Genomic DNA, 57,671 nt, shown 5'->3' on the forward strand with positions numbered 1-57,671 from the left:
CGTTTAGCCGGAACATATACAAATTTCGGCCTGCTTGGCTGCGGAACTTCTATGCCTAATTCATTTAATTTTTCTTCAATTGTAATCATTGCTGATCTCTCCCTGCTTAGAAATTAATGATGGTCACATGTATGAGAATGATGAAAAGGTATTACTTGTCCACTGGAAGTACGCAAATTTTGGCCGCCGGCTATTGTTTTAACTCCATTAACGAAGACGGTGTGAATACCCTCGGGATAATTTATCGGCTGCTCAAAGGTTGCCGTGGCTTTAATTGTTTCTGGATCAAAGATCGTAATGTCAGCGCAGTATCCTGGTGTAAGCAGACCGCGCTTTCCAAGCTTAAATTTTTGAGCCGGAAAAGAGGTCACCTTGCGGATGGCATCCTCCAGGCGCAGGATTTTATTTTCTCTCACATAATGCTCGAACAACCGCGGATAAGTGCCATAAAGACGCGGATGCGGCTTGCCGGTTTCACAGCCGAGGCTGTCAGAAATAATTAGAGAAAAGTCAGACTTGATGACATCTCTCACATCGTTTTCAGCCATGTGAAAATAAACGATCCCGACGTTTCCGTTTTCTTCTATTAATAGATCAAATGCTGTGTCAATTGGATGTTGTCCGCGAGCTTCGGCAATACCCAGTACACTTTTGCCTTCCAATGATATATTTTTATCTGATACTGAGGAGATAACGACATTTTCCCAGCCGGTGGAGACGACGAGATTATCCCAATCCTCCTGTTCTTCCTGCAATTCATTTTTTATCTGATTTCGTACTTCAGTATTCTTCAATCTTTCCAGACATTTACCAGTACCGCCCTCGAGCGTCCATGGCGGAAGGACAGTTGTGAGCATAGTTGATCCCGCATGGTAGGGATACACATCGCAGGTCACAGTGAGTCCTTTTGCTCTGGCGTCCTCTATCAGCTGCAGGGCGTGATTCACCGCTCCCCAATTTCGTTTTCCAGCCGCCTTTAAATGGCTTACATGCAGGTTAATCTCACAAGTTTGTGCAATCCAGAGCACTTCTTTAATAGAAGCAATTAGATTATTGCCTTCCCCACGAATATGTGTTGCCAGCAGCCCGTTATATTTCGGAAGCACGGTGCACAACTCAGCTAACTCCTCTTTTGATGAATATCTGCCCGGAGAGTATAATAACCCGATCGAGAGTCCAATGGCCCCTGCCTGCAATCCCTCCTCCAGCAATTCCTTCATTTGCGCTATTTCATCAGAGGAGGCAGGACGGTTCTCAAATCCCATCACGGCTATCCGCAGCGAACCATGCGCTACGTATGTAGAAACATTTTCAGATATTTTTGCTTTGTGAAGCTCCTGCATATACTCTTCAACCGAGCTCCACGGCCATCCCCCCGGCGTATCACCTATGACCGGCTTCACATAATCCTTTAATAAGCTCCCGTGCTCTTGGACATACGGGGCAGGAGCCAGCCCGCAGTTACCAACGACCTCTGTTGTTACCCCCTGTTGTAATTTAATATCACTCTGCGGATCATTCAGGAGAAGCAAATCCGAATGGGAATGACCATCGATAAAGCCGGGACTGATGACCTGCATCTGGGCATCAATCGTTTCCCTGCTCTCGGCATCCACGTATCCTGTATGAGTGATCATTCCATCCTTAATACCAACGTCGCCTTTATACCACGGATTCCCTGTTCCATCTGCAATTTTCCCATTTTTAATGATCACATCAAGCATATATATCCATCCTCTATTCCAATTTTCCTCTTGCAAGCACTTCCGTTTTACACAGGCCGCCATTTGCCTGTTTGATATACACATAGTTGTGCAGGTTAATCGTGCTGCATACGTGATTAGGAATAATTTCGAGCGTATCTCCAATTTGAAAGGAGTAGCCGGGGTCAATTTTCACCATTCCATGCTCTTCGGTAAGCCTTTCCAGTACAGCCTCAGGATAATTTACAATATAGCCGAAGCCCTGCAGATTCAGAGGTTCTGTGTTTGGCTGTACATCGGTTGCAAAGGTCTTGCTGCCGCCGTCAATAATCAGAAGATCATCAGAAGGAATACTGACGATCGTAGCGATGACACGCGCTGCGCAATCCTTGAACCCGCAGACGCCCAGTGTTTTCTGCATACGGTCGTAAAAAACATACGTGCCCGGTCTGATTTCAGTTATCCCGCTTACTTCAGCTACCGATCCTGAGGTTGGAGTCGAACCGGCACTGACTTCCTGTATAATAATGCCTTCCCTTTTAAGGGAATCTGCAAGCTCCGTCATTAACTGCCCTTCTTCCGCCCCCGCTCCCTGCAGATCGAGGGTCGCCTTCCCGTTAATAATTGCTCCTTTAAAGGTGTAAATGCCTGTGAACTCCAGGTTATTCAACTGATAAATTTGTTTTGCGAGTTCAACCGCTTTTTCGTATTTAACTCCGGTTCTTTTTAAGCCGACATCTACCTCAAGCCTTACTTTCACAGTTTGATCAGCCTCAGCAGCCGCTTTTGATAGTGCCTTTGCTCCTGCTGAACTATCTACACCAACAGTGATATCGATAGTTTTACTGAGTGCGAGGAACCGTTTTATTTTTTCTGGCGTAACTATTGGATATGCGATAAATATATTCGTAATTCCTTCTGATGCCATAACTTCCGCTTCTGCCACCTTCGCGCAGGTGATGCCTGCTGCACCGGCGTCTATCTGCCGTCCTGCAATCTCAGGAATTTTATGTGTTTTAATATGTGGCCTTAATAATACATCATGTTTTTTTGCATGGTCAGCCATTTTCTGAATGTTATTTATCATCACTTCTTCGTCAATAACAATGGCAGGTGTTTCCAGCATAATTACATCCTCTCCTTATCCATTAGCGGCTTTTTCTTCCTTATGAGTGGTCCCTTCGTCAATGACTTCACGTTCTTTTTCTAAAATCATTAATGATTCTTCATCGCTCATTTGATTCCTTGGAGTCAACAGGCTGATGATAACCCCTGCAGCCAGTGCGGCAAACAAGGACGGCAGTACTGGGTTTCCCCAAAATGCCGTTAATCTTTCACTCGTCAGTACGATAAAAGACATCAGCGATCCACCTGCAAGACTCGCCAGCCCCCCCTGCCATGTCGCACGCCCCCAGAATTTCCCTAACACCGCTGCCACAAACAAACCAGCCATTACTGTCGATACAAAATTTGAAATATAATCAATTATATTGTTTGTCCCTAGCGTAAAGAGAAAGGCAAGACATAGAGTAAGGAGCAGTGAGATCCTTGAGGATTGAACCATATTTTTCTTATCCGGAACTTTACCGGTAATTAATTGCAGCACATCTCTTAAAAGGATAGTAACCGCGGTAATAAAGTCCGAACTCCCTGATGACATTGTAGCACTTAAACCAGCCACTAATATGATCGCTCCCACCCAGATCGGAAACACTTCCGTCGCTAAATAGGGAAAAGCAAACTCTGCATCTAAATCCGGATTCAGCACACTTGAAGCCATTCCTACAATTGCCGGAAACATGGAAAAGAGCGCAAATAAAATCCCGGATATCATAAAACTTTTTTTCACGGTAGCAATGTTATTACTTGAATAAATACGGTGCCGATAGGACGGAGTAGCGAGGACACCGACTGCGATTACAACCGCGAGCGAGATAGCAGGAATAAGACCCATCTGTTCAATCCCTAAAAAAGAAACCATCTCAGGAGTCACACTGTTCGAAATTTCTCCCATCCCCCCTATTTTAACGATTGAGAGAATCGTTAAAATAATAAACCCAGTAAATAAAATAAAACCTTGAATCGTATCTATGTAAACAACGGCTAAATATCCTCCGATAAAGGTATAAGCTGCAAATCCTACAGCGGTAATGATTTTGGAAGTAAAAGGATCAAGTCCGGTTATCCATGATAAATACAGGCTTCCACCAAGTATATGGGCACCGAGCCAGCCGATCGAAGCAATATACAAAAGGATGGAAGTGAAGCCTTTGACGATTTTGTTCGCTCCAAAATAAAAACTGAGCTCTTCAGAAAAAGTCATGAAATTATACTTTCTTACGTCAGCAAACAACACCATTAATAAAATGATTCCGGCAGAACCACCGAGGCCGTAAAGAGCACCGGCCCACCCATTGGTAAAAGCAAATCCCACCGCCCCCATACTTGAGCCAGTGCCGACCAGTGTAGCTACCGTAGTTCCAATGACGAGCGGAGTCGGAAGACCTCTGCCGCCCATTAAAAAGTCCTCGCCGCTTTTTACTTTTCTCGATACCCAGACACCGACCAATATCATTGCAATGGTAAAACCCAAAAATACTGCTAGATAAACAAACTGACTGCCATCCATGCTATCCCTCCTGTATATATTCTGGTTCTTCCGCAGCTGCTGCCAATCGCTCGTTAATTCCAAATATTCAAAATATAATTGAGCTATTTAGATTAATCTTTTTTCCTCCTTTTCGATAAATATGCTAAAAAATTTTTATTTATAATTAATTTTTTTCTGATTTTTATTATACGGGGGATACTCTGTTTGTCAACACAAATTGTCGTTTTTTTAAAAAATTCTAATAATTATAAATAAATGTACCTCTCGTAAAACATTAAAAAAAGATCACCCTCCCACGGGCAATCCTTCTGTATTAACTCTTAGTTGTTTCACGAATCTCATCAAGGTAGTTATAAAGAGTGAACTTTGAGATATCAAAAAACTTGCATACTCTGTCGCCGGCTTTTTTTACTAAAAATGCCCCTTTTTGATCTAAAAATTTTATAGCCTGCATCCGTTCGTGCTTCGACATATGTGAAACTGGCTTTCCAATCTCATTCTGGCATTCATTCAGCAGAAAATCGAGCAGTTCATTCACATCACTGACAAACGCTTCCTTTACTTCCGGCACTTCCTGATTCATTCCGTTCATGGTCAGGCCCTTCATGACATTTTCAGCTACAATAAAATCCGAAATATCAAAGTTTATGCAGATACAGCCGATAACTTCCTGTTCGTCATTTTTCAAGTACATTGAACTTGACCGCAGAACTTTTCCATCCTTCGTTTGAGTAATGTAGTTATATCTGTCGCCTGCATTCGTTTTACCTCTCAGTACTTCCAGACCAAGGTTGCTGCCTGGATCTCCTACCTTTCTTCCGGTGATGTGGGCATTTTCAATAGCCACAATCGTGCTCTCATAACCCTCAGTTAAATCGTGGAGCACTACCTCACATTTATCTCCAAACTGTGCTGCAATCCCTTTGATAATTGATGAGAACATCTCAAATTGATCTTTCACATTCTCCATTATTCCACACCCATTCTTCCTTCTCTCGCCAGTATAGTAATTTAGATTATACAGCCCAAAGAAGGATAGTCAATCTTGGACAGATACAAAATCTCATTTAAGCTGCTGATGTTTGATGTTTTCTTAGGGTCGTTAGAATAGCTACACCCCAGGCGCTGAGAAGGACAATATAAAATATAAGGATTAATTCTTTGCCGGCGCCTCCTGCCTGTAAAAGCGTGTAGCTGTTAGTGACGATAATAAAACCTCCGACAGCGACACCGAGAAGATACGCCGGGAGAATACGAACCAGCCAGGCAGCAATCGGAGCTGCAATAATGCCGCCGATAACGAACGCGCCAACAACCATCCAGTTGTACTGTTCCCAGCCGAGAAAAAGCACGAAGCCAAGTGTCGCTGCAATTGCAACGGCACATTCACTTGTATCCACCGTGCCAATTACTTTTCTTGGTACCGCCCCCTGTCTTGATAAAAGCACAGGTGTATTTACCGGCCCCCATCCTCCTCCGCCGACTGCATCGAGAAACCCTCCGACCGCCCCGAGTATAACTAAAAACCATCCAGGATATGCCTTTGCTTTTTTTGAAACGGATCCCGTGTCTCTGAATAGAAATTTGCAAATAATGTAGAGACCCATAAGCAGAAGAAATGCTGAGATAAAAGGCTTGATCAGAGCGCCAGGCAGACTGCTTAGAAAGGCTGCCCCTAAAAACGCGGCAGCCGCTCCAGGCACCATAATTTTCAGCGCCAGCTTTTTATCTACATTTCCGAATTTGTAATGAGCCATACCTGAAGCAGCCGTAGTAGCTATTTCCGCCATATGAATAGAGGCCGAAGCAATGGCCGGGGCAATGCCGAAAGCAAGCAGCAGCGTCGTCGATGTTAACCCGAACGCCATCCCCAGTGACCCATCAATTAATTGTGCAAAAAAACCAACCAGCGAAAAAATAATCAGTTTTCTCATTCTGCTCACCTCAGAGTTATTTAAACTAAACATATAAGTTAACTTGGTTTTATAATCAAAAAATAAATAACTCTGATACTGCTTATCACCTGTTTATGCACCTACCCCATTACCTGCTACAACAAAATTTCCTATTTAGTGAAATCACCTTATTCCTATCATTCTGATAAGTCAAGTTTATATGATTACTATTTAGATTGCATATAAATTCAGCTATACTCTCCATATAATCAAAGCGAAAGGAATGAGAGAGAATTCACAAAATTCAACACCGGAAATTAACTCTCCAGACAAAACTATTAACGTTAGTATTAGCTTTGCTAATGTTAGTAATGATTCTCTCCAATACTGTTTATGGATTTATTGCAATGAATAATGCTAAAGAGGAAACAGATCAACTGGCATTGCAAAGTGTGAGGTCTTTGGCGCTAATCTCTGCCTCAGAGGAACCATTTGAAACAGATGGGGTAGATGAAATTCAACTAATCACAGAATCACTAAAAGACCAAATTGATGCAACGGATATTATGATATCTGATAAACAAGGGGAAATCGTGGCTCATTCTTCAAATAATAAGATAGGTAGCAGACTTAAAGGGGATGATACTTATACTGCTCTCGTATTTGGCGGAACTTATACTAAACGAATTCATGAAGATGGCAGTGAATTTGTAAGAGGTTACTCCCCTATATACATTGATTATGGAGATTACTTTAAACTCGAAGGAGTGGCAACCGTTTCCTTTTCATTAAACGAAATGAGGCAGGATGTATGGTTTCAGATACTGCAGGTTATTACGATAACTTTTATCGTATTCTTGATCGGAGCAGCAGGAGCAATATGGGTGTCTAAGAGTATACGGAATGATACTCTTGGCCTTGAACCGTACCAAATTTCGAATCTATATACAGAGAGAGATGCGATACTACAGTCTATTAAAGAAGGTTTGATTGCTTTTGATCAGGAACAGAAAATTACGATGATAAATCAAACCGCTAAAGACCTTTTTCAAATTGAGCAGAATACGGATAATAAATATGCAAATGATATTCTTCCGGAGAATATCTTAAATGCTTTTATTTCCAATTCCCCTCTAAGTAATGAGGAAATAACCTACAAAGAAAAAAGTCTTATTTTCAGCCGTACTCCAGTAATAGAGAAGGGTAAAGCAAGCGGAGCGGTTGTAACTTTCCGAGATAAAACTGAAATTAAACAAATGTTGAATGCATTTTCCGAGGTGAAGAGTTATTCAGAAGATTTAAGAGCCCAGACACACGAATTCACAAACAAGCTGTATGTGCTGCTCGGTCTCATACAACTAGGACTATATGAAGAAGCAGAGGACATGATTCAAGCTGAATCAAATGCCCACCAATCAAAAGCAAAAGTATTATTTAATCAACTTCACGATGATAAACTACAAGCGATTTTATTAGGCAAAACCGGAATTGCCTCAGAAAGGAAAATAGACTTCACTATAAAAGAAGATAGTTATTTGAACAGCATGCCTCCCCACATTTCTTTATCCCAACTCATCGTTATAGTAGGAAATCTAATCGATAACGCATTCGAGGCGTTAAAGGATCAAAATGTAAAGATAGTTTCCTTTTTCATAACTGACCTTGGCGATGATATCGTAATGGAAATCGAAGATAATGGGCCAGGCATTCCAGAAGATATTACAAAACAAATCTTTGAAAGAGGATTTTCCTCGAAAGGAGCAGGACGGGGCTACGGACTATTTAATGTCATGAATGAGATAAATGAATTACAAGGTAACTTCGAATGGCATCATAAAAAAGAAGGCGGAACAATTATGACTGTTTATCTGCCAAAAGAAAATGGAGGTTTCTTTGATGATTAAAACAATTATCGTTGAAGATGACTATCGAGTCTCTCTTTTACATGAAAAATATTTAAAACAATGGGACAATATAGAAGTTGTGGGAAAGGCATTAAATGCAAAAGAATTAATGGATATCCTGAAGGACACAGAAGCTGATTTATTATTGCTGGATATTTATATGCCAGATGCTGTTGGCACAGAGCTCCTGGATAATTTAAGGACCCATCACCCCCACCTGAACGTCATAATAATCACAGCGGCAACCGATAAAGAATTTTTACAAACAGCTCTTCGAAAAGGGGTTGTTCACTATCTTATCAAGCCTGTATCGCTCACAAAATTTACTGAGACAATAAATGAATTCTTAGAAAAGCAAGCCTTTTTACAAAATATTGAGGACGTGGACCAAAACGTGGTCGATCAGTACTTTCAAAAAGGAAAAAACAATTGGGTTATGGAAAAAAACCTTCCGACGGGTATAGATGAATTAACATTGGAACGTGTAGTTGACGAGTTAAAGGCATTAGACACAGGTGTAACCTCTGAACAACTTGCCGAACAAATCGGTGTTTCTCGAACTACCTCAAGAAGATATTTGGAATACCTGGTCTCTTTACGAAAAATGGAAGCAAGACTTGATTACGGCGTGGTTGGCAGACCAGAAAGATACTATTATCCAATTTCATAATTTAAATTATGGTGGCGGGGACAAAAGTATATTATTTATTGCAAAATCCAGACGATTCTATTGAATCTGTCTGGATTATTTGTTCATTATGAGTTTTCATACATTCATCCATAAACAAAATGAACAAAATTAATTTATTAAAATCAAAAAAATAAAAATTGAAAACGATTACAGAAAGATTCTCATCGATTATGATGGTTGTACTTATTTTTATTAAGACGAGGTGAATTCCACATGAAAAAACTGGCCCTGATAATGACTGGTATGCTCCTTATGACCGGTTGTTTTAATGGAGCATCTGAAAACAGCGACGAAGAATATCCTTCTGGCCTTATTGAATTTGTTGCACCGGCTTCTCCAGGAGGCGGCTGGGATCTAACTGCGAGATCTATGCAGAGAACCTTAAATGACAACGATCTAGTTCAAGAGGATATTAATGTAATTAATAAGCCGGCTGGAGGTGGTGAAGTGGGCTGGAAATACTTACAGTCTAACGACAGCCATACACTTGCTCTTAATTCTAGCCTTCTGTTCACAAATAATATGCTCGGGTTAAGTGAAATGTCCTATGAAGATTTTACACCGCTAGCTATATTAGCCACTGAATGGCAAGCAATTGCTGTGGGTAATAATTCTGAATTTGATGATGCGGAAGGTGTTATGAAACAGTTGAAAGATGATCCTACATCCTTAAAAATCGGCGTCGCTCCAGGACTCGGAAATGATGATCATTTATCTTTTATCCGTGCTGCTCAATCATACGGCGTCGATGTCTCTCAATTAGATTTTCTAGTGTATGAAAGTGGCGGAGAGGTTGTAACTGCTTTGCTCGGCGACCACATTGATGCCGCAGCCATGTCAGTTTCTGAAGCTAGTGAACAATATAAAGCCGGCAGGCTGAAAATGGTTGCAGTTTCATCTGATGAAAGACTAGAAGAATTACCTGAAGTTCCTACATTTGAAGAGGAAGGTATTGATATTGTGTTCCCCCATTGGAGAGGGATCATGGGGCCTCCGGATATGACCGAAGAGGAAATCGCATATTGGGATGAACGATTCCAGACAATGATCGAAAGTGAGGACTGGGCTCAAATACTAGAAAATAATCAGTGGGATGATTATTACATGGACTCAGAGGAAACTGCTGAATTTATGAAAGAACAGGAAAAAGTTTACAACGATTTATTAACCAACTCAGGTTTGGTTGAGTAATTGCGACCTGTATGGAAAGGAGAATGAGACGTGAACCGATTACTTAAGTTATCTTTACCATTAATGTTCTGTCTGGCAAGTATTATATTTATGATTTCTACCATCACACTGCCGCAGGCAACACTGGGCAGCCCTTATGGACCGCACTATTTCCCATTAATTGTGAGCTGCCTTTTATTCATTTTAAGTATTATTTATCTCATTAAGACGTGGAGAGAGTTAGAAAAACAAAATGAATATATAGTAGAAATGATGAAAGGGCGTACACCTTTTATCATTATTTCCACTCTTTTACTTGGGACTGTCTATGCTCTTATTTTTGAATACGCTGGTTTTATTGTCTCTACTTTGCTCTATTTAGGATGTCTATTATTTATTGTCAATGGAAAAAGAAAATGGAAAGCGAACCTGTCTACGACCATTATTTTTACTTTCACTTCATGGTATTTGTTCAGTGAATTACTAAATATTAGTCTGCCTTAGTCAGAAGGAGGTGCAAACATGGATTTTTCGGTATTTATGGATGGACTATCTCAAGCAATGACTCCAACAAATTTAATGTTTGTGTTTATCGGAGGATTTTTGGGGACCGTGGTTGGAATGCTCCCGGGGCTCGGACCTGCGACTGGCGTTGCTGTTCTTATTCCCGTAACCTTCGGCATGGAGCCTGTAGCCGCTATGATACTTCTTGTAGCGATATACTATGGAGCAATGTATGGTGGTTCAAGAAGCTCAATTCTATTAAACACACCTGGGGACGCTTCAGCTATTACGGCTACTTTTGATGGCTATCCTATGGCCAAAAAAGGTGAAGCTGGTCAAGCATTGGCCCTTTCAGCTGTTGCGTCATTTATCGGCGGCATCTTTGCCGTTATAGGTTTTATTTTTTTAGCTGCCCCCTTAGCAGATTTTGCAATTCAATTTGGTCCAAGCGAATATTTTTTACTTATGTTATTTACGCTATCAGCCATTGTCTCCCTATCGACCGGCAATATGTTAAAAGGGTTCATTGCAATGCTGTTCGGATTGTTATTAAGCACCATTGGAGTCGATCCGCAGAGCAGTGTTTACCGCTTTACGATGGATATCCCTCAGTTAAGTGAAGGGATCGATTTTCTAATAATTATTATTGGTATTTACGCAATTGGAGAAGTATTATTTAATTTCATTCAAATAAATAAAACAAAAGAAGATAACAAAAATGTAGGAAAAATATGGTTTACAAAAAAACAGTGGAAAAGATCCCGAAATCCTATATTGAGAAGTGGGCCACTTGGTTTTATTATCGGTGTGCTGCCCGGGGCAGGCGGTTCTATTGCGTCCATGTTAAGTTATACTACTGAAAAACAATTCTCGAAAAAACCAGAAGAATTTGGCAAAGGTGCTCCTGAAGGGCTTGCTGCTCCCGAATCCGCAAATAATGCAGCTTCTGTCGGTTCTTTAATACCATTACTGAGTATGGGTATTCCAGGTTCTGGAACTACTGCTGTTTTATTAGGTGCGATGGTCATGATTGGCCTGCAGCCCGGTCCATTACTGTTTGAAAGCGAACCGGAAACCATATGGACTCTTATTAACAGTATGTTTGTTGGAAACATATTTTTAATAATCATCAATATTGTAATGGTTGGATTATTAATTAAAATCCTGGATACTCCTCCAACCTTTTTATATCCATTAATTTTAATGCTTGGTTTTATTGGAGCCTATACACTCAGCTACAGTTCTGTCGATTTTTATATTTTACTGATATTTGGAGTGCTTGGCTTACTTTTTAAATTATTGGATTTTCCAATCACTCCACTAATTTTGGCTATTATTGTCGGGCATGATATGGAACAAAACTTTAGAAAAAGCCTTATTTTATCCGACGGAAGTATGGCGGGTTTTGCTTCCTCTCCGATATCCATTGTATTAATTATAATGATTATTTTATCAGTCTCTACCCCGTTCATATTGAAGGCTGTAAAAAAGCGTAAAATAAACTTAAACGTCTAAATTACAAGAGCCAGCTGCACCTCCTCCTGCAGCTGGTTCTTTAATTAATGCCAAACATTTTTTGATTACATTTCCACTTTGTGACATTAGTAGTTTTTTAGTAATATATAACATAACTACAATTTTACGGGAGCGATCCTGGATGAGCCAAATATACTTCTTATTACTACTACTCATAGGCATCGGACTGTTTTCCGGGTTTGAAGCGTTACGAATCTGGAAAAGCAATGGAGTCACACGAGTCTATCTGCTCAGTTCCATTGTAGGCATTATTATTTCTTTGGTTGCGCTGTTGAATTCACCAGGTCCCGATAGCAATTATTATTTAGGATTTACTACAGTTATTTTAGTGGGTGGATTTCTTTTTTCAAAAAGACAATCAGCTGCCATTGAAGTGCAGAGAGCAACGTTTCCTGCCGTCGTGGAGAGTTTAGAGCAAAGCTTCCGCGACAACGGTTATACTCCGGTTTACAATAGAAAAGAAAAGACGAACGGATATGAAGTACACATTACGGATGAAAATGATATTGCTGCATTCCGGATAAAGGAACCCTCCCCGGAGGATTTAGAAACTTCAAAGAAACATGAAATCACTACTTCCTTCCGCACACCAGGCTTTATAAAAGAAGAGATAGCTTTATCCTTGAGAGATGAAATCAGTAAAAAACGAACGATACCTTGGCATTCGTATGGCATTATTAATCACATGATTATAGCCACGGGCAGTATAGTATTAGCGGGAATTTTCCTCTCCGTCTACTAAACTCCTTTTGCCCGGGACCAGTCTTCTCTATGATAAGCCATTTCCCAAAAGGAATATTCATAGTTGCTGCTTATAAGGAAATTCTCTTCCATTTCCTCCTGCTCCTCTTCAGAAGCCTTTACAGCCAGGTGGTCTAAACGTTCGATTTGTTCGTTCACGAGTTCCTGAAACCATTCTCCCCCATAAGTATTAATCCACTTTTGATACACAGGCTCGCCGGGGGTCTCCCCCTGCAGTCTTTCTCCTATTTCGTAATAAAGCCAGTAGCAGGGCAGAAGCGCTGCAATAATATGGCCGAGCCGGCCGTTCCAGGCCGCGCGGTACAGATGAGACGTGTACGCATAGGCTGTCGGAGACGGGCGGAATTGCTTCCGGTCTGTATCGGTAATATTTAATAAATCTGCGAATTGTTCATGCAGCCCCATTTCTGCTTCATATGATCCCTGAGAATGCGCAGCCATCCGGCTCACCGTGTAAAAATCTTCCGCCTTTGACGCTCCCGCTGCTTGAATTCTCGCAAAATGAGACAGATAATAGGCATCCTGCAGCACATAGTATTTAAACTTTTCAATAGGAAGAGTGCCCTCCGCTATTCCTCTGATAAAAGGATGACGAAAACTGTCCTGCCATATGGGATCTGCTTTTTCACGGATCTTCTGACTGAATGTTGTCATTCTTTCCCCTCCTTTTCTTTTCGAATTTACCTCTCATTTTTTATTGAAACATATATTTCTTACCGTTCAAAAGATATAGTGTGAAAATCTCACTGTAACCAACTTTATCAATTACAACAACTATTAACCAAAAAAGCCCCCGGCTGTTAGCCAGGGACATATTTTTTGTGTAATTTATTCCATACATTTTCCTTATCTATCTTGGTTCTGATTCTACAACATCTCCATTATAATATACATCATAGAACCCGACGGTACCGCTGCCTCCACCATCGATTAAATCTTGACTTTGAGCCTTTACGGAATAAAAAATATTTCCATCCGAATCCTCGTGAATGATACCATCACTACTAAATACTAGATCATCATTATCCAATGCTTCTTCTGCATACGAAATCGCTTTTTCTACTGGAAATATGATTTCTTGGTGTTCTTTGAACAGAGCAGTCCACGTCTCTACACCAACAATTCCATCAACAGCTAATTCACGCTCGGACTGAAAATTGCGCACTTGTTCATCTGTTTGCGCTCCAAATAGTCCATCCACTTCGGTTTCAAAACTAGCCTCGTTTAATGTTACTTGAACGAATTCAACCTCTATACCTGCACTACCTTGCTGCAGGGTGGGCTGATGCTCTGGTGCAACATTCAAAATGGGTTCCAGCTCAGGTGGTAATTCTGACATTTCAATCGATCCATTATCTGAGGCAGACACGGTCTGAATGGGAAGGGGCGCAGCAATAAGCACCGCCACAGGTAACACTGCTAACCATTTCTTTTTCATCATATTCTCCTTCTAAACTAAAATATTTAATAGCTATCCAATTACCATATTTAGGAATTCCTAAACCAGCATTTATTATAGTGTTCAAAAAAACTGCATTTGGGAGTTATCAAATCCATAAAAACAGCCTGCCGCGATCGAGTCACGACAGGCTGTCCCTGAAAGCTAATAAATTATTTTGTTTTCGAGGTGTTGGCAAAGCTCTGCAGGCGATCTTTATTCGGAATGATCGGCTTAATATTTTCACGATTTGCCAGAAATTCCGGACGCGGTGCCTGACCGGAGAACGGCTCTTCTAGTTTATTCTCAATCGAGTTGTAAACGAAGAAAACATTGCTGCGTGCATAAGGCGAGATATTCCCAGCCGATCCGTGCATCGTATTGCAGTCAAAGAATAACACGGAGCCCGCAGGTCCGGTCGCTCTGTCGATTCTTTCTCCTGACTTATTCACCAGCCAGCTCATGCTGTCATTATCCGGCACACCAGTTTCCTGCTTTTTAAGAGATTCCTTATAGTTGCTATCCGGGGTTTTGCCCGGGCAGGACACATACCATTTTTGAGAGCCTGGTATAAGCATCAGCGGACCATTAAATTCATAGTTGTCTGTCAGTACAATCGAGCAGCTTAATGCTCTCATGTCCGGCATACCGTCTTCTACATGCCACGTTTCAAAATCGGAATGCCAGTAAAATTCTTTCCCTTTAAATCCAGGCTTAAAGTTAATACGTGACTGAGTGAGATACACCTGACTCGCTAGCAGCTGTTCTGCTGCTTTTACAATTCGTTCATTTTTGGCCAGAGCTTCAAAAAAACCGCTGTCTTTATGAATTTCAAATACGGAGCGGATTTCATTACTCTGCGGCTCCTTAATGACATCATCCGCGTCCCGTTTCTGATTGTGTTCCATTGTCCGGTTTAACTCATTTTTCATAATGGCTACTTCATCGTCATTAAAAAGCTTCTCAAATAATAAATATCCATTTTTGTCAAAAGACTTCATTTCGTCTTCCGTCAAAGGACCGTTTGCTTGTTCAGGATTTTGATGGACCACAGGATCTTTTCTCTCCATAATTTGAGCCTGCTCTCCCGTTCTGGAAGGGTATTTGTCCATCGTTTTTTGTAATTGGTTATTCATGAAAAATGCTCTCCTTTTTATTTAATAATTATCACTTGACAGGGGGCACGGTGCATATTTCCTGCGAAGGCTTCACGATCATCGACACCTCCTTTAAAAATAAAAAAACTGGGAAGGGTTAGGCGCCCTTCCCAGCTTATAGCGTAGCTCTAATGTCTCACTATTGCCGCTGGCTGTATTATTTTGTAGTGTTACTGGATGTCTATGGTGCAAATTAAAAACCCAAGCATGATTACTTGTGTTCTAATTTGGACTATACCCGACTGTATTCTAAATAAAACATAATTCTGAAAAAAATTATCTATATTTGTAGAAAATGTTCATATAAGGGAAAACAACTTTTGATTTTCCTTTTCAAAAGTATAAAAAATTATACTAAGTTACCGTTTGGTAAGTATCTCAACTAATTTTCAGTACTTTTCAAAATATTCTTGAAAAATTATAATTAACTTTGAGAAAAATACTTCATTAGGAGGCACCTTTATTATGGAATACCGTTATTTAGGAAGAACCGGCCTGCGGGTCAGCGAGCTTTGCCTGGGAACTATGACACTCGGAAGGGAGCTTGGAGAGAACGACAGCTTTTCAATATTAAACCGCTACGCTGAGGAAGGTGGGAATTTTTTAGATACGGCAGATGTTTACACACGCGGTGCTTCCGAGGAAATTGTCGGGAATTGGCTGCAGAATCAACAGCGGGATGATTTCGTGCTGGCCACAAAGGTTCGCTTTCCTATGGGGGATGGCCCAAATGATATCGGCCTTAGCCGCAAACATATCATGAGCGGTATAAAAGAAAGTCTACGCCGTCTGAAAACTGACTATATTGACCTTTATCAGGTGCACGCGTGGGATCCACGAACGCCACTTGAGGAGACGTTAAGTACGTTAAATGATCTGGTGCGGGAAGGACTTGTTCGTTATGTCGGAGCAAGTAATTTCAAAGGCTGGCAGCTGCAAAAAGCCATCGACCTAAGCAAAAAGCATGGCTGGGAATCCTTTGTCTGTCTGCAGCCTCAATATAATCTGCTGACCCGCGCTACAGAATATGAACTAATCGACGTATGTGTTAACGAGGGGCTCGGAGTAATTCCATGGAGCCCGCTCCGCGGAGGCTGGCTCAGCGGAAAATTTCATCGAAACATGGAGAAACCACCTGAGAATTCAAGAATTGCCGTAGCTGACAAGGAAGGCTGGAGCGAATCGTGGTCAAATTACAACAATGAATTTACCTGGCAGGTCATCGATGCACTATTGGAAGTGGCTGAAGATGCAGGTAAAAGTCCTGCACAGACAGCTATTAACTGGCTTCTGCAGAAACCTGGTGTCACCGCCCCAATAATCGGGGCACGCAGGCTGGATCAGCTTGAAGCAAATCTAGGGGCTGCCGGATGGTCCTTATCTTCTGAACAGGTCGCTGCTCTCGACAAAGCAAGCAATTTGTCTATCAGTTACCCATATAACCAGGATGCTATTGATCAGCGCTCCAAGGGAAGAGAATAGAGAGCTTCCATTCGGACCAAGGTAAATGTTAAATCACGGGGGAGCCGGTTCTGCAGACACTGGTTCTGTTAAATTCCTAAACGGAACACCCTCTTAAATCAGATTTGATCATAAGTAACGCTTCCGCTTATCATTTTTTGATAATCGGAAGCGTTTTTTCTACTCTCTAAAGAGCGATATGCCCCGGTCTTTTCCCTATTTATTTAAACTTTTTTCCAATAAGCAGCTTCCTGGCTGGAGCAATTAGAAGAAGATGAAGAAACCGGTACCTTCACTACCGAGAGTATGCAAAGTGTATTTGAAAAATACGCAGATATGGAGATTTCTGAAGAAGAAACAGAAGTATTGCTGAGTAATGTTGTCGACGAAGACGGTGAGGTCTATCCTGCCTATCAAGTGGGATGGGAAATCGGTTCCGTTATCGCCGCACACTACCAGGTAGGTGTAGTCAGCTCTAAAATTCGTGCAAATAGTGACACCGGAGGCCATACAGGCAATCTGGTTCCCGTGTTTGCAGCCGGCACCGGCAGTGAGAAATTTAATGGAGTAATGGATAATACCGAAATTGTTGAATTAATTGCCGAAGCGGACAAGCCTTTTCACGGTCCGCCTCCCGGCAAAGAGAATGGACATGGAAAAGGAAACGGGAAAGGCAAAGGACAATAAAAGTTCGATGAGACGGCATGCCGCTCTTTGATTACAAAGGGGTGTTTCTTGTGGATGCTGTGAATACATTTCTCTCTTTGAGAAAAGCTATTAAAGCAGAACAGAAGCAAGAAAGGAGAGCTGTCCTATGACAACTAGTTTGTTCGCGAAGATAATTACGATTCCTCTTGTATTAATCATTGGTATGAATATAACAAATGAGATTAACTATGGAGCTTATTGGCAGCCTTTTGTGGTTACCGCCGTTTTAATTATTATTGGTATCGCTATGGAAGACAAATTTCTCGGAGATAATTTATGGATCACCGTTATTTTGGATTTTCTTGTTACCTTCTTTTTAATATGGGGAGTTTCAAATATTTTTCCGAGTGCAATGGTTACTTTTTTCGGGGCTTTCAGCATTTCCGTTATATTGACTATAATTGAATACTTTCTGCACCGCTATATTATGGCGGTCGATAAATCGAAAAGATCGCCTACGTAACTTATTATGGTAGAATAAAGTAATCCTCTTTAATTAAGGAGTTTCCTAATGCACCTGCCACTCCTTCAATATAGAGACTTTCCGATTCAGCCCTCAACTCCCCATTTTTGTAGAAAAGAAATGGGGTTATTTGTTTGTGCTTTTTCTTTAGAGTTATCTGAATGAATGAGCTGGCGCATTGGAATGATCCGACAAAAAAGAAGCGGTTATTTCCCAGATCGGCCTTCCTTACTACGAAAAAATTACATAAAGGAGTCCCAATTATGATTATCCGATTCGGTTATGTCGCGCATGCCCTTTCGCTCTGGGAAGCCTCCCCGGCAAAGACATTAACCTATGCCCGCTGGAATAAAATGAACGAGGAGAACCGCAGGGAAACTCTAGAACGAGTTACCCGACAGAATCTCGAGCATACTCTGCGTGCTCTGCATTTTAATATTGCTCACCAGATACCGCTTTACCGATTTTCTTCATCAATCGTGCCGCTCGCAACTCACCCTGAGGCAACCTGGGATTATATTTCTCCATTTCGAGACTTGTACAAGTCCATTGGAAATCTCGTTACCAAGCATCAGCTGCGGACCAGCTTTCATCCAAATCAGTTTACACTGTTCACTAGTGATAAACACCACATCACAAAAAATTCGGTGAAAGATATGACTTACCATTACCGGCTTCTTGAAGCAATGGGGCTGGAAAAGCATTCGAGCATCAACATCCATGTGGGAGGCGCTTATGGAGATAAGCAGTCTGCCATAGAACGTTTTCATTCAAACGTACAAGAACTTCCTTCTAGTGTAAAAAGACAAATGACACTCGAAAACGATGATAAAACCTACACAGCATCGGAGGCTCTCGAAATTTGTGAAAAAGAAGATCTGCCGATGATGTTTGATTATCACCATTATCAAGCTAATAACAACGACGATGAAGCTTTGGAAAAAGTCCTGCCCAAATTCTTTTCCACGTGGAAAAACCAGCCTTTTCTACCAAAGGTGCACGTTTCCTCTCCAAAATCGGAAGAAGTATACCGCAGCCACGCAGATTACGTCGATCCTAATTTCATTCTTCCTTTTTTACGGAAATTGAAGGAGCTGAATCAGGATGTAGATGTTATGGTGGAAGCGAAAATGAAGGATAAAGCAGTTTTACAGCTGGTGGAGGAGCTTGCGCGTATCCGCGGTGTCAAACGGATCAGCGGAGCAGCCATTGAATGGTAAGTATAACAACCTTAGAATTTGGGGACATTATGCGGAGAAACCTAAGAAATGAGGAGAGAAAGATGGATCGCAAAACCCCTTCCGAATTTGACCGTTACACTGCAGCCGAGCTTGATGACGAATTAGTAAACAAAGTCACTCTGTTGGAAAACGACCTGCGTACAGCCTTAAATAAGGATGTCGTAGTAATTGCTTACGAAGAAAGCCGCCATAACCCTTCATAGGTTTGATTACGCAAACCCCGCCGGCACCTCCTATGCCGGCGGGGTTTTTTGAGGTGCCATGAAAACAATTTTTTCCACCAGTGACGCTCACTTTCCCCCATCCAGTTTCGATTTCCCGCTGCCTGAAGCGATTTCCCCTTTGGCGTGACCGGTTTCCACCGCTTCTGCCCGTGTTTCCACTCTCGCGGCTTGCGTATCCACCGTTCCCAGGGCGCTTTCACGCGTCGCTTATCCTTTTCCACGCTTCCGGGATCATTTCCACCGAAGACGCTCGCTTTCCACCATCAAGTTTCCATTTCCTATCTACTCCTCTTTACTACTTCATAGTAAACCCGCCGTCCACGATGATCGTCTGTCCCGTCACAAAGCGGGACCAGCCACTTGCAAAGTATAAAACACTGCCAGTGACATCCTCTGGAGCTGCAATTCGCCGGAGCGGTGTTTGACTGATAATTGCCTCCTTGACTTCTTCTTTTGTTTTTCTGCTCGCATCGGTAGGATAAACAAGGCCGGGAGCCACGCAATTGACGGTGATGCCGAAAGGACCAAGGTCTGCAGCCAGATTATGAGAGTAAGTCTGCACAGCACCTTTCGCCGTATTATAATCGTGGTAAGGAACCACTGGACGGTAGAGCAGATTGGTCGTCATGTTAATAATTTTTCCCGAGTTTCTTGCTTTCATGGAAGGAATGGCATATTTACACACGTGGTGCGTCCCTTTTAAGGATCCATCCAGCTGATGCTGATAATCCTCCCATTCTATTTCCCATGCTTTTTTGCGGGCATCCGGGTCAAAAGTGTACTGATGCAGCGCATTGTTGACGACGATATCGACGGCATCAAATTCTTCTAAAATTTCATTCATCATCCGTTCGACCGCATGCTCATCCGTAACATCTGCCTGAATAGCCAGCGCATCCACTGCATACTTTTCCATCAGTGCTGCAGTTAAATCTTCCGCTCTTTGTCTGCTGTTTACGTAATTAATTATGACATGGGCTCCCGCTTCTGCAAAAGCCTCCGCAATCGCCTTTCCGATTCCGCGGCTTGATCCGGTTACCAGGGCGACTCTTCCTGCAAATGCTGCTTCCATTTCTCATCCTCCATTCTTTATTCTAATTCTTCCACGAGCTCATTGGTTGTCATTTCGTCCACTCCGACGCTGTCTTCGATGAGGCCAATATCTACATACGTTTTTTCGACTTCTTTGAGCAGTTCCGAATCGAGCCAGCCAAGTCCTTTGTCTTTCATTTTTTCATTTATAGATGTCTTATTTCTTATTTTTATTATTTCTGCATTTCTTTCCAGATCTTCTCCGTCAATTGCTGTTCCTTTTGCTGCAGCCGCAGCCGCTCCCGGGTCCTTCATCATGTGCTCGGTGCTATCCCGATATACCTGCAGAAATGCTGTTAATTCCTCTTGTTTTTCTTCAAATGTTTCCTCGGTTACCACAAATACATCGGATGGAGTATTTAACACATCCTTCGCTTCCATGACATTCACTTCTCCGAGCCCTTTCTGCCCGGCATCGAATAATCCCGTATCCGTCGCTGCGGCTGCATCCACTTGATTATTCATCAAGGGGCCAAAGTTCAGCACACCCGTCTCTACAATGTTGACGTCTTTTTCCGACATTCCAGTGGACTGCAGAAGCACGAGCAGGTTATGATACGTACCGCTTTCGTAGCTGTAAACTCCAATGTCTTTTCCCTTTAAGTCCTCCACCCTCTCAATGCCCTGATCTTTTAAAGAGACAATATTAAATACATTGTCCGGATAAATATTATAGATTATTTTTAAGTCTTCCTCTTTCGCAGCCGCCAACAACACGGCTTCGACGTTGGCAAAGGCAATATCGGCATTACCTGCTATGATATTTTTGACCGCTTCGCCGCCCCCTTCTCCTGGGATGTAATCAAATTCCAGACCGGCCTCTTCAAACATCCCCTCCTGCTCCGCTAAATAAAGGTTACTCTGCTCAGCAATTGGTTTACTCCAGGAAGCCATCTGGATTTTTTCAGTATCCTCCGCCTCTTTTTCTACTTCAGAATTATTTTGCTGGCCGGTGTTTTCAGCACCGCAGCCGGAAATCACTGCCACACAGAAAATTATCATCAATAGAGATTTCACAAATCATTTCTCCTTGCGTAGTAATATTTTTTCAGCCACAGACGCTCAGCGAAATATATGGACTGATAAAGAACGATGCCGATTGTTGTTAAAAGTACAAAGGAAGAAAACATGAGCGGTGTATCCATCATCCCCATGGCTGTAGTAATCACAGCACCAAGTCCCTGGTTTGCACCTATAAACTCACTTACTACGGCCCCTACTACACTTAAAACCACCGCCACCCGGAGACCGGAAAAAATGTAAGGGACGGCAACAGGCAATCGCAGCTTTAGCAGTATGTTCAGCGCTGAAGCCCGGAGAGAGCGGAACAGTGACAATTTATCCTTATCAACATGTGAAAGACCAGCAACAGTGCTTTCAAACAACGGAAAAAAACTGATGAGCGCCGTAATCAGGATTTTCGGCAGAAATCCATAACCGAACCAAAGAATCAGCAAAGGTGCAAGCGCAAGCTTTGGCATAGCCTGAGAGGCAATAATATAAGGGTGCAGTATCTCTTTCACTCTCTTTGACTGTGCCACTATAAAACCTAGTCCGATTCCTAAACACGAGCCCAAAACGAACCCGCCCATAACTTCTATGAGTGTGGTATAGATATGTACGGTGAAATAACCGCTCATAAGGTTTGTGTAAAGATTGGTAATAATAACCGTCGGCTTTGGCAGAATCAGCTCCGGCACCTGCTGCATTCTAACTATTGATTCCCAGCTCAGCATTATAAGGAAAAAAAGCAGGAAGGAATAAAGGCTCGTCATTTTTTTCATGCCTGTCTCCCTCGTATCTCTTCCAGCCCCTTATGAACCTCCCTGACAAGCTCCATAAAGGCAGGTTCAAATTTCAACTGCTTTTCTCTCGGTTTTTTAAACGAGACGTGATATTGCTTCACTTCGTTTTCTGACTGATCTCCTAAGAGCAGCACACGATCTGATAAGAACACCGCTTCCTGTATGTCGTGTGTGACAAAGATAATCGTTGTTTGATATGTACTTGCAATCTGAAGCAGCTCCATCTGCATTTGTTCCTTTGTCATTGAATCCAGAGAAGCGAAAGGCTCATCCATCAGCAATACACGCGGATTAGAAAATAAAGCACGTGCCAGCGCTGCCCGTGACAGCATGCCACCGGAGCATTCATGCGGATATTTATCCTGATGTCCATTGAGTTCAACAAAAAGAAGCAGCTCCTCTGCCTTTTTTCTATCCTCAGCTGAGGGCCTGCTGCCATTCAGCTCGCCTGGGAGCAGCACATTCTCAAGGAGAGTGCGCCATTCTAATAAAACAGGCTTTTGAAATACATAGGTGACGTCTTCACGTGGAGAGTCAACAGCTTCTCCCTCAAAATGAACGCTTCCCTCGGTTGGTGTCAGCAGGCCTGCAATCATACGGAGCAAAGTTGATTTGCCGATCCCGGTTCTGCCTACCACACTGATGAATTCATACTTTGCCACCTCAAGCTGCAGGCTGTGAAAAATTGATTCGCCGCCAAAATTAAGGCCAACATTCTTTATTTCAATATAAGCTGTCATTAATTAAATCTCCTCTTCTTAGTCACGGTCCGGATCATATAATTCGGTTATCCTTTCAACCGAGGATTCAACGTCGCACCAGTAGACAAATTCACCGAGGTTTGGCCGACCATCATGATGCCAGCCTGGTTCCGGAAGAGACATTTCCCCAATTGAACATATTCTATTAACCCCGCAATCTCCCAGGGTATAAATCAACTGCTGAAGTTTTTGAGGGGGGCAGGAAATACCTGCAGTCTGGACGTACTGGCGAATATCTGAAGTTTTTTCTCTAAGCTCTGAAAGAGTGTCTATTGGAACAACGGTAATCACTCTATTTAAAACAGATAACGGAAACGCAGTCTGCTGCTCCTGATGAATGACCGTCCAGGAGGCCCCTTTTTCGCTGGCTATGACTTCCTTATCCTTATTGAACTCCGCGTCAGTCCGAACACGCCGGATCGCATTCACTTCCTCTGCCGTTAACTCCGAGCTCTTCATTTTATGTTGAAAATTTTCCATTTCATGAGCCAGCAGGCGAGTAAAATCCTTTGGACTAAAATCTCCATCTTTTTCGACATAAAAAACATGAGGGGATAGACAGCCCTGCTGATCAAACCATGAAACATCCTTTGCGGCACGCTGGGCACTCTGCCAGGCAAGGCTGCTGCTGAGTGCTTCCTTCGCCAGTACACCGAAGCTGACCTTATGGCCGTGCGGTACAAAACGCACATGAGCAGGAAGCCTACTGGAAATTTCATTCATCGTCTGGTCTGCTCCATAAGCCGTCACCACCTGGGCGTTGTGGTAGAGGGTATCCTCCAGGCTAACAGTGCCGCCTTTCCACCAAACGACAGCAAGCGCCTTTGCCGCGTCCGGGTCCACTTCTGCGATAGATTTAGCAAATAACGCTGGGAATAATGGCTCCTCCGAGGAAACTTTACCGAGTGCAGCCGATTTTACAAGAAGACTGGAAACAAGACCCCAAAGCGGAAGACCGGGAACATTTCCTGAAAATATATGGGCGATCAGTTCCGCTCCGTACGCTCTTGTTAACCCTCCGGCTCTTCTTGGCCTAAATTCATCAAGTACGAGTGGATTCGTAAAATCTTCCTCGATCATTCGCTGAAGATATGGCTTTCGAAATTTGCGAAAATAGTTCGCTAAAAATAATCGAATCATTTCCTCATCATAGCCAGTGATCACAGGAAGGGTTTCTTCTGCAAATTGACGGAGCTCGTAAGTGGGGTTAAGCCACTTCTGGACAACTTCATCTATAATTTCAACCATCTCAGAGGTGGTGCGCCCGTTGAGATACTCTCTTTGTTGGTGTTTTATTGAGGAAATGATTGTCTGCAGCTGTGATTTTTCTAATTGTGGTACATCGATTTGGACATTCCGTCCATGATTTTCATAGGTAAGACGAGTAAAGGTCACATTCTTTTCCGATAGTCCCGTGAGGAAGGCTCCTGTATAAAGAGATGTCATAAAGAACCATCTTCGCCCAGGCGGGATGACAAAAATTCTTCTAATGCAAGGGAACAGCCTTTGGCTTCCGTACCGGCTGCCCGGCCAAGTAAATGAAAACCGTCTCCCTCTTTTTTACCAATATCTTCGGTCATGATTGCCGCAACCGAGTTAATATTAGCCAAATCATAATGAACGATAATTCCTGCTTCACCTTCTCGTTTTTCTTGAAGAGTTTCCGGGTCCACGATGATCGTTTTCAGCCAATGCGGAGGTCTTTTGAGACCCTTTCTCCCCCCCAGCCGCAGAGTCTGGTCATAAATTTGTGAACTGAGCTCTGTCATCCCGTACATGTTGCCGCAGGCATGCTCAGGAATGGAAAACAGTCTGCTTAATCGTTTTTTCAACTCAAGAGGCTCTATTTCTCTTGAATATCCTTTAGACCCCCCCGTGTCCATAATCCGGCTTCCAGCCGGAAGACGGTAGGAGATGCCATTTTCCACGCATTCATCTAAGTAGGCAATAATTGAAAAGGTAGCTCCCAGGATAAATACAGGCTCATCCTTTTCTTCCGATTTTTTTAAGAGCATGGACAGTCTTTCTTTATCAAAGCCGTCCGCTGAGACAACATATTCACTGTCTTCTGCTCCAAACGTTTCTTTAATCACATGAAGATAATGAGCGAGAGATGAATTCGGCAATTCATTTTCCTCGGGAAAGAGGAGGATCATTTTCATTTTACTGACATCCGGCAGCATTGATTTTTTAAAATGTACCTTCGTGGAGAGATCATAAATTTCAAGGTCGCGCTGACCATTTTTTCCACGTTTGTTTGGATTAGTCGTCCCGCTCGTCATAAATGTCCTCTCGATCTCCTCATCAGCTGAACATAATAACGGCGCTTCCTTAAACGCCTGAATCGGTATGGGAGGAATATCGGTGACGCGCTGAACCGCTGCCGGGCGCACCCTGCGCCTGCGGCAGAATTTCCGGTATGGCTGATTATGGTGATATTGATAAGCAAAAAGCTGTTTCGCTCTCTCAAAAAATTCATCAGACGAAACCGACTCTTCAAGGATTAATGCTTTTATCATTTTCTTCATTTCCTGATAGGCTGAATTCATCCGCCGGATGCCCCCTCTTTATTTCGTCGTTCCCCAATTGAAAAAGACCACTCTCTTAAAAGAAAGTGGCCGCTTCAGATATATTTATCATTTCTGTAACGAATCCACTTCCCTCCGCTGCAGTTACGCAGATCAGGTTCTAAGGGTTTAAAAGTTCTTCCTTTTGTCTCAGCCGGTCCCCCGGCTCCCCTAGTGGAAAATCTATTATGAACATTTCATTTTATCTTAACACGATGAGAAGCATTGTCAATTCAAAAAACCATGCATTGAGCTTGGTTTTGTTTTTTTCCCGTCTCTTTGTCAAAGAATTTATTTATTTGTTTTATCAGCTAGCTTAACCAAAACATGGGAAAGATGCTCCCGTTCCTGTTCATTCGCAGCGTACCTTAAATTGTTTATATATAAACCTCATTTCGAGATTTGACGTGTTATTGTTTAAGATGGCATCGCTTGATCCAGCTCCGGATGCACGTTACGTTTCATATATTTATGAAAGAACCACTCTCCTGCCGTGATAAGAATTGCAGCAACCAGGGCAATTGGAAAAGGAACAGCCGTATCGAGAATGGGGATGGAAACAACCAAAACCATTAATAACGTGAGTACTAAATCAGCGGCTATGGCAACAATATTGTTAGTTAGCTTTAAAATAAATATATCTCCTGCTGCAACATAAGAAATCAGCACCATTAATAGGGCAAGCAGCATGGTGTTGACCCATTGGTTACCGAACCCAGTTAATACGAGTAATAACACAAAACTAATCAACGCTGTTTTCATACCCAGCGTTTTAATGTGTATCATTTTATTCCACCTCCTTGTCCAAAAATTACCACCTCCAGGCATTGACAAAACATTAACTGCTGTATTTACATATTTCCTTCAGAAAACCTTATACTCAAACAATGAAAACAAGCCTGCTGTGAATGACTCACAACAGGCTTGTTTTTCTAAAATTTTAAGCCCACCACATCTCTGCAGGCTGCTCTTCGATATTCACGTCCCTCAGATTTTTCACGGCCTGGCGGAAGCCTTCATCAATCGACATGATCGGATCCTCGTGTTCAATACTGACGACATAATCATATCCGAATGTTCGGAGGGCGCTGATTATATTGGACCATTCCTGCATGCTGTGGCCATAACCGACGGAACGGAAGCTCCATCCGCGGGTCTGTACCTCGCCGTATGGCTGCATGTCCGTCAGTCCATACATATTTACATTCTCCTGGTCGATATACGTATCTTTCGCGTGGAAATGGTGGATTGCATTCGCCCGTCCGAGAATTTTAATCGCGGCTACTGGATCAATACCCTGCCACCATAAATGACTTGGGTCGAGATTTGCGCCAACGGCATCATTTGTCGCTTCGCGCAGCTTCAGCATAGTGTGCGGGGTGTGCACAAGAAAGCCTGCGTGTAGCTCCAGACCTATTTTTACCCCGTGCTCTTCAGCATAAGCTCCCTGTTCCTTCCAATAAGGAATAAGCTTTTCTTCCCACTGCCAATTTAAAATATCACCGTACTCATTCGGCCATGGCGTCACCGGCCAATTCGGGTATTTGGCGTCGTCATGATCTCCCGGTGTACCGGAAAAAGTGTTAACCACCGGAACGTTCATTAACGAAGCCAGCTTAACTGTCTTTCTGAATACCTGATGGCACTCTTCAGCAAAATCCTTGTCTGGAGAGATCGGGTTGCCGTGGCAGCTGAACGCACTGATGGTTAAGCCGCGGCTGTGAACTTTGTCGAGATATGATTTGCGTGCTCCTTCGCTGTCCAGCAGAGCATCAATGTCACAGTGATTATTGCCGGGATAGCCTCCTGTTCCGATTTCAACTGCCTTTAATCCTGAAGCCTGGACGTGATCAAGCATTTCTTCGAATGGTTTGTCTGCAAATAATACGGTAAATACTCCTAATTTCATTTGACCGACACTTCCTTATTTATAGATATTATCTGCTTTGTTTCCTGGGATTCCAACGCTGCTAAAATGACCTGCAGCGAGTTCATGCCTTCTTTTCCAGAGACGGGAGATTCCTCATCATTCAATATTGCCTTAACAAAACGGTCGATTACTTCTGTCGTCGTCTGGCCTCCTTCATCGTTCGATTGAATACCGCCGAGCTCGTATTTGACAGTTTCCCCTGTCTGATACTGAACAATCAATGAATCGACTGGGTCATCAAGCAGGCGTGCGATTCCCTTTTCTCCATAAATGATTGTCGAATTATCTTCTCCGGCAACGTAGGACCAGCTTGCTGCAAGGGTTCCGACGATGCCGCTTTCCGTTTTCAGTACACATACTGCTGTATCATCTACATCGGCATTCTGCTTTGCGCTTGTTTCAACAAATGCCCCAACCTCTGCAAATTCTTCTCCTAAAATATAGCGGAGCATATCGGTTTTATGGACACCGAGATCCCCCATTGCGCCGATAAATGCTTCTTCTTTTTTAAAGAACCAGCTTTTTGCACCATCGATACTCCAGCCTTCCGGACCACCGTGGCCAAAAGCTGTACGAAAGCTGTAAATTTTACCAAGCGCCCCGTCTGCGAGCAGCTGCTTTGCCTTTTGGTGAGCTGGTACGAATCTCTGGTTATGAGCGATCATCAGCTTTTTCCCGGAGGAATTTGCTGCTGAAATCATGTTTTCCGCTTCATCACGTGAAGTTGCCATCGGCTTTTCACAAAGCACATGTTTACCTGCGTTTAAAGCAGCAATGGAAACCGGGGCATGCAGGTAGTTAGGCAGGCAGACGCTGATGGCGTCGATTTTTTCATCCTTAAGCATTTCCTCATATTCAGTAAAGGCTTTCGCATCATATTTAATGGCCATTTCTTTCGCCCGGTCCGCAACAACATCACATACGCCAATAATTTCTACATTACTATTAGCCGCGTATTCCGGCAGATGGCGGTGCTGGGCGATACTGCCGCATCCGACGATGCCGACTCTTAAAGTACTCATGATAGTTCCTCCTACTATTTTTGTTTTTTTAAGTAATTGATACTCATTTCTATACTCTCAAGGGGCGTTCGGCGGCTTTGATCCTGCTCTACCACCCACCACTCAATATCTGCTTCTTCACTCATCCCAAGAACTCCTTCTAAATTAACTCCTCCTGTTCCCAGTTCCGCAAAAAACTTCTCGTCATCGGTGGTCATATCCTTTAAGTGGACGAGAGGAGCCCGCCTATTGTAGCGCTTAATCCACTCCACCGGGTCCTCTCCTGCCTTCGTCAGCCAATAAATATCCAGCTCGGTTTTTACATTTTCCGGTGCCGTATCTTCAAAAATGGTCTCCAGCGCCGAGCGTCCATCCGACAGCTGTTCGAGTTCAAAATCATGGTTATGGTAACATAGTGTCAGCCCCGCTTCCCGGCATTGCTTTCCTGCTTTATCTAAGAAAGCAGTCAAAGCAATATATTCTTTTTCGCTGCGGCGGTCTTCCGTCAGAAAAGGACAAACAATATAATTACTGCCAATCGTCTTCTGATAATCGATGACTGCATCAAGATTATCTTCTAATTGATCGAGAGGCACATGACTTGCCGCTGCCCGGAGTCCAAGTTCATCAAGCAGTTCCTTAAGCTCCGGCGCTTCCATTCCTCCGTAACCAGCAAATTCTACACCATCATAGCCAAAATCAGCTACCTTTCGAAGCGTTCCCGCAAAATCCTTTTCCGTTTCCTCACGAAGTGAAAACAACTGCACTGCTACTGGAATATTTGACATTTTACACCCTCTTTTCGTTTGAACCGCTTACATATTTCTTATTTGATTCCATCGTAGGTGATACACCACCAAATTTATATAGATGATATAATTAAAACATGCACTATTTTGCTATTTATTTTTTACATGAGTGTATTTCAAAGAATACTTTAAGTAGCCAATATCAGCATATGTCGATCGATAATTAGAAAGGATTAATAAAATGGAACAAACAAATATCGGGTTCTGTGGTTATTCCTACCACAAACAGCGTGAATTTTCTCAACATCGTGCCGGCTTTCCTGGATATCTTTTCAGGCTGCAGACGGAAGGCTTCTGTGAGGTATCTGTAAACAAAAGAAAAGTGCATATTGAAAAAGGAGATCTTCTGCTTATTAAGCCGGGGGATCAATATCAATTAAAAATTGAAGCACAGGAAGCAAGCGGTGATTATCATTTATTCTGTGAGGGGAAGTGGGTGGACGACTGGTGGGAGAGGTCGGCGAAACCAACGGTCTCAAGAATTGATCTCGATGAAAAACTGATCTCCTTATGGCGGCATCTCATTATTGAAGAGAGACGGCCTTCTTCGGAGGAAAAAAAGGAGCTTTCCCATTATTTATTGCAGGCGCTCTGTTTATCACTTGAGAGGGCTGTTAATGAGACTGCCCCCACCTTCAGCCGTCCGTATGTGGTGACCCGCATGATGCGCTATATAGAAGAGCACGCCACTTCCCATTTAATGGTGGAAGATGTAGCGGCAAACGCTGGGCTCAGTGTGTCGCGCTCCGTTCACCTATTCAAGCATCATGTCGGGAAAACAATGATGCAGTACGCCCTTGAAATCCGCCTCTCTGCTGCAATTGATCGAATGACGTACACGATGATGACTCTCGAGCATATCGCCGAGGAAAGCGGCTTTGGATCGTATCCTTATTTTCACAGAGTCTTTAAAAAGCATTATGGTGTCGCACCTGGTGTCTACCGGCGACGTGAATAACAGCCTGTGAAACAGCTTCATTGAAACTCAAAGCAGGATTTGAAAAGGTTCTCGATAATTTCCGTATGCTGGCGGCGGACGCTAATCGAAAGAGCCGTCTCCCTCCACGTCCGGCAAAGTCATAAAATCAGCTATTTGGAGCAAATAGCGGAACCTTTGTCCGGAGAAAAACTGTGGCTGCGCTCCGAACAATGGATATAGATTGGGGGACTGCCTTACTGCCAACTTTTCGCCGGCAATCCGCAAGCTTCATTCATTTTCCTCTTCACTGCTTGCCACGCTCCATCAAATTAATGCCCACCCCCATACAGACAGCACCGATCAGCATTAATTTTGCAAGCGGAAGCAGCAGCTCAGAAAATCCATAATCATACAAGGTCGTTCCCATCATCGCTTCCATCGCATGAGTAAGCGGAATAAACTCTGCGACAAAAAGCATCACGTCGTTATCAATAAAGCCCGGCGGCATATAGACTCCGCTGATCAATGGCATTAAAGGAATAACCGATGGAAATACCATCATAAATTGTTCCTGCGTTCTGAGAAGTCCGGAAATCAACATTGTAAAAGCAGTCATTGTCAAAGTAAAGCAAGCAGCAATTATCATCAGAACACCAAAACGATCTCCTATGTCATATCCAAATCCGAATAAGAAGATAAGAAATACAATCACAATCTGAAGCATACCGATCAGAAAAGTGTAGGCCAGATGACCGCTGTACATTTTCCATTTCGTAACCGGAGATAAAATAACGCGGTCCCACAAACCTGTTGCTTTTTCTAAAGATATAGCATTTACTTTAAAGCCTACTGTAAACATGACTAGAAACATCGTAAAACCAAACAATAGCTGTGTTCCCATATTATGCTCGACCAGCGCGCCCCCGTCTGGAGACTGCGTCTCCACAGTAAGACCTGGATCCTCCATGCGTTCCTGCACTTCTTTTCTAAATTCTTCAGGATCCGGGGCGGCCAGCTCCGCCGTTCGAAGCTGAAGTTCCTCCGTATAAACCGCCTGTACATACTGTTCAACGAGCTGAGCATTCGGATCCTCCATGGCTGAAAAGATCCGGTAATCCTCCTTCATTAATTGAACGGCTGCGCTTCTTCGGCCTTCACTTACATCTGTGCGTGCCTGCTCCTCTTCAACTTCTTGAAACATAAACGTGTCATTGTCATTTAATATATCCAGCCACTCTTCTGTTTCTGTTAACGTTAAAGAATCCTCAGGAAACACGTAAACGTGAATTTTACTGCCGGAATTCATACTAAACAGCAGCGTAGCTATGACACTCAGAGCACAAAACATCACGACCAGCGTCGGATTGCGCCTGTCTTTCATCCACTGGGCTAAAAATATTGATTTCATGCTCTTTTCCTCCTAGCAGGAAATATCCACGTTCCCAGGCCGATAAGAAGAACGGAATACGCCATCATTTTCACAATTGCCGCCATAAGATCCGCCGGGACATCATTTTGAATCCATTCAATAAATGTAAATAACATGAAGCCATTCGGTGTTTCTCTGCCAATGCTCTGCAGCCAGTCCGGCAGCACATAAATCGGTACAAAGCTTCCTCCTACCGTGCCGATGGCCGTAATCACGACAGTAAACAAAAACAGTGCGGAATCAGAGGACTTCATTTGAAAAACGATCGATGTAAATAAAGCGCTCATCGCCGCAGTAAAAAATGCCAAGAGGAATACAAACACTACTATGCCAAGCCAGAATTGCAGGGAACGGTCCGGAAAAAGCTGAAATACTACATGGCATAACCCTATTAGGAGGGTCAGCTGAATAAACACAAAACAGAAAGTAGAGGTTATTTTCCCGCTTAAATAATAAAGAGGGTTATTATTCGAAAGCAGGATACGCTCAAACACCAGCTCCCGCTTTTCTTTCGCAGCTTTCGTAACGATTGTCAACGAAACAAATAAAGCAAAAATAATCCCCATCGCTGGCGTAAAATACTGAAAGGCTGTCAGCGGCTTATTCCCGGATAACCTCTCTGACCCGCCTTCCGGAAATACCTGCTCTGCTTCAAAAAAAGCATTTGCATTCTCCCCAAGTTCGTGTCCGACAGCGCTTTGCAGGTTCATCGTATGAAATAAACTATCTACCATCTCTTCAAGGATGTCGACGTGCATGGAAGTATTATTTGCAATAATTGATATAGCAGCCCCGTCTCCTTCATCAAGGAGCATATTATTCAACGAATCATAGGTAAAATTCTCTGGTATGGTAAAAACAGCGTCTACTTCTTCTTCCTTTAACTGCTGTTGGGCTGTCTCTTCATCGACCTCTGTCACGCTCAGCCACTCCTGCATGTCATCATTTCTCAGCATGCTCATCAATATCGATTTCGGGGCCAGGCCCTCTGAGTTTTCTTTAAGGGAAGCAGCAGCTTCCTCGGGTAAATCCTTTTTCTGTAAGGATTCGTGAAATTCCCGGAGGCCGTTTTCCTCCTCTTCCTTATCTACCACTGCAATATTCATCTCAAGGTTGGCGGCGGGATTTTCTATCATCCCGGGCATCGCAAAGCTCAATATCGCTATTAAAACGAAAGGCATGATGAGAGAAAAAATTGTTTCTTTTCTGTCTCTCCAGACGATTAATAAATCTTTCTTAAAAAAAGAACCCATTTGCCTGCCTCCCTTCTTAATCTCTCAGCTTTCTACCCGTCAAGTGAAGAAAGACATCTTCAAGACTCGGAGTGTGTACATGAATATTAATCACCTGAACCTGATGTCTTTCCGCAGCATGCACCACTCCGCTCAAAATATTGCTGCCTTTCTTCACGATCAGCTTCAAGCCTTCCTCTGTTTCATCAATTTGAAGAATGTCCGTAAAACCATCGAGCTCCTCCACGATGCCACCACGGTCTCCTTCGAGCTTCAGCTGCATTGTCTCTTCTCCAGATAAAATCTGCAGCAGCTCCTGTTTCGTACCGGACGCAATCATCTGACCGTGATCCATAATATAGACTCTGCTGCACAACTGCTCGACTTCCTCCATGTAATGGCTTGTATACAAAACTGTGGTGCCTTTTTCCTGATTTAACAGCCTTACCGTCTCGAGTATATGGTTGCGCGACTGGGGGTCAATACCTACGGTCGGCTCATCCATAATAACAATTTCAGGTTCATGCAATAGAGCTGCCGCAATATTAATCCGGCGTTTCATTCCACCTGAATACGTTTTTATAAGCTCTTTCTGCCGTTCCTGCAAACCTACAATTTCCAGGACCTCTTGAATACGCCTATCCAGCTCCATCCCTTTTAACTTATAAATACCGCCAAAAAACTTCAGGTTTTCCCGTGCCGATAATTCCTCATATAATGCGATTTCCTGGGGTACAACACCAATAACCTTTCGAATTGTTCCAGGATTTTTCACAATACTTTTTCCATGAAACCGTACATCTCCTGAGCTTGGTTTCAGCAGCGAACAAATCATAGAAATAGTGGTTGATTTCCCCGCTCCATTCGGTCCAAGCAGCCCGACGGATTCTCCTTTATTAAGGTAAAGACTCACGTCTTTTACCACTGTTTTTCCTTTAAAGGCTTTGGTCAATTCAGTCGTTTCTAACATATAACACCCTCCTGCCACCTCAGAATTTTCCCTTCCGATAAGCAAAGTATATTAAAAAAAAGACAGTGCTCCCACTGCCTTGCGTCATCACTAGTTTGTCCACCCCATGACCTCCGTCACTTTATTTAAATCACATTATTGCGGATGGCATATATAGCAATCTGTGTCCGGTCCCGCAGCTCCAGCTTGTCGAGCATCACGCTGATGTGATTTTTAACGGTACCGACAGACAATCCCAATTCATCGGCAATTTCTTTGTTGCTGCGTCCTTCACCGATCTTTCGCATAATATCAATTTCACGCGGAGTAAGCGATGGGTCAATCCGCGGTCTCCCGCTATCCTTTTTTAACAGCTTAGGCATTATCTTTGCTGCTACCTTCTCCTGCAGAGAGAGTCCACCGGAGAGACAGCTTTTAATCGAGCGGATCAGTGAGTCAGAATCTGCCTCCTTGAGCATATAGCCGCTGGCCCCGGCCCTTAATGCTTCAAGCGCATATTCATCATCATTAAACGTTGTAAGCATAAGGACTTTTCGCTCCGGCCAGCGCGAATGAATGATTCTCGCCGCTTCCAACCCATCCATCTCCGGCATTCGGACATCTAAAATCACCAGATCATAGGCATTTATTTCACAAAGAGCAATGGCTTCTTTTCCATTCCCTGCCTCTCCAGCTACCTCAAGCTCAGGATCTGTTTCAATCATCATCTTTAAACCGTGCCGGACCATTGTCTGATCCTCTGCCAGTAAGAGCCGTATCATAGCGTCATCCTTCCTTTCCCCCGAAAATAAATTTCCCTCTGATTATAAATTGTGAGCTGTTATGAATTATATCCAGCTCCCCGCCGGTCTGCTCGATTCTCTCCCGCATGGAACGCAGTCCAAAGCCTTCTTTCAACGTCACTTTTTCTTCGAGTGAGTTAGTAATTTCAAATCGGAAAATACTTCTGCCGGGTGCTTCAAATACAATATTTGCTTCCTTCGCCCGGCTGTGTCTCATAATATTAGTTAACGCTTCCTGCACGGCACGATACACAGCTATCGATTGATCATTGCTGAGAGGAGCTGAAAGTGCCCCTTGCTTAACGGAAAAGTTGACTCGGATAAAGCTCTCCGACTCCAGCTTTCGTATTAATCGTAAAATTGCAGCAACTCCGCCGGTCTCTTTTTGCTTTAAAGCTTTTACAGCACTTCTTGTATCATCCAGACTTTCCTGCGCTAATGTCTTCAGCTCGTCGATATCTTTTGCGGCGGCAGGCTGATCTTTTAAGCGAAGTACCTCCAGCTGCATCAATAAAGCTGTCAGCTTATGGCCGACAGAATCGTGAATATCACGACCCACTTGAATCCGTTCATCCCGGCGGGTAAGCTCTTCCTCCGAGACGAGGCGGCGTTTCATGCTTCTGTACTCGCTCAACAGCGCTTCACTGCGGGCAGCAGTTTCCTCCTCGGAATCAAAATATGTACGAAACAGGATAAAAGCTGCGATAAGCAGGGCCGAATATAAGATGATAAATAACGGGGGAAGGGCTGTGTACTGAAAAAATGTTGGAAGGAGCGCACCGGTTAAAAGAATGACCCCCGCCCCCGCAGTCTTCCGAAGAGATAAACGGAATACCGCTTCGCCTGCAAGAATCGAAAACACGAGCAGCGGATAAGGATTCAAGACAACTCCATATTCCGGCCACAAGGCAGCAGCCGCCAGTCCGCAGGCAACATACAATATAACTGTCTGTATAAAATCATGATTAGAAAAAAGTGGAATAAGGAAGTAGAAAATGAAAAAGAGAGCACATAAAATCAGCCGCCATGGGACGCTCAGGACATCTTCGGAAATGTGGAGTAATGAAAAGCTGAACGTGATCAATAATAAGATGAACCAAAACCAAAACGAACGCACCAGCAGCCCCCTCTTTCTAATCTTACTAATTCGGTTCATTCATACTTTATCATACTGCATAGATTTCATTCGATCCATGCAGACAGCTATATTAAATGAGCAAGCGGATACACTACAACTACATGAATTAAGTAAGGAGTGAGTTCCTTTTGTTTCAATTCAACGATGTTTCTTTTCAATCGATTTTACACATCCCTTCTTTATCGATTGATGAATTTAAAAAAGTGGCTGTCATCGGAGAAAGCGGGAGCGGAAAATCGACATTTTTAAAGTTACTAAACCTTATGATTTCTCCTACCGATGGAACGATTTATTTTCGGGGAAAAAACCTAAACGAAACAGACGCCGTTGCACACCGCCGTGAGACTGCCATGCTGCCGCAGCAGCCGGTGTTGTTTGGGGATTCCGTAGAGGATAATCTGACGGCGGGAGCACGTTTTGCCTGCCGGCCCATCCCTGATGCCCAGGCATGCGAAGAAGCTCTCTCCCGGTTTTCTTTAAAAAAGGCTCTTTCCGATGACGCCTCTCTTCTCTCCGGCGGGGAGCAGCAGCGCTTATCTCTCGCAAGGATGACACTGATGGAAAGTCCGATTCTTCTTTTAGATGAACCGACCTCTGCACTCGATGAAGAATTGGAAGAAAAAGTAATGGAGCAATTTATGCGCTTTGCTGATGAAAAAAACAAAACTGTGATCTTTGTTACGCATTCCCATGCGATCGCAGAGTCCTTCTCCGATGCGATTATCGATTTCCACCACTATTCTCAGAAGGTGGCCGGCGCATGAATGATTCGATGATTAACTTAACGATCTGGCAGCTCGCCGCGGCTTATTTATTTGTCGCATTATTGCTTGCTCTTGTTCGCTGGCGCAAAATTCCCAGAGAAAAAGAAATCATCATCGCCACGCTGCGCATGACGATACAGCTGCTGCTTGTCGGCTATGTCTTAATGTATTTATTCGAAAATCCACATCCACTTTTTACGGCCGTGGTTGTCCTTTTAATGATCGGATTTGCGATTTTTAATATATACAAACGAGTGCGCGGTCATTTGTCAAAGCGGTTAAAAAGGGCAGTGATGACTGCGATGGCAGCAGGTTCCCTCGCAAGTCTGCTTTATTTCAATTTTGTTGTGATTCAATTTTCTCCATGGTATGACCCTCGCTATTTTATTCCGATTGCCGGTATGATTATAGGTAATTCAATGACGGGTGTAAGTCTTGGCGTACAGACGCTGATTGATGGGATGAAGGAGCAGAAGAGAGAGGTGGTAGCAGCTCTGATGCTCGGAGCATCGCCAAAAGCCGCATCACGGAAAATAAAAAATCGTGCGTTTGATGCTGCAATTCTGCCTACCGTAAATCAGATGGTAGGAATGGGGATCGTGTTTTTACCTGGGATGATGACGGGGCAGATTTTAGCAGGAGCTGACCCTGTCAGTGCTATTGAATATCAGATTGCTATCCTGCTCGGCATCATTGGGGCTGTTTCCCTCAGTGTAATTTCATTTGTGCAGCTTGGATATAAAGTGTTTTTTAATGAAAGACAACAGCTTGTCCGTGGGAATGATTAATCATAATCCCCTTCGAGCCTCACAAACACCACATGCATAAGAAATGTCGAAGTGATTTGTCCTTTTTCATCCTTCTCGATCAATGTTAATTCTTGATCAAAGGAACTTCCAACCGGAATTACCATCTTTCCTCCTTTCTCAAGCTGTTCTATTAATGCCGCAGGGATCTTTGAAGCTGCGGCCGTAACCATAATCCGGTCATACGGAGCATGCTCCTTCCAGCCTGAACTCCCATCACCAAGCCGGTATTGAATGTTTGTAAATCCCGCCTCTCCTAATTTCTCCCGGGCCTTCTCATACAGCGGTTCAATTCGTTCCACCGTAAATACCTTCTTTGAAAAAGCAGCCAGTACATCTGTCTGAAATCCAGAGCCTGTTCCTATCTCGAGTACACGTGATTCCGGATGGACATCCAATGCCAATGTCATGGCAAGAACGAGAGATGGCTGAGATATTGTCTGGCCGTAGCCAATCGCAACTGCTTCATCAAAATCCGCCATGCCTTTGTGCGCATCCATGTAGTAGCTACGCTCAAGCTGTTGGAAGTATTCTCTGATGTTTTCCTCCTGATTACTCATATTATCCACGCTCCTATTATAAAGGAAAGTAGTAAGGCTTATAGAAATGATTCCCAAATTCTAGAATATTTAAAGGATGAATGAAAGATTGTACTCAGAATGATTACAATATGTATCAAATTTACAAAAAGGAGCCAAGGGTTTTCATTTCCCCCGGCTCCTTTTTCTATTTATGGCAGGTCGTTTCCGGCGGCACGATAAATCTCATACCACTCTTCTCTTGTTATGGAGATATCAGATGCCCCGGCAATCCCTGCAAGCCGCTCTTTGTTCATTGTACCGACAATTGCCTGTATGTTGGCGGGATGCCTTAATATCCACGCAATCGCAGCTGCAGAGTCAGTAATATCATATTTATTCGCAATCTCCTGCAGCTTTCTATTCAACTCGGGGAATTTATCATTGCCGACAAATACTCCCTTCATCATGCCGTATTGAAAAGGCGACCACGCTTGAATGGTCATATCATTCAGACGGCTGTAGTCAAGGATGCTCCCATCCCTGACAATCGCAGGGTCATGCTGCATGTTAACGTTTAATCCGGCATCAATCATTCCCGACTGCATAATACTAAGCTGCAGCTGATTCACAATTAATTCCTGGTCCACGTATTTCTTTAATAACTCCACCTGCATCGGATTTTGATTGCTGACACCGAAGTACTTTACTTTGCCACTTTCCATTAATGCAGTGAAAGCTTCCGCCACTTCTTCAGGTTCCATTAAAGCATCCGGCCGGTGCAGCAGTAAAATATCGATATAATCCGTCTTCAGACGTTCCAGGCTGCCATCCACTGATTGAAGTATATGTTCCTTTGAAAAATCAAAAAAACCTTTCCGGATCCCGCACTTTGTCTGAAGAAAGATATCTTCCCTGGCTGCAGAGCTCAGCTCCAGCCCTTCTGCGAAAATTTCCTCGGAAGATCCTCCTCCATAAATATCTGCATGGTCAAAGAAGTCAATGCCGGATGCGGCGGCATTATCAATCACTTCGGCCGCATCTTGCTTAGAAAGCGCATCCATACGCATGCATCCTAATCCAATCTCTGAAACTTCCACATTACTTTTGCCTAATTGTATTTTCTTCAAAATATACACCTCTTTCCGAAGATACGTTCATTCTAGCAGGTTCGCTACTTAATAGCATATCATGGTAAACAAACGTTTGATTACTATGTTCATTGACAAGGTCCGGCTTCCATCAGATACTTAAAGAAAGCGCTATCACAAATCATAATATAGGGAGGAATGCAAATTGAAGGACGAAGTGATGGTTATTCGAGTAACGACTCAAATCGGCGGTGACTGATGCGGCGGCCTTACTGATGACGGGTTCATCAATATGTCTGAAACTTTCAAGGAAGAACGGGCAGAAATGGAAAGGCTCGGCACCATTTATAGAGCCATTCACAGCAAATACGGGGATGAAATAATAATTACCTACATGGATCCAAGGAACAGCTTTTCTATTTTGAGTTATTTTTTAAGATGCTGGAAATCCGGCTCTATTCGACTGAGTGGTGTCTTCCGTGGAATGCTGTTCGGCATCCGCCGCAGCTCATTTTTTTTACAATGGACGCTGGCTCAACCCTGATGACAGAACTTCTGAGTTCCACGTGTTAAAGCAAATCGAGCTGATCCGAGGACCGGGTAACCGGTAAGCTCTGAACGGTTTGGGGTTTACCGGCATTGACCCTTCCTCTACTGTTTACTTTCTAATTTATCTATCCAGAGATCAAATGGAGTGGAGCTGGTTTCGAGCTTCACATGCTGAAACTCGACTGACTGATTTTTCTTTTTAGGGTTCACATGAGAGGCTTCCGCTGTCTCTTTCGATGCTGCAAAGTATACCGCTTTCATATCAGCATTGCGGATCGCCCCCTCGCACATTGGACAGGGCTCACCACTGGCATACATTATACAATCCGACAATAATTCATTCTCCAGTATCCGGCACGCTTCTCTGATCGCCACCGTTTCTGCGTGGTCGGTCGGGTCGTGGGTTCCTTTCGTATCATTAGCTCCGGTGGCTATTACTTCCCCACCGCACACAATCACAGCCCCAAACGGCCTCCCCCCATTTTCTGTGACGTTTCTCCCTGCAATTTCCACAGCCTGCTTTAGAAATGCTTCATGATTCAACTAGTACCCTCTCCCTTCATTGAACCCCATTCCCTCTTTCCAGACACTTCACCCATTCCATTTTCAAGAATAACAAAGGGGCTGTAGCAAAAGCCCCCTTTTTATAGAAAAAGTAGTATCCTAAATAGAAGATAGCAGGGGGACAAGTCCGAAGACTCCGGTGGGAAGAGCAGCGGCTGAAGATCCGCCGGGCGTGGGTTTCGCCCGGTTAGCTGAAGCGCTGCCCTACGGAAAGCGAAGGACTTGTCCACTGCTTTTTTTACCATGCAAAAGGGCGAGTATCATTTATGATACAGCCCCCTTTAACGTAAACTTACTGCCAGCCCCGTTCGTATTGCGGGGGCACAGCGAGAGAATCTGTCTGGTGTACTTCCTGAGCAGCGCGCAGCGGCCAGTACGGATCCCGGAGCATTTCCCTGGCGAGCAGTACAATGTCCGCCCTGCCATTTCGAATTAACTCATCGGCCTGCATACCCTGGGTAATCATTCCAACAGCTGCTGTGTAAATGTCTGCCTCCGCACGGATCTTCTCTGCAAAAGGCACTTGGTAACCTGCTCCTGCGGGAATGACGGCGTCAGGAGTATTTCCTCCCGAGCTGCAGTCAATAATATCGACCCCTTCATTTTTCAAACGCTTCGCGAGCTCGACCGAATCTTCGACTGTCCACCCGCCTTCGATCCAGTCCGAACTCGAAATACGGACGGAAAATGGCAGGTTTTCCGGCCATTCCCTGCGCATAATCCGGACCGTTTCTAAAACAAAACGGATGCGATTCTCAAAACTGCCCCCGTATTCATCCGTACGGTCATTAGAAAGAGGGGAATAAAAGCTGTGGGCTAAATATCCGTGGGCCCCATGGAATTCCACCAGTTGAAATCCAGCTTCTCTTGCTCTGACCGTCGCCAGTCTGAATGATTCCTGAATGTTATGAATTTCTTCTTTGGATAGTTCTTCAGGCAGCTTGTAGCCTTCCGCAAAAGCAATCGGACTTGGTCCAATAACCTGCCACCCTCCTTGCTCGTCAGATACACCTGCTCCTTTTTCGTCCTTTTCCCAGGGCCGGTATGTAGATGCTTTTCGGCCGGCATGTGCGAGCTGGATGGCAGGAACAGCGCCATGTTCTTTCATAAAATCGGTTATGCGGCGGTAAGCCTCCGTATGTTTTTCATTGTAAATTCCAAGATCCTCCGGAGATATGCGACCTCTCGGCTCCACTGCAGCTGCTTCTACAAATACCAGACCGGCTCCGCCAACGGCTCGAGATCCCAAATGAACAAAATGCCAGTCATTCGGCGTCCCGTCTTTTGCACTGTATTGGCACATCGGTGATACTCCAATTCTGTTTCGAAGCGTTACATCATTTAATTGTAAGGGAGAAAATAAATGCGGCATGTGCTGTTCCTCCTGTTATTTTTCTCAATTATCATCGTAGTGACAGAGCTATGGATATATTATTTCAAAACATGTTTCGATTTACAAAATATCTGCTTTCTGTTCAACAGATAAGCATTACCCAAAACCGCCAGCCTTACATGGAGAGCCGCCCGGAAATGATAGCTCATCCCTCTGCCGGTATCTCCCTGAGTGATCAGTGTAGACAACGGTCACGAGCGCCCGTTGCTGCAGGTCAAGGCCTGGTCGACATAAACATTGCCGTAACCAAATTCCAGAGCAAGCTTCGCGAGCCGCGGCGAAAATTTCTCTAGCTCTTCCATTGCGAACAGTCCGCGCTCGCCCTCCATTTCCTCTATCTGCTTCCAGCCTGCTGCTTGTTTTTCAGTCATAACCAGCCTCCATACCTCCATAATAATTTATCCTCGCTGCATAGTCGGTGGAATTTCATCCTTCTGCACTATAATTTCAATAACCGAAGGGCCATTTTTGTTGGCAAGTGCCGAGGCGGCTGCCTGCGCTATTTCATCCATATTGGTGCATCTGTAACTGTCCGCTCCGAGTGAACCAGCAAAACGAGCCGCATCTAATTCCGTTTCATACCTTGTCCCAACGGACCTGCCGAGATTATAAAGCATACCTTTATCGACCATATCGAGCATTCCATTATTTAGTACGATAAATATAACGTTGGCTTGTTCGTTGACGGCAGTAGAGATCTCCGGACCGTGCATAAACATACAGCCATCGCCGGTCAAGCATACGACCGTCTTTTCCGGCTTTGAAAGCTTGGCTCCTATAGCAAACCCAATAGCATGCCCCATCGCTCCAAATACATCATCAAAGAAAAATGTCCCCGGTTCGATTACATCAAAATGCTTAATGCCATAAAAAGTATGACTGCCATCATCGCCGTATACTAACGTTTCTTGAGGCAGCATAGAGCGTAATGATTCCATGACATGAGCAGCGGAGAGCCGTTGGACTGCCGGACTTAGTTCTCTCACAGCACGTCTCGTTTCCTGCTCTGCCTGCCAATAAGAAGAGAGATCTACTGTTATTTCGCGGTGCTCCGCACGTTCATCAGCTATGATTTTTTGTAGATTTATTTTTGCGTCCCCCTGAACGAAGAGGGTTTCAATTGGGAGGGATTTACCTACAAATTCAGGATTATAATCAAATTGAATAATTTTTTCCGGAAAGAATGGCTCTTGTAAACCAGTGGTGGACATATCGCTGAGTTTAGAGCCGATTACGAGCATGACATCTGTTCCATCCTTCAAATAACCTGCTGCTGCCTCTGTGCCTCCAAGACCGAAGCTTCCAAGAGAAAGAGGATGATTGGTAGGAAAGACCCCTTTGCCTCCAGGTGTTGTAATTACCGGGATGCTCCACAACTCTGCTAGTTTTTGTACTTCTTCGTACGCCCCGGAAATATGTGCTCCTTTCCCCAGCAGCATTACAGGACGCACTGCTTGATTCAGCATCGTCACGGCAGGAACAATATTCCCGGAAATCACTTTATCCTCCAGCTCATGCAGCGGCAGTTCAAAGGGCTCAATCTCCTGCAGAAGAACATCCAATGGAATCGATAAATGGACCGGTCCCTTCGCACCTGTTAATGCTTTCTGGAAAGCGTGCTCTAAGTAGTTTTTTAAAGTGCGTCCGTCTTCTACCTTGGCACTGAAATTAGTGACCGGCTTAAACAGTTCTGTCAGATCCGTACCGAACATGCTTGAGTCCTGTCCCAATGCTTTACCAGCCATCGTCAGCGGCGGGTGGCCGGTAATAAACAATACCGGCGCATGATAAGCCTTAGCCTGTGCCGCCGCCGTGATCAGATTGGTTCCCCCCGGCCCCGATGTTCCCAACGCGACCCCAATCGTTTCATTTTGAAGAGCATAGCCGGTCGCTATGTACCCTGCCCCACACTCGTGGCGGGCCAGTGAAAATTTTATCCCTTGTGATTCCATTTCTAATATAAGTGGGACTATTGGTTTACCAGGAATGCCAAAGACGTACTCGCATCCTTTTTTCTTTAGTTGTTCCACTAAAATTGATGAAACTTTTGGCATGATATTTTTCCACCACCCCTATAATTTTACCAGATAAAAAAGACTTAAAACCCTGACTATTTTTATATCGGAGGTCCTGCTAAGGGTTTCAATCTTATTTATGTTTAATTTAGGAAAAAAGAAATAAATACCTGGTTAATAAGATGTCATTATAAAAAAGAGACAGGAGGACGCCCCCTGCCTCTGCTTACTTTATATTGTTGCAAATCTCAGCTGTCGTTCACTTTCTTCAGTACATAATAAAAACTCATGCTGATAAATCCCGTCAAGACGATCACCCATCCGCCGTTTTCAATAACAGGCGGATATTCAGGAGTGAATAATTCAACGGCTATAAAGATACCGAACACTGCCATACCAATCGCAGCTGCCACAGCCGACTCCTTCCCTTTGTTTACCTCGATAAAACTGCTGTAAGCAATATAGGCAAACACCACTTTCACAAGAATTGTGAGCAGTACAAAGCCTGTTAATGTCGTAATCGCAAGCTTTCCTAGGTATGCAGGTGCAGACGGCTGTATGATCAAACTGCTAATTCCGGTAAAAAGCGTTATGATACCAAGAAAAAAGAAAGCATTCTGTACGATAAACAGGACGCTGTTTTTCCGTTCTTCCTTAGGAAGCTGTTCGATCAATTGATCTGCATATTCTTTCGGCCTGGTTCCAAAGACTTCCTCTGCCGACCGGTTTTCTCGCTGTGCTATCAGCAGATGGTCGAGTATTTCCATCAAAATTTCTTCTGTTTTCTGCTCCGACAAGGATAAATGAGAACGAAGATACAGGAGCATTCCCGAATAATATTTTTCATTTTGCTCATGCAATTGCTTTCTCTTGTGATTATTTTCATTAATTAATTGCTTTGCCGTCACCATCACGGTCTCCCCTCTCTTTCCATTAATTTATTTACTGCCGGCTGGACCTGCTCCCATTCCCTGCGAAACATTTCGAGTGCATCGGCGCCGTCCTGTGTTAAATAATAATATTTTCGGCTTGGAGCGTTGTGGGCCGGTTTCATCTCCCCGTAAATATAATCTTTTTTCTGCAGTCTCAGCAGCACCGGGTATACTGTTCCTTCACTGACGTCAGGAAGTCCTAAACTCTGCAGCTTTTTCGACAATTCATACCCATATACCGGCTCTTTTTCAATAGCGGACAAAACACATCCTTCAAGGATTCCCTTCAGCAATTGACTGCGGATGGACATCATTACCCTCCCTACTTTGCAATACAAGGTAGATATCTGAATGAATACCTACCTTGCATAACAAAGTAGGTATTTAAAATTTTATGGCACTACGATTTTTTTGTCAATGGACAGAGTGAAGTTTAAATAGCTGCCGCGGGAGCTATAAATGTAAAAAAGAGAAAAAGGTGTATCGCAGCAGTGCATAATAAGCAAGTGTTAAAAGAAATTTTGAAATTGGGTAATCAGGGTTCTAATTCCGAGTACGGCTGTCGCCAGCGCAACCAGCGCACCGAATACGGTCATCCAGATCGGATGGCGGTAGTCCTTGACAATTTTACTGCTGTGCGCAGCCAGTAAGATAGAACCGAGAGTCAATGGCAATATCAGTCCATTGAAGGCTCCTGCAAAAATTAACAGGAATACAGGTTCTCCTACAAAAATAAACACGCCTGTGGAAAATAAAATAAATGCAATGGTCCAATATCGTTTGTTCTTTTCTATACTTGGATGAAAAGAAGTTAAAAAGGAGACGGACGTGTACGCAGCCCCAACAACAGATGTAATCCCTGCCGCCCAAAGCACAAGTCCAAACAAACGCAGCCCGACGTCTCCGGCAGCTGTTAAAAAGACCGTAGCGGTCGGATTATCAGGATCTAAGGAAACTCCTGCTGAAACGACACCCAGTACTGCAAGAAACAGCAGGACACGCATGATGGATGCGACTACAATTCCGGTAATGGACGTATTTGTGACATAACGGATATTTTCTTTACCGGATATACCCGCATCAAGCAGACGATGGCCCCCGGCAAAGGTAATATACCCTCCGACGGTCCCCCCTACTATAGTGATAATTGTAAGGATATCTATTTCTACTGGAGCAACAGACCGAAGGGCAGCTTCTCCCACCGGCGGAGAGCTGACAAACATGACGTAGGCGGTCAAAGCAATCATTAACGCCCCGAGCGCGCGTACAATCAGGTCCATGGCAGCGCCAGCCTCTTTATAAATAAATACAAGAATACATATAAAAGCAGTCACCACTGCTCCCGTTGTGGTGGAGACACCCGTCAATGCATTAAAACCAAGCCCTCCACCTGCGACATTCCCTATGTTAAATGCCAGACCACCAAGTACGATAAAAAACGCGACGAGATATCCGAGACCCGGAAGCACTTCATTTGCAATATCCTGCCCCTTCATTCTTGCCACCGCAATAATGCGCCAAATGTTCATCTGCGCCCCAATATCAAGAATGATCGATGCCAATATTACAAATGCAAAGCTTGCGAGCAGATCTTCGGTAAACACGGCTGTTTGGGTTAAAAAACCAGGTCCAATAGCAGAGGTCGCCATCAAAAATGCTGCACCTGCCATAACGCTGAGACGTTTTCTGCGGTTTTCTTTCTCATCAAACTGATTCGTCATCAAATCACCTGCTTGTCCTAGAGTAAATATAATTGTTGTTTCATGTCATTGCCCGCTGTTTACATCATACCAGTTACATCAATCAATTCAGCCCTGCCTAAGTAGGATTTCCATTTTTGAAGTTAAAAAGAAAAAAGACACGAGCATAGAAAATACTCTGCTCCTGTCTTAAAAATCTGCACTCAGCGCACTACATTATTTCGAACGAGAAAATTATCGTTAAAATGAATCGGCACCCCTTTCCCATTTTTTTCTGCATGAATGTGCAGATGAGGCTCACTCGTATTTCCTGAGTTTCCGACAAGTCCGATTCTCTGGCCCGTTTCGACTGTGTCTCCTTCTTCGACGCCTGCGCTGCCCTCCTGCATATGAGCGATATAAACCAGTGCATCTATCCCTTCGCATGAAAGAGCGACGTAATTTCCTTCTACATTTTCCCCATCAGCTTCGGGAGGCACAAAATCAGGCAGATCATTCCTGCTTTCGACGACTTCCCCATCACATGGACTCGTTAATTCATCACCATAAATCGCATATTTCTCAAGTGTTTTTGGATAAAGTCCACTTGCGCGGAGTCCTGCCTGATTCAGCTTCACTATATCGAGTGCATACTGCTGAGGCTCGTATGCATGGTGGTAGTTCATCTGGGTATGAGCACCGCCATGAGCAACATAATAAGTGCCATTCTCCAACGGGTAAACCAGTTCAATCGGTTCATCATCAGGAAAATAGCTGCTCACCGCAAATACATTGTACATCCCAAAAATAAGCAGAATAAAGACGTTTGGAAGAAGCGCCCATTTTTGCCCGCGGGTCGATGGTTTATGGAATGGAAGCCCCCGAGCCTTTTTCCAGGAAAAATAAATCGCGAGCACAAGCAATAACGGCCAAAGATATCTCACATAATAACCTATCCAATCCCAGCGTCCTGTGAAAAATATCCAGGCGATAAGCATGACATCGGCCAGCACCTGAAGCAGCCAGAAAAAACGACTGTGAAAAGATCCTCTCCATAACGAATAAATAAATATAGCCGGTAACACAATTTGAAAAACAAGTATTTGAAGCATCGCAAAGGTCATAGCTTACTCCTCTCTATTATGTTTTATATATATGTATTTTTTAGGTTTCACGAAAAGAATACCATGAATTTCTCAAAAGCAGGGCCAGGCTTAGGAGATAACTGAAAAATAGGCCGATAATCTTCACTGCTCTAACTAATGGAAATGTATTATGGAATTATTAGGCTTGCTGCCTTATGCTGCGTATGGAGAGATTGCGGAAATTAGCGTTTCTGTTTCTTGGATCTTTAGAATTGGATGAAAGCCTGCAAGAAATTGGCTGGGGAAATGGATGCGGACAAGAGATACGTTATTTTATTAAATGTCGATCCCCAACCGAGCAGACGACCGCCAGGCAGGCAACCCGCGGTAGCAGGACTCGTAAAAATGGTCATTCTTAAAAAATTTTCAAATATCTTTACTGAGACCGCTTTCTTCATTATAATTATCATTTATGTAAGTGTTGTCGAATCAGCGTTCTATTAGGAGGGGCCTTTTTTGAAAATAACAGCCATTGTTAGTATTATTCTCTTTATCGCCTGTGCGGGGCTAGTATTATTGTTTGGAAATCTGATAACCAATGAGGACTTTCAAAGCTATCTTACCGAAGAGGTTGAGCAGCAGGTTGAGGGCGGCGGTGACGTCTCAGCTGAAACACTTTCAGGTTTTTTTGAGCAGGCCTCTTCTGTCAATTACAGCATTTACAGCATAATATTAATTCTAATTGCAGCTGCGGGTTTCGCGGCACTTAAAATAAGAAAGACAAGCCCGCTGCTCTCCGGTGTATTCTTTTTAGCCGGTGCAGGGACAGCTGTTCTGCTGTTTTGGTGGTTGCTGTTCCCTCTTCTGCCTGCTCTTCTCTATGTCATCGTCGGTATCGCTGTTTTAATAAATAAACCATCACCAAGGCAGACCTGGTAATGGTTTTCTCTCCAGTCTCTTTCAAAAAACGCTCCTTACCAGTCCGCCGTCTACTCTTAAAGCAGAACCATTCGCGGCGGAGGACAGCGGACTGCTCATAAAGGTAACAAAATGAGCGACTTCATCTGGACGAATCAGTCTTTGAATGATGGACGTCGGTCGGTTTTCCTCCATGAAACGCTTTTCTGCCTCTTCAAGGGAGAGGTTCTCGTCAGGGTAAAGGTGCTGCAGCATCGTTTCGATTCCTTCCGTCAGCGTAGAGCCCGGGAGTACAGTATTAACGGTTACATTCGTTCCTTTTGTCAATTCCGCTAAACTGCGCGACAACGAGAGCTGCATTGTTTTCGTCGCACTGTAGTGTGCCATTTCCTGTGACGGCATAATCGATGCTTCACTGCCTATGAAAATGACTCTTCCTTCATTTTTTTCCATCATGTTTTTCATGTATTGTCTGGTGAGACGGACACTGCTCATAATATTGACTTCAAACATGTTGTACCAATCGTCATCCGGGATCTCGAAATAATCTCCCGGCTCAAATATCCCAAGATTATTAATTAAGATGTCTACATCAGAGTATTCATCCATCATTTTTTGGCAGCCTGCTTCAGTGCCAAGGTCTGCTTCAGCCATATGCAGCACCGCATTAGGAACCATATCCCGAATTTCGTTTATCGTTTGTCGAATACCTTCTTCCCTGCGCCCATTGATGATGACTTCCACACCTTCCGCCGCTAAGGATTTAGCGATTGCCTTTCCGATTCCTGCCGTCGATCCAGTCACCAGCGCTTTTTTCCCAGTTAAATACAGCTGCATCCAACTCCTCCATTCATAAGGCATTTATTATAGAATTTGTACCACTACAAATTTTTTCAAAACATTTATAGAAGCTGTAAAGTCAGCTTTCACGCTTTCCTCCTTCTGGAATTCGAAAAGAAATACATGCTCCTTCTTCGTTCCAGGCCTTCACATCTCCCCCATGTTTTTCAACTATTTGTTTTACGATATAAAGCCCTAATCCCCTGTGGGCTTCATTATCATTAGAATGTTTTTGAAAGTACTTATCAAAAATGAAAGGCAGATCTTCTGGGGAAAATCCTTGTCCCGTATCCTTTACAGTAACTTCCGTATATGCTTCAAATATCTGAACATTGCACATTATTTTTCCATTTCCAGGTGTGTAACGCAGGCTGTTGGAAAAAATATTATCAAGCACTTGTCGAATTCGCTTCCTATCTAACATTACAGGTTTTTTGGCTTCTCTTTCATCAATGATATTCACATGAAAATGTATTCCCTGTCCTTCAATATAACTTCTATAGGAATAGAGCTCTTCAGTAAATAACTCGAATGGTTCATGTTCTATCAAGTTCAAACGAAAATCAGGATTTTCCATATCCAATACATGTTTAAAATCCTCTAACAGGCCGTCCACTCGATTCACCTGTTTTTGAATAACCTTAAGATATTTTTTATTTTGAATCTCAGTTTTCATTTCGAGCATCTCGGCGTTAGCCTTCATAATGGTAAGGGGCGTTTTGAGGTCATGAGAGACAGAGGACAAAAAATCAGTTCGATTTCTTTCCATAGACCATTGTCTTTGAAGGGCTTCCACCAGCGCTTCCTTCATCATTTGAAAGGTTCTAATCAGATCTCCCATTTCATCATTGCGATCTGTTGTAAGCGTAAAGTCAAGCTCCTGTCTTTTAATTGATCTCATCGCCTGCATAAGTTCCTGAATAGGAGTATGAAATGTTCTTCCAAACTTACTGCCATAATAGTAAGTAAATAAAATGATAAATAGAAATGGAAGCGTTATTAATAAAAAAAACGAGATTCTAAATATGTTTTCAGCTGCTGATTCAATTTTGTATTGAAGAAGCACTATTCCTGCAAGCCGGTCCTGGTCATCGATGAGAGGCAGATAATTAGTTGCTTCATTACTGTGTCGATCGACCGTATTTATTTTATTAATAAGAGAATCCGTTTCAGTAATAAGCTTCTTTGTCGTGGATCCATACAGCAATTCACCACTTGGATCCAATACCTGATAATGCATTCCGGATAGTGGGATATTCTCTTCAAGCATTGGTTTGGCTTTTTCTGGATCACTAACTATTTCATCGTTATGTTCATGAACAAACGTGGAGATTTCCGGCACTTGATTTTCATAATAATTTGCATAAAAACGCTCATCGACAGTATTCATCACGACCAGCACCAGCCCAAACACCAGGATAGTAGCCGCGAAGCTGAACATAATAGTTTTAAAGATTGTTCGTTGAATTTGTTTTTTTATCGGATTTCGCTTTTCATTCAACCTTATAACCCACTCCCCAGACAGTATGAATAATTTCTGTGTTTGGATCTATTTCCTGAAGCTTTGCTCTTATGTTTCGAATGTGTTCAGCTATGGTCGAAGAATATCCTAATGCGTCCCTTCCCCATGCTGCATCATACAGATGGTCTTTAGAAAAAATCTGCCCCGGCCTGCTTAGTAAAACATCCATAATATTAAATTCTCGTTTAGTAAGATTTACTTTTTGCTGTTTAAAAAAGAGCTCATTCTTTTCTTTAATTAATATTAATTCCCTGTATTTTTTTTGACGTAATGGCGCATTGTGGCGTTTTTCCCTCCTCAAATGGGCATTAATTCTCGCAAGTAACTGCGCTTGAGAGAAGGGCTTTGTAATATAATCATCGCCGCCTTCATTCAGGCCTTTTATATGGTCATTCACATCTGTTTTAGCAGTAAGGAATAAGATGGGGCAGTTTGTTTGTTTTCTTATCAATCTGCAGACCTCAAGTCCGTCAATACCAGGCATCATAATATCTAATAAAATAAGATCATATTCATTTTTTCTCGATTTTAATAATGCAGAAGAGCCATCGTTTACACAATCAACCCCATAGTTTTCTTCTCTTAACAGCTCCTCAATGATTGAGGTAAGTTCCATTTCGTCATCCACCACTAAAATTCGTTCCATTTCACTTGTACTCCTTTTTTCCCGTTTGTATTTCCATTATATGTGTTTGAGGGGTGGATAAAAGAGGAAAAAAGATGAGGAAGTTCCTCACCTTTTTCTTACTTAAAATCCATATGCCTCCATATGAAAAAAGACACCATTCCTCCACCAGCCAAAATTAATGGCACAATTGAATATAAATCCGGCCATCCACTTTCAGATAAAGCAATGAAAATGGATTGCGAAGGAAGTAATAGATAAAGAAAATCAGCTGAAAAATAAATTGGTACAATAAAAGCAATTAAAATTGAAAAAAAGGCTATCACTGGGTTAGGTGCGATTAACGAAATGACGGTAGATAAAGCCATCCCGGAAAGCAGCACTACAAAAAATAAACCGAAATATTTTATCGTATACAGGTAACCCGAGAACAAACTGTATTTCGTCGGATCATTATAGAGTTCTATATATTCCGGCATTGGATACAGCATAATACCCGCCGCAATTCCTGCTAGAAAGATAATCAAAGTTACAAAAAAAGCTGTAAGAGCCAATGTACTCCATTTAGACATAAGAAATTGAGCTCTCTGGTAGGGACGATATAGAATTAAATAATATGCCTTCGAATGAATTTCTCCATTAAAAACCACCACATAGAGAAAAGGCATAAAAAGCAGTACCACAAAGAAAGATACCTCTCTTAGCAGGAACCAAGGAAAGTTAACAGCATTTAATGCGGTGTGGCTATCTCTTGTAAACTGCCCATTATCAAAAAGGGTTAAAAAATATATACAAAACCCAGTAATCACGAGAAATAAAACAAAAAATCCTTTCACAATTTTCATTTCCCAAATTCTTTCAAACTCGCTTGCTATCAATTGATTCATTTTATAATTCCTCCTCCCACTCTGCTTTGTGTATTTAAATAAAATAGCTTCTCCTAGTAAACAAAAGATAGGAAAGAGTAACAAAAGCTATAATATAAATAAGTGTGATTCCTGCAATCCAATACGAGTAATCCCACCCGGATAAGAATAGGGATATTCCCGTGTATTGGATTTTAGGCACCGATGAGTAGGCAAGAAGAGCAGAGACTGGGGAGCTCTCTCCAAAGGCCGTTGAATTTTCAAGAAGCTGGGGGATCGCAATAGAAAAGAAGATAAATGTAAACCCTACTCCAAGCACTGCATTCATCGAAGAACAAATTATCCCTATAAAAACAAGCAGACCGAGCATAGCCAGACAAGTGAAATACGCAATCACGTAGTAGTAAAACGAATAGAACATCATCGCCCGATTACTAACAATATTTTCAGAAATAAATAACAGCGATTGTGAAGGCTTTTCAAAAAACACAGCTCCCACTAATGCAGAGGAAAGAAAATAGACGAAAAGAAAAAGAAACAGCACAACAGCCATCACCGCGAGCTTAGAAACAAAGATTTGAGACATAGAGTACGATCTCAGCAATATTAAGCGAAGCTGCCCTTTTTGATACTCCTCGGTAATGATATAACCGGCTAAAAGCAGCAGGATGATATTGAAGGTAATAAACAAATGCTCAGACAGTCCGAGAACAGGAAAATTCAGGGCTGTCGCATAATCAGGCCGGTTCGGGGACATCCCTTGATTGCTCCTCAGGAACAGCAGAGCTGTTATCAGAGAGAGGGCCGGCATGAAAGCAAGAAGAAGCCAAATTGATTGTCTTGACCATAATCGTTCCCATTCACTAAGAAATAAGTTTTTCATGATGACATCATCTCAACAAACAAATCTTCCAGTCTGCGGTCATTCTCTTTAGAGAGTCCCTCCTGCGTTCCTTCATAGAGTAAAACCCCCTCTTTAATGATTACCAGCCTGCTGCAGATTTTTTGGAGTTCGTCTAATAAATGACTTGAGATAAAGAAGGTAATTCCCCATTGATCGTTTAATTTCAATATTAATTCACGAAGCTCTCTCATTCCCATAGGATCCAATCCATTAGCCGGCTCATCCAGAATTATTACCTTTGGATTCCCAAGAAGAGATTGAGCAATACCAAGCCTCTGCTTCATCCCAAGCGAATAGGTTTTAATTTTGTCATCGCCCCGCTCTGATAAACCAACAGCTTTTAATACTTCCTCTACTTTCTCCTTTTGCTGTCTTTTTGAAAGATTATGGAGCCTGGCTAAATTTTTCAGCATTTTTCTGCCGGTCATAAATTCAAAAAATATAGGAGATTCGATAATAGCTCCTACTTTCTTAAGGGCCAGCCTGCGCTGTTTGTGAACATCCACGCCTTCAATAAACAACTCTCCGTGGGTCGGCTTCACGAGACTGGTCAGCATTCTCATTAACGTAGTTTTCCCGGCGCCGTTCGGACCTAAAAATCCACATATTTCTCCCTCACGGACCGTAATAGACATATCATCGATTAACGTTTTTCCTCTAATTTTTTTCGTCACTTTGCGGGCTTCAATTACTTTTTCCATTTCTTATCCCTCCCTTTACAGATAGGTTAGACAAGAAATTCCAAAAAAGTTTCAAGAAAACTTTCTTAATACTATAATTTTAAAAAAGATTTTACGCACGGTGCGCTGCCAGCGGTAAAGAAAAACTTGGTTTGTCACCAGGTCAAATGGCGATAAACCAAGCTTTTCTTTAATTTGATTTTATTGTTTCCCGTGCTAGCAGTTCTTCATTTACTTTTTCAGCAATATGTTGAATATCCGGAATAAGATAATTAGTTTTTAATGTGCCTGAAGCAACTTCGAATGCTTCTTTTTTGATAGGGGAAATAACGATATGACCATCCTTTTTCAACAAGTCTATATTTCTTTGTACACTCGCCTTGTTCCACATTAATTGATTCATATTTGGAAAGAACATTATCGGATGGGGATGAGCAAGCATAGTGGAGGACAGAAAGTCCAGGGCCAATCCATTTGCAGCTTCAGCAAGTTTGTTTGCTGTTGCCGGCAGAACCAAAAAAATATCTGCCCACTTCGCTATCTCAACGTGGCCCATCTTTACTGAAAAATCTGTCTTCTCATATACATCATCACAAAATAAAGCCACCGTTGAAGGAGGAAGTAGTCTGGCGGCAGCTTCCGTCATAATTACATTTACATCGGTATAATGGTATTTTAAGAATCCTAAGTAGGCCGGCAGATTCAAAACCGATATCGATCCAGTGATACCCACCAGTATATGCGCATTTTTTTTCATATGAGTACCCTTCCTTTTATCAAAAATGTTTTCTAGTGGGTTAATTAATTAGAAATGTCTTATCCCACTCACATTCTTTTTCGAATAGCAAAGAAAGTAAAGAGAGACCAGCTCCTGTACTCCCTTCCAGGAGCCCCGCTTTAGTAATTTTATTTATATTTCCTTCTGATATTTCCAGATCTTCAAAACCCAAAGGTGCAGAATAGTTGTACTGCTGTGTTAATTCTGCCGCCAGTTCATTAATTAATTGATCTAGGTTTTCATCCCTCGTGTCACTCTTCATTCTTATCAGGATTTGTAACAAGCCCGCTTTGCCATGGCAGAATGTTGGACTTTCAAGCTCCGTATTTTCCAGGCCACGATCGATAATCCCTAAAAAACCTCCCATTGACACCTGCTTATAGTCAGAGTGATTTAAGGCCGCACCGGCTAAATAAAGTACTCGAGCTACGCCAGGGTTTCCATAACACCAGCCTTCTCTTTTATCAAAAGCATTGGACTTTTCTTCCAGTAATTCTTCCAGACTTACTCGATGCGGCCAGACAGGATATCCCGTACTGTCGTACTTCATTTGTTCAATGAGCCAATCACTAATGTACTTTATTGTTTCCCGCTGATGCTTTACTTCAATTCCTTTTAAAATACAAAGAGCCATCAAGCTTAATGGACCGAGGATTCCATGGGCAAGTCCCGTGTTGAAATTTCCATGGGGATATTTTATCTTGTCCTTATTCAGAAATTGGTTTTCTCGGGAAATATACCACCCAGGAATTTTCTTTGTTCCAGAGACAATCGGTCTGCTCATGTTTATGAAGGAGCTCAAAATCTCTTTCAATACTTTATTAAACAGATGGCTGTATGACTGTCTTTCTAGACAATACCTTCCCACTCCGGCTAATCCCTGAATAACATCATAAAACGCTGGAGATGCTCCTAAACCTTTCCGAAATTTTTCATTTTCTAGCTGATTATATGTTTCTTCGATGATCACCTTATCAAGCTTTGATAAATAATTTTTATAGCGCTGGCCTTTATTTGAAGCACTGTGCACAGCAAAAGCCAGTCCTGTAACACCTCCAAATAAAGAGACAGAGCGAAACCCTTGTTCAAGGTACGGTGTAACGTAAGAGATATGCTGATGGGCAACGTAGTCCCACCCTTCACCTGGATAAGCTTTATTCATTTCTGAAAAAAATAAGATGGAACCAGGGAAGCCGTGAGATAATGTTAAAGGGTCCCACGGATGGACCCTTCCTAACAAGGTAACGTTCTTTTTATCCAGGACAGCCCCCTCAACCAGGTCCGGAGTTTTTAATTTGTTCGCTAAATCGTTTATTATAGAAACAATGTCTGTTTCCAATTTCTTTGAAAAAGTAAGATCCGAAGACATATACAGCTACCCTCCATAAAGGCATTTATTATACTGATGCTTGCTTATCCCGGTACGTCTGCACATACGACTTTGCTTGTATCTCATAGAGCCTGGCATATTTCCCATTTTTCCGAATCAGGTCTGCATGCTTTCCTTTTTCAACGATACTCCCGTTTTCTACAACAAGTATATGGTCTGCATATTGAACCGCTGAATAACGGTGCGATATAAATATTCCCGCCTTATCCTTAGTTTCAATTTTGAATCTATTAAATACTTCTGCCTCTGATTCAGGATCAAGAGCTGCGGTAGGTTCATCAAGAATATAAATTTCTGCCTCTTTCATATAAGCTCTTGCGATAGCTATTCTCTGCCATTGTCCTCCTGATAATTGCATACCATCAGCAAACCATTTTCCTAATTGTGTGTCTATTCCACTTGGAAAGCTTTCTATCATTGGAAGAGAACCGGATTGCTCTGCAGCATAAAGAATCGACTTTTCAGAATCGCTGTTTTCCCAGCTGCCAAATCCTATGTTCTCTTTAACCGGTAGTTCGTATTTCACAAAATCCTGGAATACAGCTGTAATTTTCTTGTTCCATTCGTGCTCTGGATAAGAAAAGATATCTTTTCCATTAACGAGGATTTCTCCCTCATAGTCTTCGTATAATCTGTTAAGCAATTTAACAATGGTGGATTTTCCTGACCCATTCAGCCCTACCAGTGCCATTGTTTCCCCTGGTCTTAATGTGAAACTGACATTATTAAGTACATATTGGTGTGTATTGGGATATTTAAACGATACATTTTTAAATTCGATGCCTGCCTGTACATCTTCTTCGGGTTGTTCTTTTAAAAGCTCATGGCTCTTCAAAGGATCCTCATTATTTACATCAAGAAAAGAAAACAACTGACTGATATAAAGATTGTGCTGATGCATATCAAAGACTCGGTACATTAAATCTGTAGAAGTCTTTTGGGAGGTTGTAACTGCCTGAAAATAGGCAACAAGACTGCCGATCGCTATCAGCCCAATTAACGCCTCATACAATATAAGAACCTGAATCATTACTACCACGAGAAGAGTTAATCCTTGAAAAAACAAATCAATTCTCATTCTTTTTAACAGCAGTGTTTTGTCCTGGGAAAAAAATTTTCTATATAATTGTTTATATTTATTTAATATAACCAGGCCTAATTGGAACGTTTTGATTTCTTTCACATTCGCGTCTGTCGTTAATAAATGCATGTAATAAAACTGTCTGCGTTTCTCTGTGGCTCTGTTATAATCGACCATAAATACCTGCTGCCCCACCTTTAATACAGACCACGCTGAAGTGAGGGGAATAAGAATTAAGATAGCAGAAAGCCACCATTTCCAGGCAATCAGAATACCCGCGACTGAAAGCAGAGTCACCGTACCTTGAATAATGCCCATGACTTGTTCAAAAATCTGATATGGCCTGTAAGTAGCGTCCTGCCTTGCTCTTTGCAGGCTATCGTATATTTCATCATTTTCAAAATTTGAGTAGGTGAGATTAATTGCCTTATTCATTAATTTAATATTTACTGTATTTGACAAAAGCTCCTTATAAATATTTTTAAACGTTTCTAAAACCAATCCAGATAGTCCCGAGAAAATAGTTGCTAAAGCAAAGATAATAAAAATGGTAGAAAATTGAGGAAGAGCCTCGGCAAAATTTTGATTTTCACTATAGGAAAACTGGACGTAATTAATTAAAATTTGTGTTAAGTATATTAGCAGCGCTGGTAACAATCCGCTGAAAATATTTAAGAGTATGACCAAAAAGAAATAAACCTTGTTTGTCTCCCAGAGCAGCTTAAATATTCTTGGCCAATGCTTAAAAGATGCTAACACTTCTTTCAA

General features: G+C 42.8%; 59 protein-coding genes and 1 riboswitch (2 of these 60 cut by a window edge). Of the genes, 16 read left to right on the top strand and 43 right to left on the bottom strand.

The features are described from left to right. The 6 genes from ACE4RR_RS00220 to ACE4RR_RS00245 form a co-directional block, all read right to left on the bottom strand. Positions 1-89, bottom strand: the 5' portion of a protein-coding gene (locus ACE4RR_RS00220) for a RidA family protein (RefSeq protein WP_375533376.1). 376 nt of this gene lie to the left of the window's left edge; the window shows 89 of its 465 coding nt (coding positions 1-89); the start codon lies at positions 87-89; its stop codon lies beyond the left edge, outside the window. A 24-nt stretch (positions 90-113) separates the two neighbouring features. Then, positions 114-1,724: an N-acyl-D-amino-acid deacylase family protein gene (locus tag ACE4RR_RS00225; protein ID WP_375533377.1), complete on the bottom strand. Its 1,611-nt coding sequence runs from the start codon at positions 1,722-1,724 to the stop codon at positions 114-116. A 13-nt stretch (positions 1,725-1,737) separates the two neighbouring features. Then, positions 1,738-2,829, bottom strand: coding sequence for an alanine racemase (locus ACE4RR_RS00230; protein WP_375533378.1), 1,092 nt, complete (start codon positions 2,827-2,829; stop codon positions 1,738-1,740). A 15-nt stretch (positions 2,830-2,844) separates the two neighbouring features. Next, the gene (locus ACE4RR_RS00235) at positions 2,845-4,332 is read right to left on the bottom strand and encodes a sodium:solute symporter family protein (RefSeq protein ID WP_375533379.1); all 1,488 of its coding nucleotides are present in this window, start codon (positions 4,330-4,332) and stop codon (positions 2,845-2,847) included. Between the two features lie 295 nt (positions 4,333-4,627). After that, positions 4,628-5,284: a helix-turn-helix transcriptional regulator gene (locus tag ACE4RR_RS00240; protein ID WP_375533380.1), complete on the bottom strand. Its 657-nt coding sequence runs from the start codon at positions 5,282-5,284 to the stop codon at positions 4,628-4,630. 97 nt (positions 5,285-5,381) lie between these two features. Further along, a complete protein-coding gene (locus tag ACE4RR_RS00245) occupies positions 5,382-6,248 on the bottom strand; it encodes a sulfite exporter TauE/SafE family protein (protein ID WP_375533381.1) in 867 nt (288 codons plus the stop codon). Positions 6,249-6,616: 368 nt separating this feature from the next. Here ACE4RR_RS00245 and ACE4RR_RS00250 point away from each other — a divergent pair, with 368 nt between their 5' ends. The 6 genes from ACE4RR_RS00250 to ACE4RR_RS00275 all read left to right on the top strand — a co-directional run bounded on the left by ACE4RR_RS00250 (position 6,617) and on the right by ACE4RR_RS00275 (position 12,756). Beyond that, a complete protein-coding gene (locus tag ACE4RR_RS00250; protein ID WP_375533382.1) occupies positions 6,617-8,113 on the top strand; it encodes an ATP-binding protein in 1,497 nt (498 codons plus the stop codon). Next, complete coding sequence (locus tag ACE4RR_RS00255; RefSeq protein ID WP_375533383.1) at positions 8,106-8,783, top strand: response regulator; 678 nt, start codon at positions 8,106-8,108, stop codon at positions 8,781-8,783. The genes ACE4RR_RS00250 and ACE4RR_RS00255 overlap by 8 nt, the downstream gene beginning before the upstream one ends. A gap of 234 nt (positions 8,784-9,017) precedes the next feature. Beyond that, positions 9,018-9,995, top strand: coding sequence for a tripartite tricarboxylate transporter substrate binding protein (locus ACE4RR_RS00260; RefSeq protein ID WP_375533384.1), 978 nt, complete (start codon positions 9,018-9,020; stop codon positions 9,993-9,995). Between the two features lie 30 nt (positions 9,996-10,025). Then, positions 10,026-10,478 (top strand): tripartite tricarboxylate transporter TctB family protein, encoded by a 453-nt coding sequence (locus ACE4RR_RS00265; RefSeq protein ID WP_375533385.1) that lies wholly within the window; start codon positions 10,026-10,028, stop codon positions 10,476-10,478. An 18-nt stretch (positions 10,479-10,496) separates the two neighbouring features. Then, complete coding sequence (locus ACE4RR_RS00270; protein ID WP_375533386.1) at positions 10,497-11,993, top strand: tripartite tricarboxylate transporter permease; 1,497 nt, start codon at positions 10,497-10,499, stop codon at positions 11,991-11,993. A gap of 142 nt (positions 11,994-12,135) precedes the next feature. Continuing rightward, entirely contained in the window at positions 12,136-12,756 is a 621-nt protein-coding gene (locus tag ACE4RR_RS00275; RefSeq protein WP_375533387.1) for a hypothetical protein, read from the top strand. Here the strand turns inward: ACE4RR_RS00275 and tenA are convergent. The 3 genes from tenA to thpD form a co-directional block, all read right to left on the bottom strand. Continuing rightward, on the bottom strand, positions 12,753-13,430 hold the full coding sequence (gene tenA, locus ACE4RR_RS00280) for a thiaminase II (RefSeq protein ID WP_375533388.1): 678 nt from the start codon (positions 13,428-13,430) through the stop codon (positions 12,753-12,755). The genes ACE4RR_RS00275 and tenA overlap by 4 nt on opposite strands. A gap of 196 nt (positions 13,431-13,626) precedes the next feature. Next, positions 13,627-14,214, bottom strand: coding sequence for a peptidoglycan-binding domain-containing protein (locus tag ACE4RR_RS00285; RefSeq protein WP_375533389.1), 588 nt, complete (start codon positions 14,212-14,214; stop codon positions 13,627-13,629). Positions 14,215-14,387: 173 nt separating this feature from the next. Continuing rightward, complete coding sequence (gene thpD, locus ACE4RR_RS00290) at positions 14,388-15,350, bottom strand: ectoine hydroxylase (protein WP_375533390.1); 963 nt, start codon at positions 15,348-15,350, stop codon at positions 14,388-14,390. 486 nt (positions 15,351-15,836) lie between these two features. On the opposite strand from thpD, the gene ACE4RR_RS00295 reads away from it, so the two are divergent. From ACE4RR_RS00295 to ACE4RR_RS00315, 5 genes are all read left to right on the top strand, one after another. Further along, positions 15,837-16,853, top strand: a complete 1,017-nt coding sequence (locus ACE4RR_RS00295) for an aldo/keto reductase (RefSeq protein ID WP_375533391.1) — start codon at positions 15,837-15,839, stop codon at positions 16,851-16,853. A 285-nt stretch (positions 16,854-17,138) separates the two neighbouring features. Further along, entirely contained in the window at positions 17,139-17,519 is a 381-nt protein-coding gene (locus tag ACE4RR_RS00300; protein WP_375533392.1) for an alkaline phosphatase, read from the top strand. Between the two features lie 127 nt (positions 17,520-17,646). Further along, positions 17,647-18,003, top strand: coding sequence for a DUF2512 family protein (locus tag ACE4RR_RS00305; protein ID WP_375533393.1), 357 nt, complete (start codon positions 17,647-17,649; stop codon positions 18,001-18,003). A gap of 263 nt (positions 18,004-18,266) precedes the next feature. Next, positions 18,267-19,223, top strand: a complete 957-nt coding sequence (gene uvsE, locus ACE4RR_RS00310) for a UV DNA damage repair endonuclease UvsE (protein ID WP_375533394.1) — start codon at positions 18,267-18,269, stop codon at positions 19,221-19,223. 62 nt (positions 19,224-19,285) lie between these two features. Beyond that, the gene (locus ACE4RR_RS00315) at positions 19,286-19,447 is read left to right on the top strand and encodes a hypothetical protein (protein WP_375533395.1); all 162 of its coding nucleotides are present in this window, start codon (positions 19,286-19,288) and stop codon (positions 19,445-19,447) included. Positions 19,448-19,763: 316 nt separating this feature from the next. Here ACE4RR_RS00315 and ACE4RR_RS00320 read toward each other — a convergent pair whose 3' ends face one another. The 10 genes from ACE4RR_RS00320 to ACE4RR_RS00365 all read right to left on the bottom strand — a co-directional run bounded on the left by ACE4RR_RS00320 (position 19,764) and on the right by ACE4RR_RS00365 (position 29,412). Next, a complete protein-coding gene (locus ACE4RR_RS00320; RefSeq protein ID WP_375533396.1) occupies positions 19,764-20,540 on the bottom strand; it encodes a 3-oxoacyl-ACP reductase in 777 nt (258 codons plus the stop codon). Positions 20,541-20,557: 17 nt separating this feature from the next. Further along, a complete protein-coding gene (locus ACE4RR_RS00325; protein WP_375533397.1) occupies positions 20,558-21,577 on the bottom strand; it encodes an ABC transporter substrate-binding protein in 1,020 nt (339 codons plus the stop codon). Then, positions 21,574-22,344 (bottom strand): ABC transporter permease, encoded by a 771-nt coding sequence (locus tag ACE4RR_RS00330; protein ID WP_375533398.1) that lies wholly within the window; start codon positions 22,342-22,344, stop codon positions 21,574-21,576. Before ACE4RR_RS00330 ends, ACE4RR_RS00325 begins: the two co-directional genes overlap by 4 nt. Further along, positions 22,341-23,105 (bottom strand): ABC transporter ATP-binding protein, encoded by a 765-nt coding sequence (locus tag ACE4RR_RS00335; protein WP_375533399.1) that lies wholly within the window; start codon positions 23,103-23,105, stop codon positions 22,341-22,343. The genes ACE4RR_RS00330 and ACE4RR_RS00335 overlap by 4 nt, the downstream gene beginning before the upstream one ends. An 18-nt stretch (positions 23,106-23,123) precedes the next feature. Continuing rightward, positions 23,124-24,572, bottom strand: a complete 1,449-nt coding sequence (locus ACE4RR_RS00340) for an acyl-CoA reductase (RefSeq protein WP_375533400.1) — start codon at positions 24,570-24,572, stop codon at positions 23,124-23,126. Next, positions 24,569-25,675, bottom strand: a complete 1,107-nt coding sequence (locus tag ACE4RR_RS00345; protein WP_375533401.1) for a LuxE/PaaK family acyltransferase — start codon at positions 25,673-25,675, stop codon at positions 24,569-24,571. The genes ACE4RR_RS00340 and ACE4RR_RS00345 overlap by 4 nt, the downstream gene beginning before the upstream one ends. A 92-nt stretch (positions 25,676-25,767) precedes the next feature. Then, positions 25,768-25,876, bottom strand: a riboswitch (TPP riboswitch). 234 nt (positions 25,877-26,110) lie between these two features. After that, positions 26,111-26,479, bottom strand: coding sequence for a DUF2512 family protein (locus tag ACE4RR_RS00350; RefSeq protein ID WP_375533402.1), 369 nt, complete (start codon positions 26,477-26,479; stop codon positions 26,111-26,113). Between the two features lie 154 nt (positions 26,480-26,633). Beyond that, the gene (locus ACE4RR_RS00355; RefSeq protein WP_375533403.1) at positions 26,634-27,602 is read right to left on the bottom strand and encodes a sugar phosphate isomerase/epimerase family protein; all 969 of its coding nucleotides are present in this window, start codon (positions 27,600-27,602) and stop codon (positions 26,634-26,636) included. Further along, positions 27,599-28,645: a Gfo/Idh/MocA family protein gene (locus ACE4RR_RS00360; RefSeq protein ID WP_375533404.1), complete on the bottom strand. Its 1,047-nt coding sequence runs from the start codon at positions 28,643-28,645 to the stop codon at positions 27,599-27,601. Before ACE4RR_RS00360 ends, ACE4RR_RS00355 begins: the two co-directional genes overlap by 4 nt. 14 nt (positions 28,646-28,659) lie before the next feature. Further along, positions 28,660-29,412, bottom strand: coding sequence for a sugar phosphate isomerase/epimerase family protein (locus ACE4RR_RS00365; protein ID WP_375533405.1), 753 nt, complete (start codon positions 29,410-29,412; stop codon positions 28,660-28,662). Between the two features lie 202 nt (positions 29,413-29,614). Between ACE4RR_RS00365 and ACE4RR_RS00370 the strand changes: the two genes are divergently transcribed. Beyond that, a complete protein-coding gene (locus ACE4RR_RS00370; protein WP_375533406.1) occupies positions 29,615-30,391 on the top strand; it encodes a helix-turn-helix domain-containing protein in 777 nt (258 codons plus the stop codon). 265 nt (positions 30,392-30,656) lie between these two features. Here the strand turns inward: ACE4RR_RS00370 and ACE4RR_RS00375 are convergent, their stop codons facing one another. From ACE4RR_RS00375 to ACE4RR_RS00395, 5 genes are all read right to left on the bottom strand, one after another. Next, positions 30,657-31,760: an ABC transporter permease gene (locus ACE4RR_RS00375; RefSeq protein WP_375533407.1), complete on the bottom strand. Its 1,104-nt coding sequence runs from the start codon at positions 31,758-31,760 to the stop codon at positions 30,657-30,659. Further along, a complete protein-coding gene (locus ACE4RR_RS00380; protein WP_375533408.1) occupies positions 31,757-33,034 on the bottom strand; it encodes an ABC transporter permease in 1,278 nt (425 codons plus the stop codon). Before ACE4RR_RS00380 ends, ACE4RR_RS00375 begins: the two co-directional genes overlap by 4 nt. A 16-nt stretch (positions 33,035-33,050) precedes the next feature. Then, the gene (locus ACE4RR_RS00385; RefSeq protein ID WP_375533409.1) at positions 33,051-33,983 is read right to left on the bottom strand and encodes an ABC transporter ATP-binding protein; all 933 of its coding nucleotides are present in this window, start codon (positions 33,981-33,983) and stop codon (positions 33,051-33,053) included. 125 nt (positions 33,984-34,108) lie between these two features. Beyond that, positions 34,109-34,744: a response regulator gene (locus tag ACE4RR_RS00390; protein WP_375533410.1), complete on the bottom strand. Its 636-nt coding sequence runs from the start codon at positions 34,742-34,744 to the stop codon at positions 34,109-34,111. Positions 34,745-34,748: 4 nt separating this feature from the next. Then, entirely contained in the window at positions 34,749-35,882 is a 1,134-nt protein-coding gene (locus tag ACE4RR_RS00395; protein WP_375533411.1) for a sensor histidine kinase, read from the bottom strand. 149 nt (positions 35,883-36,031) lie between these two features. Between ACE4RR_RS00395 and ACE4RR_RS00400 the strand changes: the two genes are divergently transcribed. After that, the gene (locus tag ACE4RR_RS00400) at positions 36,032-36,667 is read left to right on the top strand and encodes an ABC transporter ATP-binding protein (protein WP_375533412.1); all 636 of its coding nucleotides are present in this window, start codon (positions 36,032-36,034) and stop codon (positions 36,665-36,667) included. After that, on the top strand, positions 36,664-37,455 hold the full coding sequence (locus ACE4RR_RS00405) for an ABC transporter permease (RefSeq protein ID WP_375533413.1): 792 nt from the start codon (positions 36,664-36,666) through the stop codon (positions 37,453-37,455). The genes ACE4RR_RS00400 and ACE4RR_RS00405 overlap by 4 nt, the downstream gene beginning before the upstream one ends. On the opposite strand, the gene ACE4RR_RS00410 is transcribed toward ACE4RR_RS00405, so the two are convergent. Then, positions 37,452-38,033: a protein-L-isoaspartate(D-aspartate) O-methyltransferase gene (locus tag ACE4RR_RS00410; protein ID WP_375533414.1), complete on the bottom strand. Its 582-nt coding sequence runs from the start codon at positions 38,031-38,033 to the stop codon at positions 37,452-37,454. The genes ACE4RR_RS00405 and ACE4RR_RS00410 overlap by 4 nt on opposite strands. 170 nt (positions 38,034-38,203) lie before the next feature. Further along, positions 38,204-39,121 carry an aldo/keto reductase gene (locus tag ACE4RR_RS00415; protein ID WP_375533415.1) on the bottom strand — a complete coding sequence of 306 codons (918 nt, stop codon included), beginning with the start codon at positions 39,119-39,121 and terminating at the stop codon, positions 38,204-38,206. A gap of 253 nt (positions 39,122-39,374) precedes the next feature. Between ACE4RR_RS00415 and ACE4RR_RS00420 the strand changes: the two genes are divergently transcribed. After that, positions 39,375-39,626, top strand: a complete 252-nt coding sequence (locus ACE4RR_RS00420) for a hypothetical protein (protein WP_375533416.1) — start codon at positions 39,375-39,377, stop codon at positions 39,624-39,626. Positions 39,627-39,733: 107 nt separating this feature from the next. Here ACE4RR_RS00420 and ACE4RR_RS00425 read toward each other — a convergent pair whose 3' ends face one another. From ACE4RR_RS00425 to ACE4RR_RS00460, 8 genes are all read right to left on the bottom strand, one after another. Next, on the bottom strand, positions 39,734-40,174 hold the full coding sequence (locus ACE4RR_RS00425; protein ID WP_375533417.1) for a nucleoside deaminase: 441 nt from the start codon (positions 40,172-40,174) through the stop codon (positions 39,734-39,736). A 313-nt stretch (positions 40,175-40,487) separates the two neighbouring features. Continuing rightward, positions 40,488-41,567 (bottom strand): NADH:flavin oxidoreductase/NADH oxidase, encoded by a 1,080-nt coding sequence (locus ACE4RR_RS00430; RefSeq protein ID WP_375533418.1) that lies wholly within the window; start codon positions 41,565-41,567, stop codon positions 40,488-40,490. A 212-nt stretch (positions 41,568-41,779) separates the two neighbouring features. Then, complete coding sequence (locus tag ACE4RR_RS00435) at positions 41,780-41,980, bottom strand: hypothetical protein (protein WP_375533419.1); 201 nt, start codon at positions 41,978-41,980, stop codon at positions 41,780-41,782. Positions 41,981-41,986: 6 nt separating this feature from the next. Next, on the bottom strand, positions 41,987-43,642 hold the full coding sequence (locus tag ACE4RR_RS00440; protein WP_375533420.1) for a thiamine pyrophosphate-binding protein: 1,656 nt from the start codon (positions 43,640-43,642) through the stop codon (positions 41,987-41,989). Between the two features lie 209 nt (positions 43,643-43,851). After that, complete coding sequence (locus ACE4RR_RS00445) at positions 43,852-44,514, bottom strand: DUF1129 family protein (protein WP_375533421.1); 663 nt, start codon at positions 44,512-44,514, stop codon at positions 43,852-43,854. Further along, a complete protein-coding gene (locus tag ACE4RR_RS00450) occupies positions 44,514-44,846 on the bottom strand; it encodes a PadR family transcriptional regulator (RefSeq protein WP_375533422.1) in 333 nt (110 codons plus the stop codon). Before ACE4RR_RS00450 ends, ACE4RR_RS00445 begins: the two co-directional genes overlap by 1 nt. A 198-nt stretch (positions 44,847-45,044) precedes the next feature. Next, positions 45,045-46,256, bottom strand: a complete 1,212-nt coding sequence (locus ACE4RR_RS00455) for an NRAMP family divalent metal transporter (protein WP_375533423.1) — start codon at positions 46,254-46,256, stop codon at positions 45,045-45,047. Between the two features lie 182 nt (positions 46,257-46,438). Continuing rightward, complete coding sequence (locus ACE4RR_RS00460; RefSeq protein ID WP_375533424.1) at positions 46,439-47,338, bottom strand: M23 family metallopeptidase; 900 nt, start codon at positions 47,336-47,338, stop codon at positions 46,439-46,441. A 477-nt stretch (positions 47,339-47,815) separates the two neighbouring features. Between ACE4RR_RS00460 and ACE4RR_RS00465 the strand changes: the two genes are divergently transcribed. After that, positions 47,816-48,238: a hypothetical protein gene (locus ACE4RR_RS00465; protein ID WP_375533425.1), complete on the top strand. Its 423-nt coding sequence runs from the start codon at positions 47,816-47,818 to the stop codon at positions 48,236-48,238. 21 nt (positions 48,239-48,259) lie between these two features. Here ACE4RR_RS00465 and ACE4RR_RS00470 read toward each other — a convergent pair whose 3' ends face one another. From ACE4RR_RS00470 to ACE4RR_RS00510, 9 genes are all read right to left on the bottom strand, one after another. Then, entirely contained in the window at positions 48,260-49,054 is a 795-nt protein-coding gene (locus tag ACE4RR_RS00470) for an SDR family NAD(P)-dependent oxidoreductase (RefSeq protein ID WP_375533426.1), read from the bottom strand. Between the two features lie 82 nt (positions 49,055-49,136). After that, positions 49,137-50,558 carry a HAMP domain-containing sensor histidine kinase gene (locus tag ACE4RR_RS00475; protein ID WP_375533427.1) on the bottom strand — a complete coding sequence of 474 codons (1,422 nt, stop codon included), beginning with the start codon at positions 50,556-50,558 and terminating at the stop codon, positions 49,137-49,139. Continuing rightward, positions 50,551-51,225 (bottom strand): response regulator transcription factor, encoded by a 675-nt coding sequence (locus ACE4RR_RS00480; RefSeq protein WP_375533428.1) that lies wholly within the window; start codon positions 51,223-51,225, stop codon positions 50,551-50,553. Before ACE4RR_RS00480 ends, ACE4RR_RS00475 begins: the two co-directional genes overlap by 8 nt. Positions 51,226-51,323: 98 nt before the next feature. Then, positions 51,324-52,091: a hypothetical protein gene (locus ACE4RR_RS00485; RefSeq protein ID WP_375533429.1), complete on the bottom strand. Its 768-nt coding sequence runs from the start codon at positions 52,089-52,091 to the stop codon at positions 51,324-51,326. 34 nt (positions 52,092-52,125) lie between these two features. Further along, complete coding sequence (locus tag ACE4RR_RS00490; RefSeq protein WP_375533430.1) at positions 52,126-52,953, bottom strand: ABC transporter permease; 828 nt, start codon at positions 52,951-52,953, stop codon at positions 52,126-52,128. Then, positions 52,950-53,675: an ABC transporter ATP-binding protein gene (locus tag ACE4RR_RS00495; protein ID WP_375533431.1), complete on the bottom strand. Its 726-nt coding sequence runs from the start codon at positions 53,673-53,675 to the stop codon at positions 52,950-52,952. The genes ACE4RR_RS00490 and ACE4RR_RS00495 overlap by 4 nt, the downstream gene beginning before the upstream one ends. Positions 53,676-53,844: 169 nt before the next feature. Continuing rightward, the gene (locus ACE4RR_RS00500) at positions 53,845-54,411 is read right to left on the bottom strand and encodes a flavoprotein (protein ID WP_375533432.1); all 567 of its coding nucleotides are present in this window, start codon (positions 54,409-54,411) and stop codon (positions 53,845-53,847) included. Positions 54,412-54,451: 40 nt separating this feature from the next. After that, a complete protein-coding gene (locus ACE4RR_RS00505) occupies positions 54,452-55,801 on the bottom strand; it encodes a lanthionine synthetase C family protein (protein ID WP_375533433.1) in 1,350 nt (449 codons plus the stop codon). 28 nt (positions 55,802-55,829) lie between these two features. Beyond that, positions 55,830-57,671, bottom strand: partial view of an ABC transporter ATP-binding protein gene (locus tag ACE4RR_RS00510; RefSeq protein WP_375533434.1) — the 3' portion only. Its footprint extends 30 nt past the window's final position; only the last 1,842 of its 1,872 coding nucleotides appear in the window; its start codon lies beyond the right edge, outside the window; it ends in the stop codon at positions 55,830-55,832.

Source organism: Alteribacillus sp. HJP-4, from assembly GCF_042139015.1.
Taxonomy (GTDB): Bacteria; Bacillota; Bacilli; order Bacillales; family Marinococcaceae; genus JBHIKY01.

What these genes read in the sequence shown, in the direction of transcription:
- ACE4RR_RS00495 (WP_375533431.1), bottom strand. Translation starts at nt 53,675, where the DNA reads ATGGAAAAAGTAATTGAAGCCCGCAAAGTGACGAAAAAAATTAGAGGA.
- ACE4RR_RS00240 (WP_375533380.1), bottom strand. Translation starts at nt 5,284, where the DNA reads ATGGAGAATGTGAAAGATCAATTTGAGATGTTCTCATCAATTATCAAA.
- ACE4RR_RS00255 (WP_375533383.1), top strand. Translation starts at nt 8,106, where the DNA reads ATGATTAAAACAATTATCGTTGAAGATGACTATCGAGTCTCTCTTTTA.
- ACE4RR_RS00305 (WP_375533393.1), top strand. Translation starts at nt 17,647, where the DNA reads ATGACAACTAGTTTGTTCGCGAAGATAATTACGATTCCTCTTGTATTA.
- ACE4RR_RS00340 (WP_375533400.1), bottom strand. Translation starts at nt 24,572, where the DNA reads ATGACATCTCTTTATACAGGAGCCTTCCTCACGGGACTATCGGAAAAG.
- ACE4RR_RS00275 (WP_375533387.1), top strand. Translation starts at nt 12,136, where the DNA reads ATGAGCCAAATATACTTCTTATTACTACTACTCATAGGCATCGGACTG.
- ACE4RR_RS00490 (WP_375533430.1), bottom strand. Translation starts at nt 52,953, where the DNA reads ATGAAAAACTTATTTCTTAGTGAATGGGAACGATTATGGTCAAGACAA.
- ACE4RR_RS00225 (WP_375533377.1), bottom strand. Translation starts at nt 1,724, where the DNA reads ATGCTTGATGTGATCATTAAAAATGGGAAAATTGCAGATGGAACAGGG.
- ACE4RR_RS00350 (WP_375533402.1), bottom strand. Translation starts at nt 26,479, where the DNA reads ATGATACACATTAAAACGCTGGGTATGAAAACAGCGTTGATTAGTTTT.
- ACE4RR_RS00245 (WP_375533381.1), bottom strand. Translation starts at nt 6,248, where the DNA reads ATGAGAAAACTGATTATTTTTTCGCTGGTTGGTTTTTTTGCACAATTA.
- ACE4RR_RS00355 (WP_375533403.1), bottom strand. Translation starts at nt 27,602, where the DNA reads ATGAAATTAGGAGTATTTACCGTATTATTTGCAGACAAACCATTCGAA.
- ACE4RR_RS00300 (WP_375533392.1), top strand. Translation starts at nt 17,139, where the DNA reads ATGCAAAGTGTATTTGAAAAATACGCAGATATGGAGATTTCTGAAGAA.
- ACE4RR_RS00470 (WP_375533426.1), bottom strand. Translation starts at nt 49,054, where the DNA reads ATGCAGCTGTATTTAACTGGGAAAAAAGCGCTGGTGACTGGATCGACG.
- ACE4RR_RS00480 (WP_375533428.1), bottom strand. Translation starts at nt 51,225, where the DNA reads ATGGAACGAATTTTAGTGGTGGATGACGAAATGGAACTTACCTCAATC.
- thpD (WP_375533390.1), bottom strand. Translation starts at nt 15,350, where the DNA reads ATGAATAACCAATTACAAAAAACGATGGACAAATACCCTTCCAGAACG.
- ACE4RR_RS00360 (WP_375533404.1), bottom strand. Translation starts at nt 28,645, where the DNA reads ATGAGTACTTTAAGAGTCGGCATCGTCGGATGCGGCAGTATCGCCCAG.
- ACE4RR_RS00330 (WP_375533398.1), bottom strand. Translation starts at nt 22,344, where the DNA reads ATGAAAAAAATGACGAGCCTTTATTCCTTCCTGCTTTTTTTCCTTATA.
- ACE4RR_RS00230 (WP_375533378.1), bottom strand. Translation starts at nt 2,829, where the DNA reads ATGCTGGAAACACCTGCCATTGTTATTGACGAAGAAGTGATGATAAAT.
- ACE4RR_RS00460 (WP_375533424.1), bottom strand. Translation starts at nt 47,338, where the DNA reads ATGACCTTTGCGATGCTTCAAATACTTGTTTTTCAAATTGTGTTACCG.
- ACE4RR_RS00235 (WP_375533379.1), bottom strand. Translation starts at nt 4,332, where the DNA reads ATGGATGGCAGTCAGTTTGTTTATCTAGCAGTATTTTTGGGTTTTACC.
- ACE4RR_RS00270 (WP_375533386.1), top strand. Translation starts at nt 10,497, where the DNA reads ATGGATTTTTCGGTATTTATGGATGGACTATCTCAAGCAATGACTCCA.
- ACE4RR_RS00485 (WP_375533429.1), bottom strand. Translation starts at nt 52,091, where the DNA reads ATGAATCAATTGATAGCAAGCGAGTTTGAAAGAATTTGGGAAATGAAA.
- ACE4RR_RS00455 (WP_375533423.1), bottom strand. Translation starts at nt 46,256, where the DNA reads ATGACGAATCAGTTTGATGAGAAAGAAAACCGCAGAAAACGTCTCAGC.
- ACE4RR_RS00365 (WP_375533405.1), bottom strand. Translation starts at nt 29,412, where the DNA reads ATGTCAAATATTCCAGTAGCAGTGCAGTTGTTTTCACTTCGTGAGGAA.
- ACE4RR_RS00440 (WP_375533420.1), bottom strand. Translation starts at nt 43,642, where the DNA reads ATGCCAAAAGTTTCATCAATTTTAGTGGAACAACTAAAGAAAAAAGGA.
- ACE4RR_RS00260 (WP_375533384.1), top strand. Translation starts at nt 9,018, where the DNA reads ATGAAAAAACTGGCCCTGATAATGACTGGTATGCTCCTTATGACCGGT.
- ACE4RR_RS00385 (WP_375533409.1), bottom strand. Translation starts at nt 33,983, where the DNA reads ATGTTAGAAACGACTGAATTGACCAAAGCCTTTAAAGGAAAAACAGTG.
- ACE4RR_RS00435 (WP_375533419.1), bottom strand. Translation starts at nt 41,980, where the DNA reads ATGGAGGTATGGAGGCTGGTTATGACTGAAAAACAAGCAGCAGGCTGG.
- ACE4RR_RS00370 (WP_375533406.1), top strand. Translation starts at nt 29,615, where the DNA reads ATGGAACAAACAAATATCGGGTTCTGTGGTTATTCCTACCACAAACAG.
- ACE4RR_RS00445 (WP_375533421.1), bottom strand. Translation starts at nt 44,514, where the DNA reads ATGGTGACGGCAAAGCAATTAATTAATGAAAATAATCACAAGAGAAAG.
- ACE4RR_RS00295 (WP_375533391.1), top strand. Translation starts at nt 15,837, where the DNA reads ATGGAATACCGTTATTTAGGAAGAACCGGCCTGCGGGTCAGCGAGCTT.
- ACE4RR_RS00375 (WP_375533407.1), bottom strand. Translation starts at nt 31,760, where the DNA reads ATGAAATCAATATTTTTAGCCCAGTGGATGAAAGACAGGCGCAATCCG.
- ACE4RR_RS00320 (WP_375533396.1), bottom strand. Translation starts at nt 20,540, where the DNA reads ATGGAAGCAGCATTTGCAGGAAGAGTCGCCCTGGTAACCGGATCAAGC.
- ACE4RR_RS00315 (WP_375533395.1), top strand. Translation starts at nt 19,286, where the DNA reads ATGGATCGCAAAACCCCTTCCGAATTTGACCGTTACACTGCAGCCGAG.
- ACE4RR_RS00390 (WP_375533410.1), bottom strand. Translation starts at nt 34,744, where the DNA reads ATGATACGGCTCTTACTGGCAGAGGATCAGACAATGGTCCGGCACGGT.
- ACE4RR_RS00285 (WP_375533389.1), bottom strand. Translation starts at nt 14,214, where the DNA reads ATGAAAAAGAAATGGTTAGCAGTGTTACCTGTGGCGGTGCTTATTGCT.
- ACE4RR_RS00250 (WP_375533382.1), top strand. Translation starts at nt 6,617, where the DNA reads ATGAATAATGCTAAAGAGGAAACAGATCAACTGGCATTGCAAAGTGTG.
- uvsE (WP_375533394.1), top strand. Translation starts at nt 18,267, where the DNA reads ATGATTATCCGATTCGGTTATGTCGCGCATGCCCTTTCGCTCTGGGAA.
- ACE4RR_RS00335 (WP_375533399.1), bottom strand. Translation starts at nt 23,105, where the DNA reads ATGACAGCTTATATTGAAATAAAGAATGTTGGCCTTAATTTTGGCGGC.
- ACE4RR_RS00345 (WP_375533401.1), bottom strand. Translation starts at nt 25,675, where the DNA reads ATGAATTCAGCCTATCAGGAAATGAAGAAAATGATAAAAGCATTAATC.
- ACE4RR_RS00380 (WP_375533408.1), bottom strand. Translation starts at nt 33,034, where the DNA reads ATGGGTTCTTTTTTTAAGAAAGATTTATTAATCGTCTGGAGAGACAGA.
- tenA (WP_375533388.1), bottom strand. Translation starts at nt 13,430, where the DNA reads ATGACAACATTCAGTCAGAAGATCCGTGAAAAAGCAGATCCCATATGG.
- ACE4RR_RS00420 (WP_375533416.1), top strand. Translation starts at nt 39,375, where the DNA reads ATGTCTGAAACTTTCAAGGAAGAACGGGCAGAAATGGAAAGGCTCGGC.
- ACE4RR_RS00430 (WP_375533418.1), bottom strand. Translation starts at nt 41,567, where the DNA reads ATGCCGCATTTATTTTCTCCCTTACAATTAAATGATGTAACGCTTCGA.
- ACE4RR_RS00405 (WP_375533413.1), top strand. Translation starts at nt 36,664, where the DNA reads ATGAATGATTCGATGATTAACTTAACGATCTGGCAGCTCGCCGCGGCT.
- ACE4RR_RS00500 (WP_375533432.1), bottom strand. Translation starts at nt 54,411, where the DNA reads ATGAAAAAAAATGCGCATATACTGGTGGGTATCACTGGATCGATATCG.
- ACE4RR_RS00505 (WP_375533433.1), bottom strand. Translation starts at nt 55,801, where the DNA reads ATGTCTTCGGATCTTACTTTTTCAAAGAAATTGGAAACAGACATTGTT.
- ACE4RR_RS00450 (WP_375533422.1), bottom strand. Translation starts at nt 44,846, where the DNA reads ATGTCCATCCGCAGTCAATTGCTGAAGGGAATCCTTGAAGGATGTGTT.
- ACE4RR_RS00410 (WP_375533414.1), bottom strand. Translation starts at nt 38,033, where the DNA reads ATGAGTAATCAGGAGGAAAACATCAGAGAATACTTCCAACAGCTTGAG.